Here is a 57,671-nt window from a genome sequence, read left to right as displayed (position 1 = left end):
GCATTCGTGACCGCTTCCGTTGCATTTTGCTGAATGATTTTCCACTGAATCGGTGTAATGACGTCGATATCCCCGTCAAAAGTAAGCGTGGCTGTCACTGTCTCTCTCGCAGACAGCTCATCGACAAACAACCGGAGTCGATTGATTCCCAGCTCCTCCGGCCGTGGCTTCACATCCTTGAGTGTCACTCTGATTCGCTCCAGCCCTTCCTTCGATATTGCGATCGCATTGCGGAGCAGCTCGGATGCCTTGTCCTGATCAGTCGCCATCAGCAGTCGCGACGCTTCCATCTGAATGAGCGCACCTGCCACCGCATGCCCTACATCGTCGTGAATTTGTTGAGAAAGGCGATTGCGCTCCTCCAGTTGAATCGTATAAGTCGACTGGCGGAAGTATTCGCTGCTCTCGTTCAAGGAGCGGGTCAAGCTATGTAAATCCTCTCTCATTTTCTCCCGTTCTGCCTCTAATCTGCGGAGCTTATCAGTTAGCATGCTGCCACACCTATACAGCAAAAAGCTAAGAAAGGCCGTTAGTAAATACATGGGCATCCATTCAGGCAAAGCGATGAACAAAGGCAACAGCATACATCCAAATACGACCACCCTCTGCTTATTGGCCAAATATACGAGCTCCAAAATGTGGACTGGCAAGAGCAACACAAATAACGGGTCTAACACAAGTGTACTTGCTACCACGAACACGATGGATAGCCCCATGAATAATTGCTTATGATTCCTCTTTTTCACAATGAGAATGGTGAGATTAATAGCCAAATACAACAAGTACACAAGAATTTGCCACGGGTCCATTTCAGAAGTGGGATGGGCCAGAAAAGAAGTCACGATGACAAACCCAAGCACCGCTGCCTTATTAGCCATGGTCCATAATTCCATCAGTAGTGACCTCCTTTCAATCCAACATGTTCGTTTCGCCCGTCAAATAATAGATGGCAATTTGCGTACGGTGTTCAAGCGCTGTTTTGTTCAAGATGGAAGTAATGTAATTCGCCACAGTTCCCTCGGAAATAAACAGCTTCTTGGCGATTTCTTTGTTCGATAGCCCTTTGGCGATCTGCTTCATGACATCGAGCTCCCGTTCCGTAAATAAGCTTTGGTCGATTTTGCTTTCGGCAGGGATGGATGCTGTCGCTTTGGGAGGAGCGGTAGTGGACACGGTATCCGTCGCGTTCTTCCCTGTATTCAGGTTCATTTTGATCTTATCCAGGACAACATCCTGCAGTACATGATGGTTGTTATAGACACTCTTGATGGCATCTCGGATGCGGTTGGGATCATTGTTTTTCAATAAATAGCCGCGTGCCCCCGCTTGAATGGCTTCGAGGACAAATTCGTCATCGTCGAAGGTGGTCAAAATGAGTGGTCTGACTGTAGTTTCTGTAGTCAGCACACGAGTCGCTTCCACTCCATTCATGTTTGGCATCCGAACATCCAAAAGCGCGACGTCTACCTCGTTCTGTTTGCAAAACGTCACCGCCTCGACCCCATCCTCCACAATCCCGACTACTTCAAACTCCGCAAAGCTCGTCAGGATGATTTTCATGCCTTCCCGTATAAACGAATTGTCGTCTGCGATCAACACTTTGATTTTCAAAGCAGCTTGCCTCCCGTCGAACAAACCCTCGACCGCATAAAGAGCGGACGTATATTTTTTTCCCAATATTACCACTGTACCGCTTTGCTTCACAATTGTAGAATCTCGCCCCTACTTGTTCTCACTTTCAGGTCACACATGGAAAAATTAACACTTTGAAAATATATAGACACGAATCATATGTGTCAGTATGATAAATTACCTAAGCCCTCTTACCAACCTATCGGGGCCAATTTTTTGAATGGAATACTCTATGGAGGGGAATTTGTGGAAACAGCACAACTGAATAAAACATCTTGGAACACTGGGGCTTATCAAGCGTGGCTGAAACGATTTGGTACACCTGCTGAGGCAGCGGTCAAAATTAAAGAAGACCCCCAAAAGCGAATCGGCAAAGTATATGAGCACATGGGGGATATTCGCGGCAAAAAAATTATCAATTTACTCGGTTCAAATGGAAACAAAGCCGTTGCACTCGCCTTGCTAGGTGCCGACGTGACCATCGCCGATTTTTCTTATGAGAATGAGCAGTACGCCAAAGAACTGGCTGCAGCTGCCAATGTTGACCTGACTTACATCGTATCGGATGTATTGCACCTACCTCCAGATGTATTGTCTGGTGAGTATGATCTTGTTTTTATGGAATTCGGTATCCTTCATTACTTTTTGGACTTAACCGAGTTATTCCAGGTGGTCAACTCGCTCCTGCGAAAAGGCGGCATGCTCGTGCTCCAAGATTTCCATCCGGTATCCACAAAGCTCATTTCCTCACGCGGAACGACTGCTACTATCCGCAAACATAAAGTAACAGGCGATTATTTCGATACCTCGCTTGAGGAAAAGGACATTGCTTTCTCCAAATTTCTCTCGAACGGCACAAATGCCGCAGAATCAAAAGTATTGTTACGCAATTGGACGTTAGGCGAAATCGTTACGGCCATTGCAAGCAAAGGGCTATACCTAAAAATGCTGGAAGAACTCCCGAATCTTTCATCGGAAGTTTTTGATAAAGGAATCCCGAAAACCTTCACGATTATCGCCGAGAAATTATAACGAGCAATTTGCCATCATCTTACTAAATTCCTAATACCGAAAAGAGGAGGCTTTCCCTCCTCTTTTCTTTCACGCACTTATAGACTGACGGTCAGTCATATGGTAATCTGTTTCCAACCACATAGTGACAATCGGAGGAGGCGCCGATGAAAAGAATCGTGAAAGACCCCACAACACGGCGAGCAGAAATATTGGAAGCCGCCGGGGAGCTATTTCGAAATCAGGGTTATGTCCATACAACTGTGGATGCGATCATTCAAAAGGTGGGCGTAGCAAAAGGAACCTTTTATTACTACTTCAAATCGAAGGAAGAGATCCTTGAAGCATTTGTCCAATCCATGGTCGATACGCTTTGCGAAGAATATAAAAAAATCGCAGATGACTCTACCTTACCTGTCATGGAGAAGGTTCGCCAGATGCTGCGCAGCCAAAGCCACCCCATCGACAAGCGAGCCGAATGGATGGAAAGCTTGCATCGCCCCGAAAACAGAGAGCTTCACGAGCGTCTTAACATCGCCATTGTCTTAAAAATTGCTCCTGTTCTGGCACAAGTCATTGAACAAGGAAATAAAGAAGCTGTCTTTCATGTCGAGAATGCCTTGGAGACCGTTCAGTTTCTCCTCGCTGGCTCGCAATTTTTGTTGGAATCAGGCATTTTTCATTGGGAGCAAGAGGAACAGACAAAGCGTCTACAGGCCATGCAGGTGATTATTGAAAGATCACTAGGAGCTGAGCCGGGCTCCTTCTCTTTTCTGTAATGGATGAAAAGGAGGAAAGACAATGAATGCTCATGATAAAGCCTTTCGCAGATTCCTGATCATTTGGTCAGGGCAGCTGTTTTCAGCGATCGGAAGCGGACTTACCGCTTTTGCCTTGGGTGTCTTTGTTTTTCAACAGACCCACTCTACCATGAGCTATTCGTTCATCATTCTCTTCTCTTTTCTCCCCTCCTTCCTTTTACTACCCTTTAGCGGGGTGCTGGCAGAGGAATTGGCTTTTTGTTTATTATTTCCGGCGTACTTGTGGCGCTACTAGGAATCGTAATTGGACGCGTAAGAAAGATACGGGATTTGGAAGGAATGACACTGACAGGTAACAATTCGCACAAATAAAAATATTTTCTCAAAACCTATGCAACTTATTCATATATTCCTCCGTCTTGAATGTCGAGTTCATGAAACTTACACCTAGAAGGAGGAAGATTCAAATGAAAAAAGCTATATCTACTTCGTTGGTTGCTATTCTACTCGCAACAAGTGTACCTGCTGCTCTGGCGGCTGACCTGGAAAGCAAAGAAAAAGGGAACGGCAAGCCCGAAGTAAAGGCAGAAGCAAAAGAAAAATCGAAAGAAACTTCTGTCAAAGAATCTGATACCGATACTGATAGCGACGATGAGAACTCAACCGAAGCTAGCACAGAATCCAAAATCAAAGACGTAAAATTGAAAAAAGAGCTGATCGAGCTTCGCCAAGAGCTCAAGCATGCAGCGGAAATCACGGAAGATCAAAAAGCGAAATACGAGCAGTTGGTAGCTGAACTGGAAAAAACGACTGACAAACATGGAGCTTTGGAGGTTCAGCTTGAGCTTCTTCAGCGCACGTACCAAAAAGGAGATCACACACCATTCAAAAAGCTTGGAGAGCTCCTTGAGAATACTGGCTCGACAGAAGTGAGTGCATTCGTAGATGGAAAACAGGTAAAAGCTGACGTGGCACCGTTTGTACAAGGTGGAAGAGCGTTGGTGCCTGTACGTGCTATCAGCTCCGCATTGAAAGCGGAAGTGAACTGGAAGCCAGAGACTCGCAGCGTAGAAATTACGCGTGGCGAAAAATCTATCACACTGTTCCTCGATAAAAAAGAAGCAACTGTAGACGGGAAAACCATTTCTCTGGACACTGCACCTGTACTGAAAAACGGACGTGTATTCCTGCCTCTGCGCTTCATCAGTGAACAACTGAACGCGAAAGTAGAATGGCAAGAAGAAGGCAAAATCGTCATTATTGACGACATTCAAGCCTCTCAAGAATCCGAACAGGATACAGACTCTGACGATACATCTGCAAAATAATACAGGATAAAAGCCCTCACATAGCTGAGGGCTTTTTTACCGGAGTTCTGTCCGAAAAAATCATATGACTCGGACGTTTTATCTTTGTTACGCTCCAAACCGCTGGCGGTACCCGCATCTTCTGCATAATTCCTCGACAGCTTCCCTGCGTGAAAATCCTTCTATCAGATTATTGGCCCGCTCGCCATCCACAATATCAGTGAAAGAGGTCTGATTGATATTCCCCAGATTAATAACCCCTTCCCCATCGAGACAACACGGCACAACGGTTCCATTTTCGAGAATCGCCGCTTGCGTGCGCAGTCCATGACAAAAGCCTTTTCCATCATCTTCAGGCGCTGTCAGACTCGGCCACTGGAATTCGTAATCTTGGTTCAAATAAACGCGGTCATCGATTTTTACCCCACTGCCCGGCACTACTTTTTCTTCAATTCGATAGTCCAGCCCAAATTCTTTCTCAATCACTTCGAGCGTCTGGCGGTTTCTACTCTTTTGAATGTTCGTGGCGTTATCCTGTGTCAAATTCCACAGACGGAAAGAAAAAATCACTTGATGCTCCTGCGCTTCCCGAACAAATGAAAGAATCTCCCGCAAATAACCTTCGCGGTTGGTTGAGCCGATATGTCCGTCAAAGCTGTGAAGCGAGAAGTTCATTTGTCGGAGCGCGGGCTTGCCCAGCAATTTATGCCGATTTTTCGCGATCAGCGTCCCATTTGTGGTGATGTTGACCTTGAAGCCTTTCTCATGACTGATATCGAGCAACTCATCAATTTTGGGATGGAGAAGCGGTTCTCCTTTGACGTGCAGGTAAATGTAATCGGTGTGCGGTTTGATCTCATCCAGCCTTTTCGCAAAGTCTTCTACTTTAATAAAGCTTTTGCTGCGCTCCGTTGGCGGACAAAAGGTACAGGCGAGATTGCACACGCTGGTGATTTCTATATAGACTTTCTTAAATGTTTTCAAGATGTTTTCCCCATTCCCGATGCCTATGATTGATCATACCCATCATAGTAACATAGGAGGGCTTTTACAAGTAACGGTGTATTCTGGTGGTTTGCTCGAAAACTCGCGTCTACTTGATCCTTACCACGCGCCTTGCATAGACATCACAATCAAAATTCCCATCGCTGCAAATTAGCTCCTTAATTCCTTCATCTCTATAATGGGGAGACAGCGGAACCACGCCCAACATATAATATCCGCCATGTGCAGCTGCTCCCCCATCTCCGCCTTTCACATAGCAATGGGCATTTACAAGCTCATACAGATATGGATCGTATGCGATATACACACCAAAGCCATTCGGTTTCTCCAAGTCTGCGTCATAGTAATACCGTTTTTCCATACCGATATCCTCTAAAAGACCCTGCTCAAGATGATCACTGAAAATCCGCTTAGTTCCTCCCCCGCATATGTACTCCCATTCATCCTCCGTCAGTAACGAGAAGCCTTGCTGGTCAAACTCCTTGATAACCTCCATGAAGTTAACCAAACCATCCGCATTGACTACTTGCTGTACATTTCTTTCCACAAGCATCGGGGGAATCTCTGCTTCTCTTACCGGCGAAAATACGGTTGAAAGATAATCGAGGGCATCCTGTTCAAAACCAGCGATCTCAAGCTCGCTCTGCATCGCAGACAGAATAAATTCATCTTGTTTCACTGGCTGATTCCATCCCAATCTGACTCTACTGCCCGGTACGAATACATACTCGCAGCCGTCCAGCTCATAGATGCCCGTATCCAGGGCTAGTTTGCCTGAGGTAAAGCTCTCTACGCTTTTGAATGTAAAGGCATGACCTTTATAACCTTCAAAGGACTTGAGCCATTCTTTTTTCTTCCCCAGCCCCATGGATAGCCAGTTGTTCATTTGCAGGTCGTCTATGGTTTTCATCCGCTTTTTCTCCCACTTACTTCTGTCTCATTCTTTCTTTGCCCCATTTTCGTAGTCCTCTTTCAGCATTCCGTATATCTCTAGATCCACGATTCCTTTGCCTGACCATAGCGTTGCTTGTCTGAGTGTCCCTTCCTTCATGAAGCCATTCTTCAACAATACTTTCTTTGAGGTCTCATTCGGAGGCATCACTTCCGCCTGTATTCTGTTAACATTGACATCCATGAACAAAAAGGAAAGCAGTATGTTTACCGCTTCCGTCGCAATCCCTTTTCCCCAATGCGCTTCGGACAAAAAGTAGCCAATCGTCACCATGTTTACCTTTTGCTGAAAGTCGAAAGCCTCGATAATGCCAAGCAAGTGATCGGGGTTATCATTGGCGAAGATCCCCCATTTGATCCTCGACTTTTTCAAATAGTCTCTCTCAAAATGCCCGATCATGTTTTTTACTGTCTCTTTGTTATGCTTGGGGATAATGCCGCAGTAGGCAAAAACGTTGTCATTGCTATAGAGTTCAAATACTTCGTCCAAATGCTGCTCTTCGATTTTCTTCAAGGTGAACCGATCTGATTTTAGAATGGGAAACTGGTTAAACAGTACGTCTACGTTCATGATTTCAGCTCCATCTTTTGAGATTACCTAACTTCTTATTTTTTCCAACACGGCTCTTTTTCCTCCTTATCCACCCAATAGAAAAAAGTATGGAAGCTTGCCTCCATACCAGCATCATTCATTTCAAGAATAGTAGATAGACAGCCATAATCCCTGAATCTGCAAGGATATGACTGACGATCGAACCCATCAGTGAGTTGCTCTTGTCTCGCATATATCCCCAAATCATTCCCGCCAAAAACACTGGCAAAATCATCGCGATATTATACGGCCAGCTAAACAAAGGAATGATGGAGAGGAAATGATACAGGCTGTAAAACAATGACGTCAGCAAAATCATAGTTCGCTTTGTCTGTTTTCCTCCCAGCTTTTTAAATAAATATCCTCTCCAGTAGATTTCCTCAAGAAACGGATTGATCACTAGCAAAACAAGGATGAGCAAAACGACAAGGTTGCCTGAGAAATCCCATTGTACCAATAAGTTTTGCAGATCATCCTTATCAAACAAAAGGCTGTGAAAGAAATATCCCGCAACAATAATGGTGAAAAAGGAAAGAAGTCCAGTCAAAACGCCGTGATACATATTGGGGCGGTTGGTTCCCAATCCGATTTGCCTGAATGTGTCCCGCCATGTATTTCTTTTCAAGACGATCATGTCTACAAACGGAACCCCAAACAGCCACCCGTAAAACAGCAAAAACGTGACTGGGACGCTACTCATGACCTGTAAACCAAAAAAGATCATGAGCGTTGGCCCTAGAAATAACAGAACATGCTTCATCGTATCCCCACCAAATCATGGCTTGTTTTTACTAACAAGATTGTAGCGGGGAACACTAAAAGCGAGTAGTACCAACTTCGCGTAGTACCAAAAAAACGAGGGCATGGATCACTCCAGCCCTCGTACTTATTTCTACCCACTCATCTAAATGAGCATCCCCGCAATCGCTGCGCTCAACAGATTCGCCAAGGTTGCTGCAACTACTGCACGCAAGCCCATCTCTGCAAGGTCTGATCTTCTTGACGGAGCAAATCCGCCCAAGCCGCCGATGACCATAGCCAGCGCAGCCAAATTGGCAAAGCCACAAAGGGCGAAGCTGATGATCACAACACTTTTCTGGGACAAATTCGCAATCTCAGGGGCAAAAGCCGTGTACGCGACAAATTCATTGAGGACAATCTTTTGCCCGATGAAAGAACCGGCTTTTAGCGCTTCCTCCCATGGAACCCCGATCATAAAGGCAATCGGCGCGAACAGGTAGCCTAAAATGTGCTCGAGCGTCAACGCTTGTACTCCCACTAGCCCGCCAAGCCAGCCAATAATCGAGTTCAGCAAGAAAATCAACGAGATAAACGCGAGCAACAGCGCCCCGACACCAGCAGCTACTTTGAGCCCGTCCGAAGCCCCGCGTGCAGCCGCGTCAATGACGTTTCTGGACTCCGTATCTTTCATGACTTCCACACGTTCCACTCTGTTTGGCTGTTCTGTTTCTGGCATGATAATTTTCGCGAGCAATAAACCACCAGGCGCTCCCATGAATGCTGCGGCCAACAAATATTCAATCGGAACACCAAGCATCGCATACCCACCGATTACCGAACCCGAAACACACGCCAGTCCGCCTGTCATTACAGCGAACAGCTCGGACTTGGTCATTTTCTCAATATAAGGCTTTACGACAAGTGGCGCCTCAATCGGACCCAAGAAAATATTTGCAGAGGCCGACATGGATTCGGTTTCGCTCGTTTTGAGCACTCGAGACAAAAATCCACCGATGATTTTCGTCGCCCACTGCATAATTCCGAGATAATACAGGACCGAAATCAAGGAAGAGAAGAAAATAATGATCGGCAATACTTGCAGGGCAAAAGTAAAGCCTGCGTTCTGTGCACCGAGTATCCCGCCAAACAAGAACTGAATTCCGGCATTCGTCGAATCAATGATGCTTTGAACGATCGACGCCAAGTACTCCAGAAGCTTTTTCCCAAAATCCCATTTCAGTACAACCAAAGCAAAAATAAACTGAATCGCAAACGCACCAATGACCGTCCTCGGTTGAATCGCTCTGCGATTTTTCGAAAACGCAATGGCTATTAAAAAAATTCCCAGGATGCCGAGAACTCCCCAAATGTATTGCATGAACGTATCCTTTCTGTATCGCCAGCTGTGTCGATATCTAAGATGACTTGCTTTGTTCTAGATCGCTTTTTTCGCTAATTCTGTCATGTAGTCAAAGAATGCATCACGATCTACGTCATAAACCACATGTACCGGGCGTCCGTCAGCCGTCTCAACGGTTCGACCTTGGCTAGCACCTTCTGTAATCACGATGCTGTTAACCTTTTGCACCTTTACAAGATCACTATTGCCAACAAATGCTGTGGTTAATACATCCCACAGGTAGTAAGTCGAGTTGGTCGAGAAGTGTACAAGCGGCGGCACCATTGCGTAGCATTGACCCAAGAAATCGACACCGATATGCTTGCGCTCCTTTGCCCAGCGATCACGAACATCCAGTGTCAGTGGGACTTGGTTCGTGCTCTCCAGTGCGACCATATCAATCTCAATTCCGCTTTCCCATACGCGAGCAGCCGCTTCCGGGTCCCAGAATGCGTTCCACTCTGCGGTTCCATCATGCTCAGGCTCATGCACGTTTCCTTCTTCGCGGAATGTTCCGCCCATCCACACCAGGCGTTCTACTTTTTCTTCGATGGTCGGATCGATATCCAATGCACGCGCAAGGTCAGTCAAAGGACCGGTAAACAGCAAGGTCGTTTTTCCTTCCGTTGCACGCAGCGTTTCAATCATGTGAAGATGGGCAGGCTTGTCCGCTACTCGCGTGATCACTTCTCCCGATTCATTGAGCAATGGCAGTGCGTCTACATAAAATGCATGCATGCGCCAGTCCTTTGGAAAAGGATTTTTCCCGCGGGAATTGGACTCTGCTACATCCAAACCGCCTTTACCAAAACGATCAATGATTTTCCGGCTGGCAAACATCGCTGGTTCCAAATAGCAATCCGCTGGAATGACGGATACCCCCGTCAGATTCACATTATCCATTTGGAGCAGCAAGAATAAAGAAATCAAATCATCAACGCCGCCATCATGGTTAAAGTAAATGTTTTTCTTCATCATTATCTCCAATCTCATACATGGACTCGTATGAAGTATGATTAAACCACTATTATTTGGAACCCTTCAAAAAATAATACTAAAGTTTTACTAAAAAATATACAATCACAGTGAAAAAATGCGGTCGATAGACAAAAAAGAGGCAATCCCTTAAGGACGGCCTCTGCATCTCTTATTTGTTTAACAAATGGAAAACTTGTTCGACGTCTTTGTCCCCTCTTCCAGACAGATTAACAATCAGGATCTGCTCCGAGGACAGAGTGGGAGCCAGCTGCAAGGCATACGCAATGGCATGTGCGCTTTCCAAGGCGGGAATAATCCCCTCTGTTCTCGATAATTCTTGAAAAGCCGCCAATACCTCTTCATTCGTCACCGTGTAATACTCCGCTCGTCCACTGACTTTTAGCTGGCTATGCTCTGGGCCAATTCCAGGATAGTCCAGCCCGGCAGCAATTGAATACGTTTTTTGAGGTTCCCCATTTTCATCTAGTAGCACTAAACATTTAAAACCATGAAGGACGGCTGGAACCCCTTTGGTCAAGGTAGGTGCCTGATCAGGCTCAACACCAATCAGACGAACAGATGGTTCCTCTATATAATGGGCAAAAGCTCCAATCGCGTTACTGCCACCGCCAACAGCGGCGATAACCGCATCCGGCAACCGACCTTCTTTTTCTAAGATTTGTCGTTTTGATTCTTCACTGATAATTGATTGGAAATACTTTACCATCGTAGGGAACGGATGCGGACCAACCGCAGATCCCAATAGATAGAAAGTGTTCTGATAGTTTTGTACCAAATCATTCAGCGCTTCATCAACTGCATCCTTCAATCTTCCTTGCCCTTTGGACACCGCTATCACTTTTGCCCCTAAAAGCTCCATTCGAAATACATTCAGGGCCTGTCTTTTCGTATCCTCCGCGCCCATATAGATCACGCATTCCATGCCAAACATCGCGCAAACAGTCGCGGTAGCAACTCCATGCTGTCCTGCACCCGTCTCGGCGATAATACGCTGTGCACCCATTCGCTTTGCCAGAAGGATTTGACCGATGACATTATTGATCTTGTGGGCACCGGTATGGTTTAAATCTTCTCGCTTTAGATAAATTTTGGCACCGCCGAGTTTTGCAGTTAAATGACGAGCAAAAGTCAACGGATTCTCACGACCTATATATTCTTTCAGATAGTACTTGTACTCTTCGATGAATTCCTCATCATCTTTATACTTTTCAAATCGCTCAGCTAAATAGTCCAATACTTCCTGTAATTGTGGAGGGACAAAGCTTCCTCCAAACTCACCGAAATATCCCTTTTTTGTCTGTTCTGTCAATGACATGCTCATCTCTCCTCAGCTATAACTAGTCCTCAATCCTTCCTTGCATTTTATAAGATCAAAAGAGCGTGTGTCAATTTTGTTTTACGATTATTCAGAATTCATTATTTTGTTGTTAATTTTTACAAAACCATCATTTTAGCTTCATATTTTCCCAATATAGATCGGGTAGTCTAACACAAGTGGTTTATTACGTCGTTTTTTCATTCGGAGGGATATGATGAAGATTCACTTTCAAAAGAAAAGCTTGCTGATCGCAACAATCACGGCTCTGTCCTTGATCGGAACACAAGGAGCAGGTGCAACTCAAAATATAACGGGAGCACCCGTTGTAGCCGAAATTCACGAATGGAAAAATCCTCCTGCGCTCGCTGAAGGTATTAAAGAAGGCGGTTTCTCTGGTCTGGTGCATCTCCCAAACGATCCGCCTTCTATCTTTTATACATTGGCTGACCGTGGACCCAATGGGCAATACGGCAAGGACGAGCTGCGTACATTCCCTGACCAAAACTACACACCACGCTTGTACAAAATTAAAGTGGAGAATGGAAGCATTCACGTTTTAGAAACCATCAAGCTGCGTTTGCCACAGGGCAAGATCAACGCTTTTACGAAAACTACCTATATCAGCGGATTGCCAAACCTCGCTGGCCCTGATGAAGTTCCCTACGATGTAACGGGAACAAAAAAGATTAGTTACGATCCAGACGGTTTGGATTTGGAAGGCATCGCTTACAACCCGGTCGACGATACTTTTTGGTTATCCGATGAATACCGCCCATCCATCATTCAAGTAAGGCGTGACGGCACAATCCTAGGCCGCTATGTACCTAAGGGCACCAAAGAAGCCTTGGTTACCGCAGGCGCAAAGATGGAAATTTTTGATACGCTGCCAGCCGTCTATTCCAAGCGCATTGCAAATCGTGGATTCGAAGGTATCACCATCTCGCCAGACGGCAAGTTCTTGTATACTTCGATCCAAAGTCCGATGGCACTCCCTAATAAAAAATCAGGCGAAGCCTCCCGTAATTTGCGCATTTTAAAAATGGATCTCGCCACCAAAAAAGTTGTAGGCGAGTACATGTACATTTCAGAGAACGCGAAGGATTTCGTGAAAGTGAAACAAAAAGACGTCGTTATCAGCGATTTGGCCGCACTCAGCCAGGATGTGTTACTGATTGACGAGCGAGACAAAAATGCCGGGGCAGACGTACAGCTTAAACGTATTTATAAGGCAGATTTTTCGAAAGCAACCAATTTACTCGGTACTCCTACAAGTGAGCATGACTTCGAAAAACTCAGTCTTGCCCAAGTGAAAGAGAAAGGGATTGTGCCTGTTTTCAAGGAATTGCTGGTGGATGTAGCCAAGCTGAATTATCCGCATGAAAAGCTGGAAGGATTGGCGATTGTCGATAAAAATACGATTGCCGTTGTGAATGACAATGATTTCGGTGTTGAGGGCTATGACGAGAAGGGTAAGATTAAAATCAACAGCAATCCAACGCAGATGTATGTGATTAAAGTGGGTAAGGATTTGAAATAAGAAGCAAAAGAAGAAGTCCTGCACTTTCAGAAAGTGGCAGGGCTTCTTCGATCCAAATAACTATAACGAAGCCCAGGTATTTTCAAGCCACTGATCAAAATCAGCACCTTTTTCTCCCTCGTACGTATCATAGATATCGCTTCTCATTTTTTGCAGTTTCTCTTTGAATTCCTCGAAGGTATGGCCTTTTGGCAAGCTTTTCTTAATTCTTACCAAGGCTTTCGTTGCTCCTTTGATCAAGTCGCCTTTTTTCTGAGCAGGCAATCGTACACCTTCCCCAAATGCTTTCAGTTTTTGAAAAGCAGTCTCTTGCACTTTGTACACCGTATCGTTTTCCATGATTCTCGTTAGTAATTTCACTGTTTCTTCATGCTTCCACTGTCCTAATTCTTCAACAGCTTCTAAGCGCTCTCTCCAATTCGATGTTCGATTGGCAGCCTTCTTTAATTCCTCAAAATTTAGGGGAAGCTCATTTTTGATTACAGGTTTATTCAATCAAATCTATCTCCTTCTGACTATCATCCTTCTATTATGGCACTACGTCACCTGAATAACACCCCCTGCTCACATATAAATTTTCGAAAAACTAGGTCTGTTCCCGTCATCCCCTGAATAAAATGAACGGTATTTTGCCAGTTAACCTGTAGTTTTATCCATCGAGACTTTTTACTCGCGAATGGTAACGCCGCTAAATCTCAACCTCCTGAACCGCCTTATACTGATTTTGCTTTATAGTCAAAAAAGCTTCTTGCCGCTCATGATGAGAAGGCAAGAAGCTTTTCTTTTTTAATTCGGCACGGAATACAAAGACATGATACGTCTTGCAGCTTCTTGGTATCCGCCAGCCTTACGCAAGGAGTCCCCTACCTGTATCGCATGCTCTTTATAGGTGGGCTCGTTCAACACTTGCAGCAAAGCATCCTTCAAAGCTGTCGGTGTGAGCTTCCCTCTATCTAACATAATCCCCGCTCCCAGCTCCTCCACCCGCTTCGCCACAATCGGTTGATCGGAACTCAATGGAATCATGACGAGGGGCACATGAAAATAGAGAGCCTCACTCGCACTGTTCATGCCAGCATGTGTAATAAAAGCATCGGCTTGCTGGAGCACTTCCAGTTGCGGAACGTACGGTTCAACGATGAAATTTGGTGGAATATCATCACCCAGCGCCTTCCGTTCCGTTTCTCTTCCGCAAGAAAGCACGAATTGAGCCGGAATATCTTGAAAGGCTGCAAAGCACATTTTGTACAATTCCACATCTTTGGTCAAAATACTGCCCATGGAAATGTATACGACCTTATCGTATGGAGCGCGTAGCTTTTCAAACGGGAACGAAGGAGAATCCGGGCGCGAAGTAATCGACGGTCCTGTAAAAATGTAGCTATCATCCAGCTTGTCAGCATCTGGCTGGAATTCACGGCTGGTAAAGACAATCTTCATGTCCCCATACTGGCGGGTAATATCTTCAATGGCAGGGACGGCTACGTTACATACACGAGCAATGCTCTGTGCAGTCTGCGTCACTCGTTCATAAAGTGCATCCACATCTACATCATCGCTTGCATCAAACACTTCGACAATATGGCTGAGCGGTTCGGCAAATGCCAGGTTGGTTACGGAGCAGATCGTCGGGATTCCTAATTTCTCGCCTAAAATCGCTCCTCCCCACCCAAACAAGGAGTCAAAAATCAGGTAATCAAATGATTCGTTTTCTATCCGCGTAAGAATTTCGGGAATGCGGGGTTCAATAATGCCTCGCAGCATAAAATCGGTGAAATGAAGAGGGTGTTTGAATTCTGTTGGGTTAAAGCCTAAATCACGAGGTACTTGTTCATCCAATTGATAAGCGCGGAATTGCGCTCCAGTCTGGGCAAGCCTATCCCGATATTCTTCTGAACACATATAGACGACTTCTTCTCCGTTGTCGACTAGCTGCTTCACTAATCCCAATGTAGGATTCACGTGACCATCTGCTGGAATCGTAACATACAATACGCGTGCCACTCACTCCACCTCCAAAAGAATATGCAATTAGAAAATGTTTCCATTTCATTATAGGCTAGATGTCTGGTGAAAATGGGCAAAATCCAAATATTTCATAATTTGTTCAATATTTTATATGAAGATGTTTAGTATCGTGCATAAACCCTTATATCTCAAAAAAACCCCAACACAAAAATCCCTCCAGCTATCATTTCTCCATGTGAAGGGATTTCCAACCATATTATTTAATTAGGAAAGCCCCAAAAACCCGATGCCTACAAGGAGTTTAACTTCTTTACTTTTTTGAGATATTTAAAATACTCCTCTCGAAGCGGGTGCTTTTTACTCAACCACGGTTTGCTATCTTCCCCTGTGTAGTGAATAATGGCCGGGTCTATTCGCAGGTTGCTTTTATAAAGATGTTTGGACTGATAATTCCACTTCGGGTCAAGTTGAAGCCACTTATCATGAAGAATCGCATTCATCGGATCTTGACTGGGATAACGAATAATACTTTGGTTCTTTTTCATGTAATCCATAATCTTTTTTGTGATGTTATGCTCTCTCCATTTTTTCAAATTCATGACTAATACTCCCGCATTAAAGTAATCACAGTCATCCGGAATGGCTAGATCGGCATGTCTTAACTTGTTCAAACCTTGCCAAGAATCCATCACCGCTGCAAGGAAATATTGATCAACTTTTGTGTTCCATAATGGGGTGATGTCCTTTTTTATAACGATATCACTGTCCAAATAAATCACTTTTTCAACTTCTTTGTCCAGCAGGTCTGGAATAGAAATTCGGTGATAGGTCTCCTGAGTAAGATGATCACGGACGAGAAATCCATCATATAGGGTCGGATCAATAGTTACATATTTGATTTGAGCATGGAATCGTTTCACAGTTTTCGTTAAGATGGATTTATTTTTCCCAGAGACTTGACTGTCAATAACGTGAACGATGACTGGGTTTTTCGAAGCCTTATTTTCAAAAAGGGAATATAACATGACTGCGAGATGTATAGCAAAACCATCATTAACGGCTGTTACAATATGAATCGTGCCCACTATTCTCCCACCCCATATCCTTATTGAGCTATATATACACACTATTCATGGACAGCGTTGGTTTGTGTGATGAAAATACCCAATTATTTCTAGATGGGAGCACAATTCACTGCTGCAGACTTCCGCTGATGCCGCTTTTTTCTGTGATCGTTAAGAAAACCGTTATACGACTAGAGCATGTTCCATCCATCCCCATAAAATATATAAGCTGAGAAAACGACTCGAATTCGGCAATGACCTTATCCCATAAGTAGCGATATGGGGGTAATTTGTCCAAGCTCCAGACTGGGAACAAGAAAGTACCTATTTAAAAGGGTGATGAAATATGATCTCCTTTGTGGTTGGCAGAGGTATGGGCCATCTCGGTAGATGCATTAGCATAACGGAAAAATTGCAGCAACATCATCTTCCCATTCACGTGTTTGCCTTTCGGGAAACACATGGCTATTTATCGAAAAACCTGCATAATGACGTCCAATTAAAAGCCTTTAAATCCAAAAAATTCGAGGATGGTAAACAAACCACACTATTAATAAATGATTGGCGCTCCGATGTGCCGCGTTTTCGCAGTGAGGGGAAAGTCGGTGGAAACACAAAGCTCGTGACCCTCTATCACAGTGACTTTATCATCGGTAATAATGATTCAGCTCCGATGCAGGAATACAAAAACCGCATCGTAGAAATCGCCAATCAATCCGATATCTTTCTGCACATGAATCTTATGCCGCCTAAGCAGACCCATCCGCAAATGAACTGCATCTACATCCCTATTCCTTTAATCACCAGGGAAATCAGCCAGTCCCCGATAGAAGTGCGACGTATGTTAGGCCTTGAGCAGAACGAGTCGTTTATTCTGGTTCACATGGGCGGCGGACTCGCTAACCGTTATGAACAGATCGTAAAGTGGTATGATCAAATAAACTCACTTGCCGGCCGCTATCGATTTGTTGTAGCTGGGCAATTGGCAGATGAAGATTACCCATTCGATGAAAGGATCATCAAAGCCCCTCTTATCCCGAATGGCAAAAATCTTGTACAGGCGGCCAGTCTGGTCATTAGCAAACCGGGCATGGGCATTTTAGGAGATTGTATCTCTACAGGAACTCCTTTGCTTTTCCTTCCTCCGGATGATGCGGAACGCGAGCAAAAATTAAATATGCTAAGAGAAATAGCGAATAGTGATAAGGTATCAATCCAGGAACCGGAAGAGATTGTACCAAAGATCGAGCATGCGTTAGCAAATAAAGAGGTCATTCAAAAAAGATTTAGCCTTATCCCTACCAACGGCGCTGAGGTCGCAAGCAAAATTATTGAAATGGCATACCGGATCCCGCTATCCAAATTGGCAAAAAAACAGGAAGATCTCTTGCGTTTGACGCCGTATAGCTCATTTAGAAATAAGGACGGATGACTTTGAAGCAAACAAGGAGGACTGTCTTAGGTAGAAGATTAAATTCTACTTAAGACAGTCCTCTTACTTTTGCGTTTCGGTATCAGTACTATCTACTATCGGCAGAATGTCAAATGCAACGCTTTCTACATGTGTTGAATAGACTGTGAAAACAACCAAGAAAATGTCCACGGATTAGTGTTTGCTCTATTGAGCGATTTGAAGCGTAACATATCTGCTTCATCTACAATATGATGTGCCTAGAACAATCTAAAGAGGTGAGTCGATGGCAGTCGTAAAAGCCAGGAAGAGTGATATTGACATGTTGGCAAGGTTGCTTCGAGCCGAAGCTGTAGGTGAAGGCGAAATGGGTATGCTCCTTGTGGGAAACGTTGGAATTAACCGAATAAGAGCGAACTGCTCCGATTTTAAAGGAATACGGACAATTCCCCAAATGATCAACCAGCCGCATGCGTTTGAAGCTCTGCTTCATGGTATGTACTACCAAAGGGCAAGAGAGAAAGAACGCCGTCTGGCACGACGGGTTGTGAAGGGGGAGCGGTATTGGCCAGCTAAATTCTCCCTCTGGTATTTTCGTCCGGGAACGGCGCAAAATCCCCTGCCTTGTCCGCCGACCTGGTATAATCAGCCGCACGTGGGGCGATACAAGCTTCATTGTTTTTATGAGCCGACTGCGAAAGAATGTGAAAATGTATATAATACTTTCTAATTTTGTAGACAAAAGACAAAACAGCCCAGGCATGGGTGAGTTTACAACAAGGGGCTTAAACGTTAGCCCCTTGTATTCTATTCCAACTTCATTCAACTAATCTCTCTTTCCGAAATCTCCAAAGTCCTCCGGTAACTTATCCTCCAGCAAGATGATAGCTTCTCCTTGCTGTTGTCTTCTTTTAATATTTTCTTTCCCCCACGAACACATAACATCAACGATTTTATTCGCTGTAACTCCATATTCTGTGAGGCTATATTCGACTTTTGGCGGCATTTGCTGGTACACATATCTTTTTACAAGTCCATCCTTCTCAAGTTCGCGCAGCTGCTGGATCAGAACCTTTTGCGAAATGCCATGAATATTGCGTTGTAATTCGCTCGTTCTCTTTACACCCGACATTAATAAGCATATGATCAGAGCTTTCCACTTTCCACCGATAATTTCAAGTGTTGCCTCTATGCCCAGATTATATTGTTTCATAGATTAACACCTCGTACATGCTGCTCTTATAAAATCAGTCTGAAAACTTTATTGTTCCATATTTGTCTTTTGGAGTCCAGTACATACCTTGAGGTAACCATCTTACTTTATTGTGTGTATTTTCTTTTTTTTATGCCTGCAAGATAATGATGTTATTCAAAAAAGAGGCAAGGCACTATGGGGATTTTGGCCTGAGAAGGGGATTTTTATAATGAAAACACTGGTGATTTTAGCACACCCGAACATTGAGACATCTAGGGTAAACCAGCGCTGGAAAGAAGAGCTGCTGAAATACCCAAACGATATTACCATTCATGAGATTTACAAAGAGTATCCTGACTGGAACATTGAGGTTTCTAGAGAGCAACAGCTATTAGAGGTATATGACCATGTCATCTTTCAATTCCCGTTGTATTGGTACAGTTATCCGCCTTTATTGAAAAAGTGGTTTGACGATGTTTTTACTTACGGATGGGCTTATGGATCGAAAGGTGACAAGCTTAAAGGGAAGAAATTAGGACTCGCCATGTCCATCGGCGATAAAAAAGAAAATTATTCGCCAAAGGGCTCTGTTTCTTTTACCGTGGATGAAGTGATCACGCCTTTTAAAGCCAGTACTGTACATGTGGGTGCTGTGGCACTACCCTATTTTTCTGTCTTCGGAGCTTCATTTCAAGCTAGCGATGAGGAAATCAATCATAGTGCAAAAGAATATATCGATTATATCTTTAAGTATCGCAGTAACTGATATCTTCCATGTTAGCTGCCCCATCATATTTTTGGGGTAGGATAGCCCCTTATCGTTTTCATATATACTGAAACACTTCCTCAGATTTTTCTGTTAAATACCCAAAAATTACCATGACGTGATACAAGCACTGTCACTTAACTTCCCAACTCCATAACTTACTATCAGGGAGGACAAAACTAATATCTCCCTGCTTTATGGAGAAAGGAAGAGGATAAATGGTAACATTAGTTGTTTGTGTATTTGAATCTGACGGAAGTTTCTTTTCTGTTGTTAAGCTCAATGGGATAGAAGTTACTGTCCCTATTTCGAGCGAAGTTTATAACCTGCTTAAACTGATCGGTGTCCCTAATTGTCCACAAATCAGTTAATAGGTGGGAAGAATTAAAGTCTGCTAAATCTCTGATTAGAGGCTGATGCTACATCAGCCTCTTTTCATCATTTCTTTCGTGAACCAACCACACCGTACGAGCCATTTTACTTGCCCTCACTCTCGAAATACTACATTACGTACCCATTCTTCTAAAAATAGGTATTTTACGCACGCTGAATGCCTGTACCATTCAGTTTCATGCCTCATATATTAAAAATGATCCTAAGAATATGGAGGTATGCAACTTGGCAATTAGCCCGCTATGCCGTAGATTTGCTGAAATTCTTAATGCACAGGCTACAGTCGTTAATGGTGTTTGTACTGCCCAGACTCTACGGACAAATATAAGAGCTACCATTCTAGGAAGACGGTCGAACTCTGCGTTGACCATCCCCCAATTCCACTCTTTTGAGAGCATTAGGGAGAATGGCACTGCACTTTGTCTGGGAGAAACAGTTATCCTTACACGTGAGATTAACCCATTTATCTCTCGTCTCCGAAAACATGGTATTAAAGTTACTGCCTTGCATAACCACTGGCTGTTTACCAATCCAAATCTATGGTATATCCACTATGAAAAGATTGAGAGACCATTGGTTTTCGCCAGAGCCGTACGCGATGCTCAGAGTGTATTAACGAAAAAGATTGTACGCCCGGTTGTTTGCAGAAAAAAAAGATAAGAAAACGATGGTGGTTTACCGAAAACGCGACGACCTTACCAATCAAAAGGGAATCGTTGATCATCCATGATCTTAGATCGTTATAATGGAGGGAATTTCCAATGAAAAAGAGGAAATCCCATCTAAAGAAATTCAAGAAAGTAAACGGTAAGCTGGTACAATATTCTTATCAAGCTCCAAATCACTATCCTTCTCAAATAACCGGTTGTTTTCGCTGTTGCGGGCGTAATTGGTGTGGTTGGTGTTGCCCAGAGAATTCAATTTGACCAATATAAGTGAGCGTTCTGCCCTATCATTTATCTGGTAGGGCATTATTCTTTTTGAATATCAAAGTAACTAGTTTGTTAATAAATGTATGAATTAGGAGCAGAATATTAAAATCAACTTACCTATTTGGAGATGACCCTTATGGCTAACGACAACAGTAACAGTAATAACAATAACACCAATCCTGATTCCAATCCTTGACACAACCCAGACACTAACAGTCAAGGTCCCAATGTGCACGATCCTAATTTACCGGATACAGGCAACACCTCTCCCACTAACCCTAAACCCGACAAATAGCTGTGTTGTGAGAAACTAATATCCACGTATTAGCCGTTTCTGTAATGAACGGCTATTTGAGTTTTTACATAGTTAAATTCCTATCCGAATTGGTTGATGTAGGCAGCCGTCACGATGAACAAGAGGGCAGACTATCATTCCCCCCACCCATTTAAGTAACACTGTACACTCTACACGTGTGGAGTAAACAGTGTGAACAAGCTGTGAGATGTGCCCCACCATATACTTTTCGGGCTCAATCTAAAGATTAATTAGGAAACTACCGATATAATTAGTATTCCAGAAAATATATTTAATGGGAGTATAATGATCGACGTTATGCTCACATCTCAAAGGGGAATATCTTATGAGGCTTCGAAATCATACCAGAATTTTAAAAGTAATCGCCAGTTTATCTGTTATATTCGCTACTGTAAATTATCCAGTTACCTCCTTTGCCGAAACAGTTGATTCTAGTGAAGTCAGTGAAACAAGCAACGCCGATGACATTAACACCGGTATAGCAAACTTAGACTATGATAATGACGAAATTTTAGCAGTAAGTGGTGATGAGATAGACAGTTTTGTTCCAAAAGAAGCACTCAATCCACACGGCAAGTTTATCGTCGTAGAACGTAAAAAAAAGTCACTTTCCACTTCTCCAGTAGATATTTCGATTATTGATTCTATGGCTAATCGCACTTACCCAGGAGCATTACAGCTTGCAAATCAAGCTTTTGCAGAAAATAAACCCAGTTTATTACTGGTACCAAGAAAACCTTTGACGATTAGTATTGATTTACCAGGTTTGAAAAAGGAAAATTCAATTACTGTGGATAATCCAACATATGGGAATGTGTCTGGAGCAGTAGATGAGCTTGTATCTAAATGGAGCGATAATTATTCAGGAACTCATACTTTACCTGCGCGATTGCAGTATGCAGAATCAATGGTTTATAGCAAATCTCAAATTGGAAGTGCTCTGAATGTTAACGCGAAATATCTTGATTCTACATTAGGAATTGACTTTAATGCGATAGCTAATGGAGAGAAAAAAGTGATGGTGGCGGCATATAAGCAAATATTTTATACGGTAAGTGCTGAACTGCCTAACGATCCATCCGATCTTTTTGATGATAGTGTTACTTTTAAGGATTTAAAACGTAAAGGGGTAAGTGATCAATCCCCGCCTGTTATGGTATCCAATGTAGCTTATGGTAGAACCATTTATGTGAAATTAGAAACAACCTCTAAGAGCAAAGACGTAAAAGCAGCATTTAAAGCCTTGCTTCAGAATACTGCCAATGTAGAAACGAATGCCGAGTACAAGAATATTTTTGAAGACAGCTCCTTTACAGCTGTAGTATTAGGCGGAGATTCACAAGAGCATAACAAGGTCGTTACAAAAGACTTTAGTGAAATCCGGAATATCATTAAAGATAATGCGGAATTTAGCCTAAAGAACCCAGCATATCCGATTTCCTACACAAGTGTTTTCTTAAAAGATAATGCAATTGCTGCCGTTCATAACAATACAGATTATATTGAGACTACCGCTACAGAATATTCAAAAGGTAAAATATCGCTTGGTCATTATGGCTGGTATGTCGCTCAATTTGATGTATCCTGGGATGAAGTTTCCTACGATGAAAATGGTGAAGAAGTACTCACACATAAAACGTGGGAAGGAAGCAACCAAGACAGAACAGCTCCTTTCACTACAGTCATTCCTCTGCCACCTAATGCAAAAAACATAAGGATTTTTGCGAAAGAATGCACCGGCCTTGCTTGGGAGTGGTGGAGAACCGTTATTGATGAGTACAATGTTCCATTATCTAGTGAGATTAAAGTTGAAATTGGCGGAACGACATTAAATCCGACGGGTGGTATTACATTTAAATAGTTGAGAAAAGAAACGGCTGAAATCCTTTTTTTCGAGGACTTCAGCCGTTTTTCTTTTTCTTATTCCTATGCAGGGGAAAAGGTGCAACGCAAAATGGGGCTAAAAAACAGGGAATTGGAAAACTTTGTGAAAACTAGTCATAGTTCTTTATTCCTGCATGCATTTGCAGTCAGAAAGGAGTTGGTAGAATGCAACAACATACCTCTAGGACAACACTTAATCAACCTAATAAGTCAGCCACCAACCAAGCGAATAGGACGGCAGGCACAAAATATTTCATTATTTCGAAACGAACAGGGAGGGTAACAGTTGCATCATTTCATTCACATGCGGTGATTCTCCAAACATGAGATGCTTGTTCCAATCTTCCGTGCCAAGCTCCCTATCACCCATTTTTATAAAACACAAACCTCTCCGATAGTAAATATCTTGTTCGTCTGCATCAGAAAACGCTAAGGCCTCTGTATAATCGGAAATGGATAATTGCCACTCCTCCTGTGCTTCATAGACCCATGCACGGTTGTAAAGGACGGTTGCATTTTTCTCTAGTGCAATAGCTTCAGTTAGATCAGCTATGGCCCTGTCATACTCCCCCATCTCATAATACAGGACAGCCCTATTTGTCCAAGCGGCCATCATTTCCCTATCCTTGTTTAGGGCAGCGGTAAACGTTTTTAGTGCTTGATCATTATTGCCATCCGACATTTCAATTAAACCTAGTGTACACAGGAGCCGCGCATGATCAGGCTCTATCTCTAAACCGAATTCAGCATCTTTTCGGGCCATTTCGAATTTCTCCACTTGATACAATAATGTAGCTCTGTTAAGTAATCCATCAAGATTTTCGGGGTCTATATCAAGCAAGTAGTCATAGTCCGCCATTGCTTTCTCCACATCTCCAAGACGATTGAAGGCAGTAGCTCGATTGAAATAAACCTCTGGAAACGGAGGACTAAGCTTTATCGCTTGGTTATAATCTTCAATGGCTTCATCCAGTCGCCCCATTCGGCTATAAAGGTTTCCACGATCAAAGTAATACTCTGGATAATTGGAATCAATCTGTATCACTTGGCTAAATGTTTCAGCTGCTTCTTCAAACCTTTTTAAAGCTACGTAAATCAGCCCTTTATTATGAAGCAACACCGAGCGATGCAACATATGTTCATCTGGAGCTAGAACCTGATTTAACCTTTGCCATCCTTCCGTAACCAATCGAAGCGCTTCTTCAAGATTATCCATATGTAACTCTACTAAAGCCAGTCCATTTTGGTTAAATACTTGTTGAAATGCACGTTCTTTTTCATCTTCAATCAATTCTGCCAAATCAATGGCTTTTTGTATCCATTCTTTCGCCTTCTCGTGTTCTCGTTCTCGGTGGTGCCTCGTATAGTACATCGAAAATCCATATGAAATTTGCATATGAACTCTAAAATCATCAGTGTTTGCGTACACTTCTCCTAAAAGCGTCGGTATATCATCAGTTTGACCCAATGCAGCCAGAGACGTAGCCATTTTCATTGTAAAATAACGGCTATTATCAAATTCGCTGCTCCAATTCGTCAGTTTCCGGCCACGTAGGCTCATATCGATAGTCGCATCGTAAAAACCCATGTTAATGCTATAACTAACTGCTTTAAACAATGCTTCGCTTGCTGATTTCTCAGAAGTACCGCGCTCCAGATGAAACGGAATGGCGCCTAAGTGCAGTGACCACTGCTCTTCTTTTATAAGAGATTCTGCCCGCTCTTCGTGAAGGCTCTGACGAATTTCAATAGGAGTTGCTTCATAGGCGAGCAATTCCTGCTCACAATCTGATGTGCAGTCAGAAAATATGTATCGCTTCGTTAGCTCAAGTCGCTGTTCGTCAGATAGATTGACTATCCCCATATCTTGTTCGATGTCAGAAAGAATAGCAGTAGGCTCCGTATACGTTTGTAACGCCTTTTTCAGAGCTTCATTTTCCGGTTTTTCACTTGAACTTACGATCACCTGAATCAGGTCAGACTTCGCACGACGCAGAAGTGTACTTATAAATTCTGCATCTAGTTGATCACAGGCCTGCACATTTTCAAAAACCAGGGTCAATTTTCCCATTCGTTCCCGATTCGCTAATGCCAATAAAAGATCGATCAAACCATTCGACATGCGAAGTGTACGCAATTTCGAATAATAGCGTGTTCTCTCTTTCGGAATAGCAAGAGAGGTAAGTGTTTCTACACTAACAGGAATGACTGCTTTCAGTTCTGGTGCTATGGATAAGATCTCGATGCAGTGTGATAAAATCAGGTCTGGCCATTTCGAATAAGCTTCTGGAATAATCTGGCGCAGAAGGTCACCAGTACCTGTATAGGGCCCTCTAAGATTGCAATGACAGTTGCTGACATAACATGTGGAGTATTTCTCTTCGAAGTACTTCTTTTCTCGGTCGCTGCGTCGAGATCCAATCAGCCATTGGTGTGTCATTTCGACTCATCCCCTCTGTTCCATTGATAAATTCCGAATTTCCCTTTTGTTTCTACGCTCTTTTAGGTATAGATAAAATACAATTCCATACTGGATTCCCGTTATAGACAAGAAAACAACGGAATCCCAGAATTTCATATCTTCTCCTGTAAATATGGAGAGAAAAATATTCGTTAAAAGTTGAATAACGACCGGAATCAAATAGAGTATCATTCCTGTCATCATCATCCAGCCAGTTGCGTAAAAAAAGCTGTACCATCTCGCTACCTGATGATCCCGTTCCGTATACTTGGACATATCGACCATCTTGTTCTTTTTTCCAATTAGTCCATACCATATATTTTTCAAATAGGAACGTGTAGCCTCCTGAAGATTTACACACCCCAACATCGTAATCATTAAATAATAGATATCTGTTTGAAGATGAAAATAAAATTGCCAGAAGAAACGCAACAGTGTTGTAAATGCTAGTCCCATACAATATGCAGCTATGATTGTCTTCTCACCTGTATTTAGCCAAATTGCACCAGCAACGATCACCAATAAGGAATACCACAAAATATCACCGAACATTCCAACTAAAAATGGAAGAACACGCTTTCGTTTTGGAAATCCCCAAATACCTGGCATGGAAGAAGTGAAGACCAAAAAGTACATTCTTCTGCCTATACCTAGTTCTGACGGGATACCCAGTCTTCGTCCGGCAAGCATGTGCATCAATTCATGAAAAAAGATCCCTGGAATCTGACCGATCGTCATGCCAAGAAAAACCACCATGGCGTATTCGGAAAATAAGATGCTTTCTCGACCCGGACGAATCTGTGGATATTGGTATAACAACCAAAAGGCACAGGTTATGATGGCACCATAAATCAGCCAACCAAGTGGAGAAAAAGCTAGCTTACCCAACCATTGCCCCGATACTTTCTGCGCTTTTGTTTCCTTTTCCTCAACATCACAAATAAATGTCAGGTCACGTAATGTCTGCAAAAAATCATCCATGTCCACTTCATCGTGATAGGTATCTTGATACCAGGAATGCGCTTCGGCAACCCCCATGCCCTCTTGCAGTTTTCGTACAAGTGCTGCTCCATCCTCAGGAAAAACAGCAAACGTATCCGTCCCAAACCGCCCAATCAGTACTCCTTGCTTATCCTCCAGAAATGTTAACGGGTGTAATTGGATCCTGCGATTTTCGTTCATGACTTTCCTCCCGGATGTTGTCATGCTATCTTCATAATTGAAAAAGAGGGGCAAATGCCCCACTTTTTCAATGTTACTGACAAATCTTTATGCCTGCATGCAAGTGCAGTCGTACATTGTGTTAGCTACTGAAGTCAATTTTACAGGCTCGGTTTTTTGCACAGTAATTTTTTTCATAATAATGCCCCCAATGAATTGTTATTTATACCATATTCGCGAATGTATGGTATATACTGGTAATGATAGCTTGTAATTTTCTGACTGTCAATAATCTTTTGATTTTTTTGAAAATTAAATATTTTCTACAAGAAAACGAAGGTAGGTAAATTAGGATTAAAAATTATGCTAACTAGGGATGTTTAACCTTTGTTACGAGGCGAGCGTCGGGGAATGCTTTTCCAATCTCCCACATTACTCCACCCTTTATATCTTAAGAGTCTTATCGCTTCCATTATGAATCAAATATATTACGAAATAACCCTTCCACATTTAGGAAGGGTCTAGACACCAATGCTTCTTGCTTTCATTTTTCCGTACTAACAGTGTACAGCACTCCACATGTGACGAGTAGACAGTAGGGGTGGTAGCCCCGCAGCGTGAATACAGTGTTATGCGCCGTTGCTGTCTTCGAAGCATCACCTAAAAACCTTTGATCAAGATTCCAACTCCTATTTTTTACTTTGGTATAAAAACTCAACTTTACCATCTAGCAAATATCGATATTCAAATAATTGCATTGTTCTTTCCCTAATTCTCTCCCTTATAACCGTGCCTAGGCTTACCGATCCTTGTGATCCAAGGTAACCATTATTAATAAATGTCTTCTCTACAAATTTTGTTTCCCTTAAGTGATACTGTAACCATTCTTTCTGCGATTCAATTAGTGCTTCTCTTGGTTCTTTATCCAACTTAGAAAGAAGCTTTTTATATATTTGATTCAACTCTTTATCCCAAATCTCTGTATACTTGCTTTCCAAAGCCCCCCATCCCAATGTTGTAATAATCTCTTTGGAATTTTGAAATTTATTTAATTCCACTTCATAATCATGATCTATAGGATTTCGAAGCATTTCATCATAAAATTTTCCAGTCAAATCATAGGTCCCAATGTTCATGGATAACACTTCATTGTTAGAAGGATCTGATCGACCTTCAGTTATTTCTTTCGATTCTGTTCCATTACCTGTACTCACTACATCAGGAGGCAGTCCAGAATTCATTTTTGATTTAGTTTCGCTGTTCAAAGTAGTCGATTGACTAATATTTTGACAAGATGAAAACATTATCGTAATAAAAAATAATAAGAGTATCTTGCCTTTCATATATTATCTCCTTAAATATTATCTTTACTATTTACCGGTAATGGCGCATAACGTCTTATTCACGAACTTGTAAATAATACCATATGTAGGGTATTCGCGAGAACTTTTGAACTCTCCTGCCCGTAACTTCTTACCCTTGAGCAGTTTAATGCCCAAAATCAACGCAATCAGGAAGAACAACATGTCCTTGCCAAACGCAAAGCGAAATTAGAAACCATTCTCGAAACGCAAAAAGACACGGAAGAACAATTCCGTGCCTTTCAAAAGAAAATTGCGGTGTTTGTACAGCTTGACATTGATGATGAACAAGTTCTAAAACAATTGCTCCATCAGGTAATTGAAAAGATAGAAGTCCATCAAGATGGCTCTATCAAGATTCATTACAATATTGCTCACCCTCAGGAAATGAGCGAACTATTGCAAGGGGCTTAATCGGAAGCCCCTTTTTAATTTAAGTAACACTGTACACTCCACATGTGTGGGTTGCGTAAAATAGACAAGTATCCTAGTCGGCAGTATTCGCTTGGTAATAATTAAACAAAGGCACCATTGTAGTTGGACTCACACAATGTCAAAATAAAAAGCACCCTGATTATTATTTTCATCAAGGTACAAAAGGAACTCATTTCTCTGTAAAAAGATTATGTCATCTAATCAATGTCCGGGGTCAGCCACGTTCTGTTTTACTTCAAATATATGCGGCTTATTACCGTAGGTCACATCCGTAGGCATCAAATTAACACACACAGCCAATGACAACGATAATACCATCAAAGCCATTACTTTTTTCATCTGGGGCACATCCTTCCTATTTACCAAAATTACCCATAGTTGTATTATACACCCCTTTAAGCTTTTGGACATACTGTAAATCCATCTGCAGTGAATTTTCATCAAAATAAGTTAGCATTTCGTTCAAACATTTATGCATCTCTTCAAATGCACTAATGACACCATACGCTTTTAAACTGTTAACGTAGCTTTCCATGCCCTCATCCAGTCGCCCTAATTTAGTTTGGAATTTTCCTTTTAGCTGGTAGTAAGCACCAATCGAGCGGTGTTTATAAGGTGTCTGAGGAGTAGCAGGTAAGATTGCTTTCTCGTTCATCAGCACTTCTTCGATAGCATCCATATTACCTAATTCTAAATAAATTTCGAGTAACTCGTTTACCACATGTATCTTGTTCTCTTTGTGAAGTTCATCCATGTACTTTCTTAACATCGGAATAGCGACTTCGTAATCCTTTTTCCTTGCTTTAGTAGTTGCCCGGTTAATCTTGGTGGATTCTACAACGAAATCATATTCAAACTCTTCAAACACATCTAGATGCTGTTCAACTGCATCGAAATTGTCTAAGAAGAAATAAGAGTTAATCATGGCAAGATAGGCTCTTGCCTTTAACTCAGTAATACTTGTTTCAAGTGCAAGACCTTTCTGGCATAGTTCAATACACATTGAATATTTTTGGGTGTTATGAGCATGGAGTCCCATTCTAAAATAGTAGATGATCTTTTCCTCAATCGTAAGGAAGTCTGTGTAATATAAAACCTCTTCACCCATTCGGAATGTTTCCTCTAGCCTTTTCAGATCATTTCTTTCAATCAGATATTTTTTCAATAATGCTTTTGCAATGTACTTCGGCTCTCCACATTGTCGCGCATAATTTGCAATTACCTTGAAAAGAACTAAACAAATTTCGTCATTTGTTTCAGCTATAGCAATGGAGTCAGCGAAGCTATAAAGTCGCTCTAATGCCTTCTCAATCTTTTCATTCGGCGATTGGAGAATTTTTAATGATACTCTTTCCACTAATGAAGAATATTCACACTGAATGACCTCTTGAAGAATTTCAAATAACGTCTCAATCCTAGTCTCATCCTCAAGGTATCCTTCAATAATTTCCTCATACGAGTACGGAAATAGAGCGACTATCGACTTTACTGTTTTAAATTCAGGGCGTTTTGTCTCTCCGCTCTCAATCTTTTGTAGTACGCCCCTACTTACACCAGTTCTATCTTCTAACTCAGCAAAAGACAAGCCATTATTTCTTCGGCTCTCAGACAACATGTCCCCAATTGTTTTCTTTTGCACTATATCCCTCCACAACACAAACTTCCTTTTTTTTACAATGCAATCGAGTAGGATTATAGCAAGTTGATGTTTGCTAATTCAACAAAAACAAACAGACATATTTCGACTGAAATTTGCGAAAATCATCGAATAATGTCAAATGTATCAAGGTAAATTTTCCCATGGTTTTTTTGATATAGGTGCTATAGTGAAAAAAGAGGGGGTGAGACTATGGGGGACTGATAACGATGGTTGAATGGCAAGAAGTAAGCAACGAAGACCTTACACAAATCATCAAGAATCTACAATATGAGCTTAAAGAAGTCTTTAAACAACAGGGCAAACTGACAGACTCCGATGTGTTGAAGATAAGTCAAGAACTGGATCAGTTCATCTTAGAGTACCAACGAAGAAATCTTACTAATCAGAAAGGAGCCAAATTGTAAAAGTGAATGGACTTGTTTTGAGAAAGTGGATCAACAAGAAAGGACGTTCCCCCTTTGCTTCCCGGCAACAGGAACGCCCTTAATAGGAGCTGCTTAAAACTCCTCTTTTTAACTCTATCACGAGATGTTCAGATTCGGAAGAAGGAGATTCTTACGAAATAGACCTAAAAAACATAGCGGAGCATTTGCTCGTTCTGGTAATTAAATCAAAAATGATGAAGAAAGCATGTGAGCAAGTGTAGTAAGGGAAAAATCTAGCGTCATCCCCTTAGAACAGGTAGATTCATAGAAAAAAACATCTAAAAGAACGCACCAAATTAAATGTTAGGAGGATTATTAAGTGAAGAAATACTTTCTAACTTTACTCGCTTTCGCTGTGCTTTTAATAAGTCCATCTGGTTCGTATGCGGAAAATTCTAAGGACGACATCCAAGAAAGAATAGAAAGAGGTGAACTAAAAAAACTTCCTTCAACGGAAATTGAACTTACTATTGATTCTGGTACAGGTGAACTTTTAAACACAGAGGAACTTTCTTCAATTCATCTAGCGGCAATTGAAGAACTTGAAGATGAAACCGGAGAAAAACTAGACAAGAATTTCGAAATATCAGAGTATGAAGTTCAGGAGTTACATCTGGAAGAAAATACAGGTGAGGAAGTCTCCCTTCGTTCAAAAACAGGAGGTTCAGGTGTTAAACTTGTAGCGGGTCTGATAATAGATGAACGAAACAAAGAAATCGTTTCGTATGTAGAAATTGAGGATATCAATGTTGCCAGGGTGGCACTGATTACCGGGAAAGTAACATTGGAGTCTTCAACTAATCGGAAACGATCATACCGTGATGAAGATGTTTTTCACTACACCTTTACAGCTCCCGAAATAAAAGAAACAGCAATGAAAGTAAGCGATCCAGTCAGCATTGTAGATACAAATTTTTGGCGGACTGTAAGCACATCATTAGCAACATGGCCCAATGGGAAAACCGATGCAGACCATAAGGTAGGAAAAGAATTTTTGCTTAACAAAAAGGGTATCGAATATCCTAAGTATAGAGACTCGCATAGCAGAATAAAGATGTTTGAGCCTGATGAAGCCGATCTCGCTTGGGTTCCTAATAATCAAAGAGAGCCTAGAGAATCTGGCATGAGAGGCTTATATATTGATTGGTATGAGAATAAATATGGCACCCCCGATTTCAGTTGGGATGACGTAGATATTCATCACATTATTCCCCTTGCATACGGTGGGGATAACAGCTATGATAATTTAATTCCGTTACCAAAAGACTTCCACCGAAAAGAGGTTACTCCTTGGTGGGCTAGTTATGGTAAGTATGTACCCTCTGGTGATGACTATTAAAGAATAGTAGGTGATTCTCCTTGAAGAACAATTTATCTGAATTGGTATTGGAAGGGTTTAAAAAAAGACTCGATAATAGTAATCGATTATTAGTGCAAAATAGAAATGGAAAAGTTGATACAGCCCATTTTACATTTAACCCTCCTGCTAATGCGGAAGAAATTGAGGAGTTTTTAAGGAGCACTCACTGGCACTTACCAACTGACTATAAGGATTTTCTCCTAATCCATAATGGAGCATGGCTGTTCAAGAGTGTAAGATATGGCGGGGGATATGAGTTACTGAGTCTAGATGAAATTAAGGACAATCATCTCGATTATATGCCTGTGCATTGGTATCCTATCTCGATTAACAATGGTGATTACATCTTTATTGATTCTAACCGAGTCAAGGATGGTCAAAACAACTATTTAGTTTGTTTTAATCATGATGATGTTTCAGTCTCAGAAGGTTATTACTTAAATATGAATTTTGAAACTTGGTTGGAAAGATTAATCATTGCTCAAGGAACAGAGTTTTGGACTTGGTAAGTAGAAATAAAGAAGGGGCTGTTTCAAAAGTCGATTTTTCCGACTGAGAGACACCCCATTTTTAATATCGAAACTCTTGATACATCAGCGTTTAGTGAGATTTCTCTAGTTGTGTGGGTTTCGAAAAATTGACAGCTTTTCGATGTGGCAGTATTCGCTTAAATACGCTGTCTTCGAGAGCCTCGAACAATCTGTAACCCAATCGCCACTTACATTGTCAGGACATTCAAGCACATTGATGCGAACGTATTTTCTTAAAATGGACAAAATAAGACCTGCCTACTGCTGCTTTTTTAGTTTAAATGCAGTATAATGGTTTTATATTTTTTAACGGGGTGAGTGAAAATGATTTTCAGAAAAGGTGAGTTCTTTAACGGCCCCGGCGGTCTTGCATTAGGAGCAAAGATGGTTAGGGTTGTTGATAAAAACGGCGTTGAATACAGAGTTGAGCACGAATGGGCTAACGACATAGATGAATCAGCATGCCGTACATTCATTCATAATATTTGTCCTGACCGTCCTAAATCAGTTATCAATAAGGATGTTCGTGAACTAGATATTGAAACACTTGGAGAAATTGACGCTTTTACTTTTGGGTTTCCATGCAATGATTACAGCATTGTCGGAGAGAAAAAAGGATTGGAAGGTAACTATGGCCCATTATATACGTATGGGGTCAAGGTTCTTAGAAAATTTCAACCAAAATGGTTTGTTGCGGAAAATGTGTCTGGCCTTCAAAGCGCTAATGAGGGACAGGCCTTCAATATGATTATGAGAGACTTAATGGAATCGGGTTACAAAATTACACCGCATTTATACAAATTCCAAGATTACGGTATTCCTCAAACAAGACACAGAATCATTATTGTCGGTATCAGAGATGATATTAACAAAGAATTCAGAGTTCCTGCACCTACACACGGTGAAGGAAGATTGCCTTATAAAACTGCAAAACAAGCTCTAACTGAACCACCTATTACTGCTGATGCACCGAATAACGAGTTTACTCGACATACGTCTAAAGTGATTGAATTCTTGAATCATATTCCTGCTGGTCAAAATGCGTGGTTCAAAGAAATCCCAGAACATCTAAGATTGAACGTCAAAGGTGCAAAAATGAGCCAGATATACAGACGTCTTCATCCTGACCACCCCTCTTATACTGTTACAGGCAGTGGAGGCGGCGGAACACATATGTATCATTGGAGTGAACCTCGTGCGTTGACAAACAGGGAACGTGCGCGAATACAAACCTTCCCTGACGATTATGTTTTTCTCGGTGGTAAAGAAAAAGTCAGACAACAAATCGGAATGGCCGTTCCGCCAGAAGGTGCAAGAATCATTATTGAAGCTATATTGAAAACTTTCGCAGGAATCGAATATGACAGTATTGAAGCAAAATGGAATGCAAATGAATTTGTATTCGAACCCGAACTCGAATTGATTTCTGTATAAAACAAAGGGGTGACTTATTCACAAGTCGCCCCTTTTATCATTAAAACACATTATAAGGATTTGGATATCCTGAAGTATCAAATGCCGGATTATTAGTTATCCATTGGATAACTTTGTTCCAATCATGTTCTAGATTGTCAAAGTGAATTCCGAAATTATCAGCTTGCAATCTAGTATTAGTCTTTGGAATACAACTACCCTTTCGCAAAACTAAAGTATTATTAACACAATGTACAAGCCTATTAAGTGAAGCCCAACCAACTATATCAACTTTGCCGGTTGGAAAATCTTTCACTCTATCCCAGTTTACTGAAGACATAATATATAAATGGGAGAGAATTCCTTCCTTTTGGCGGAAATTTAACTTACTCCATTCAATAAGCATCCAACGGCCGCCTTGTCGAGTTCCTTTAACATCAATTCTCCATCCATTGATAATTGCATCTTGTTTATCCCATACGCCGCGAGGGTAATATTCGAAATCAAGTGCAATCATAATACCAAAATATTTATCCATCATCTTTGAGAATGCTACTTCGGCAATCTTTCCTATCAAGTTGTCACGCCCAATCTCGATATGGCTACGAGGAATTGTGTCTGACTGTCCGAATTCAATTTCCTGTTGATTTTTTGCACACTTATATGAAAATTCAATACACCTTTCTAGCTCATGTTTAGTTAATTCAATAATCATGATGCTTAGTTACCTTTCCGCTTGATTGGTTGCCGCGCTTAAAAATTCGCCTACCGTTGCATACCCTCGATTTTGGATTGTGTTCAAAAATAATTCAACCCGTCTTGACTTGGGTAAATCGTTATCAATGCAGTAGTCTAAGAAACCAAGCAATACATTTGCACTAAGCATAATTCCCTTAATATCTCGGTCGGGAATAGCACGTTTGGCAAGTGTGCTGATTTTTTCGAGGTTCTTTTCGCCACTCCAATCCGCTGCAGTCACGTATCCGAAGAAAGAAACTTGACGTCCATCATAAGCGTCATAATTCGGCAAATATTCGGATGCCATATGCGAAGCCAAATGCGCCGATAAAGGGAATTTTGTACGGTAATTCTTCGCGTCGATGATACCCATAAGCGAATCATCATATTTCAGCAAAATTTCGATTTCAGTTTCAACGTTGGCAAGCGATTTGGGACGCATTTCAACTTCGAATCCGATTGCCTTGAATACTTCGCCCGTTTTATCTTCAAATACAAGGTTATCTTGTTCGTTCAGATACCCTTCAACAAAATCGTTGTTAAGTGCTTGATGAGTGACCTGTTTCAATTCATGGGCGTGTTTTTCAGCTTCCCTCGGAGGAAATTCGTTCATAAGGATTTTTATTAAGGAGTCGTGCGTCAACTCTTCCAAATCAGGAAAATCAGAAAGTAATTCCCGAATCTTATTCGCGGTCTTCGATTTGTTCGTTGCAGGTTTAACGTTACCGTAACTGCTTGCTTTGTAGCTTTCGATATCCAAACCATTATTCTCAGCCATACGTTGAAGTGAAATGAGATACCGTGAATTAAACGGATATCGGTAATCGTACATTTCGATTTCTCCAGCGATCTTCTTCGAATTAGATGGGTCAATACGAAGTGCTTCACCACGAATGTATTCGACAAGGCCTGTGTAATCGCAAATCAACATGAACGTATGTGCAACGTCACCATGCGCGATTTCAAAATCTCTTGCTCCCTTATCTGAGCGTTCGCGATGGTCGAACTCTTCAGCAATTTCCTGCTTCAATAACGTTTTGTCCGCAGGACTTGCACTTCTAAATGTAAGAATCTTATCGGTTATAGAAGCCAATTCATTGTCGTTCTGCGCAGTTAAAACGAAATAAGTAATTTCTTCTTTGGTAACGTAGTAATTAAGTTGGGCTTGATTTGTCAGTTTGATAAGAAACCGTGCTGGACGAATACGGAAAGTCGATTCAAATTGCGGTCGGAATCCCGATTCGAGAAAGTACGCATTTGGGATTTGAAGAGTGAGAATTTGCTTTGTTACATTGTCCCGTACCCTTTCGCCTTCAAGAATTTTCTTACCAACTTTTGTAAGAACTAAGAATCCCTTTTCATCCGTATAGACATAAGCAAACGTTTTTAACATAGCCGCCCAAGTACGTCCGCCCGAACCATCATTGCTAATGTTCTCGCGTTTAACTCCACGGGCATTTAATGCGCGTTCATAATTAAGGTGGGCTTGACGATTACCTGACCATTGAACGGTCAAACCATTCGTTGCATCCCACAAAGCGAGAAGTGCGTCACGATGGAATTTAGGGTCACGTTCAGGGCGTGTGATAAACCAAATTTTACGTTCTGCCATTTTATCAATTCCCTTCTGTGTTTATTCGGGTCAAGATTTGTTCATAAGCGTGTATTTCATCGTAGGATAACTTGCCATCAAGTGCTTTCAGAGCATCAACGTAGAATCTTATTTCGAGAAAAAATTTACACATATCCGCGTCATTTTGCAGTAGATATTCAACGCCGTTCATAGACAAATCTATTGACACGGAAGCAACCTTGAACATTTCTTCGTCAAGGACCTTATGAACTTCAACAGGTTTGAATTTGTAGTTTCCGCTAATAATCTTATTTATTGCAGATATCGACTTTATAAACGTTGAAATTCTCATATCTTCCAGTTCGTTGAAAGTACGGTTAAACCAGTTACCGCTTCTTCCTGTACTACCGCTTAATTCAGCGTGGCTAATTTTGCGGTCTTCGAGTTCTTTATCAAGGTTGCGGGTGAATCGGTAAAGAATAACCTTATTGAGTAGTCCTTGCAACAATGCGCTTTCGTTAGGTACAATTTCAGACATAGATTGCTCACCTCCCAGTCAATTCCAGTTTCGTCCGTTGGTTCTAATGTTAAACAATGCCCTGTTAGCTATAATCAGCTCATGAGGTGATATTCTCGAACAAATCGTATTTTTTGGAGGGAATAGTTTATGGTAGACATGTTTACAAAAGAACAACGTTCAAAAAATATGAGAGCCATACGTTCAACGGGGTCAACGTTGGAAAGTAAAGTCACAAAGGAATTATGGAAAAGAGGGTTAAGATTCAGAAAAAACGTAAGAAAACTTATGGGTAATCCTGACATAGCAATCCAGAAGCACAAAATTGTTATTTTTCTTGATTCATGTTTTTGGCATTCATGCCCAATTCACGGAAATGTCCCAGCTACAAATGTTGGGTATTGGCAAAAAAAGCTAAAAAGGAATATAGATAGAGATATTGAAGTAAACGAATACTATTCAAAGAAGGGATGGAAGATTTTACGGATTTGGGAACACGAAGTGAAGAATGATTTTGAAAGTGCATTGAAAAAAATATCACATTTTATATTGTCTTCCAAACAAAAATAAAAGCCGCCAATAAATGAACATTGGCGACTTTTTCTACACCTGCGTTTATTTTTAAAACCGCTTCTATTACAACCTTACAACCTGTTCCGGTGGTACTGTCATTCCAACATGTTGGCGAAATTTTTCTTTAGAATCCGTAAAGATAAAATCATCTGGAAAGGTTTGCGAACTAGCGCGCTCTCGATAGTTAATGCTCTTGTCTTCCCAATGGTACATCGATCTTCTAACTGGGTATGCGCAGACCTAATCTCTTTCATATTTTTACTTCGGTTTTTTTAGAAACTTTATTCGTAATAATGATCACATACTGGTAACAAAAATGATTTTTACCAATTCTGTTACCTCGTTTCAAGTATATTTGTCAACCCCTCTTTTATATTATCCCAATTAAAGAGTTGAACTTCTTCGTTATTTATATATTCTTTAAAAGGGATACCACTCCAGCCCACCAAAAAACCTCTTAACGTTGAATCACCTTTGTTTATTTGCTCAAAGTCTTTAAGATACCCCAGGAGTTTATATGTACCATCAACAAGATAATCTCGACTTTTTGACCTTTTCACTTCTATGATAAAAAAATCTTTTCGTTGACCATTTATGAACTCCAGCACTATGTCCGGCCTGCGTAGTTTCTCACTAAGACCATAATCAGCCATAATAACACCGTATTTACTAATTCGGGCCATATCCCTAGGTAACTTCTGGTAATAAATTCTTAGTTCAGAATCATTCTTAACAAGAGTACTAATTGAATTTAATGCCGCTCCAATTAATCCAACGTGCTTTTCCTTCCAACCTGATTTTATTGCAACGTTAATTGTTTTAAATAGCACTGCAATTTCAAAAATAGTATCTTTATTAAGGGGTTCTAAAATATTTCCATCAAGCTCTTCTTTCAAATAAAAGGAAGGACTCCTTTGGCAAAATGCCAATCTCTCAGCAATTATTGCTAATTCCCTATAATGCGGAGGCCTGCATTTCTTAGTGAGGTCAACTGCTTTATCTGTAAGTTCCAGCATATGACCGATCTTGGAAATAAACGGATTTCTCAATAGATGATTAGTTTTTGATGCAATTACATCTATTTTTTCCCTCCATTTTTCACCATCATCTATTTCTGAGTACCAGGTAACGTTAAGATATTCTTCCGTTACAAAGTTTCGGGCTTTTTCGTTAATGTGCTTTATGATGTATAAAAAAAGTCTATTCTCAGGCAGATCAAAAATTTGAGCCCTTCTTGAGTAGACATAAAGACTAGAGTCATTACCGGCTGCAGCTCTAGCACTAATTGTCCTCTGCCAATCAATTCTCCCCTTTACTTTGCCTCTTTCAGTAATATGCTCATAAATTGATTCTTTTGAAAGCCGATTTATTATTTTTGGAGCAATTTCATTAAGTAAGTACTTCACTTCTTTTGAAAGAAGAAATCTAACGTTTGCCAACATGTTTAATTCACGTTTGTTCAAGCCAGTCAGATTAAGAATAGCTTCTTCAGTTTCATTTTCTTTCGCATTAGGTTGGATGAAGCGCCAGAGTAAACGACTTGAATATTCGATTATTTCTTTGTGTGTCGTGCTGTTCCAACAGTCGCTTGATCTAAGCACTTTTTCCTCTCCCTCCTATTCATCGATATCCTCTTCCTCATCATCAAATCTTACTTTAGACAACTCGGAAATATTAATATCATAAAACTCACACAAAAAATTTTTTAAATGCTCTTTGTCATCGCTAGATAATAAAACGCCAAAATCTTTATATAGCTTTTTTATTTGAGGAAGAGAGATTCCTTCAAATTGAGGAATCATGAGTGAACAAATAGCATCAACAATGCCTTCTTTTCCTGAATTACCCAAATAAGTAATGATGTCGAGGATAATTGCAGCCCCAATCTTTTTAGGGGCTGTTTTTATAATTTCACTCAATACCTTAATAGTATCTTCATTTCCGGAAAGTCTGGTCTCAATTAACTCAGAAAAAGCTTCTTTAGTCGGGGCCGGAATATAAACAAAAGCAAATCGCCGCATAAAAGCATAGGACAACATAAATAAACTGTTTTTATCATATGTATTCATTGTCGCTATGATACGCCAGTTACGTCCAATATAATAGGTAGCAGTCTTATCTTCATAGAAACTGCCTTTACTCTCAGTATGTCGAATCGTGATATTCTTTTCTCCTGAAACAGTGTCGGTTTTATACTGCAGGGTCACATCTTTACCAGATAACACTGTAAAATAATGTCCAAATGCTTTATCAACTTCAGCTCGGTTAATTTCATCAATGATAAGCCAGTTATTTTCTCGAATACTCCTAAGGAAAACTCCTTCTTGAAAAACAAGTTTTCCTTCTTTATCAGGCATATAACCGCCGATTGTATCAAAAGTACTCCAGTCTGCAACTGCAGTTGTCATAGTATATCCGCTAATGTAGTTTGTTTGTACTGCTTCTTTACAAGCTCTTTCAGCAAGTGTTGTCTTACCTGTTCCTGGCGGGCCAATCATTATTATATGCTTTTGTGAATTGATGAAATTTTTTAGACTTACCATAGGTTTCGATGACATAGCAAAGCCTTTATGTATTTCCTCTAAATCAGGCTCATAGAGATCACTAAAGTCATCATTACTTATAGGGGCCTGTTCGTTTTCAAGAGGTAATTCTAACTCCACTTTCTCACCGTAATCGACTTCAATCGGGATTAGCTGAACTGTAGAGCCTTTTACTCGTGCCATTAATTCTTCACTAATTACAGCAGTTAACTCTTCATAAATTCCGGGATTTAGATCGAGCATAGCACGAATTAATGCAACAGCTTTACTCTCAGGAACTTGCGTTATTGCTTGATTAGGTTCCCACTTTGTAATTGGACCAATCCCTATAATATCGAAAGTATCTTTATAAGATACTAAATCACTTCTTTTTATTGACTGATCCAGTAATACCTTAACATCAATCCTAACTCTGTAATTATTCTTTTCGTATCCTACATCATATGGACCTTGTGCAATGGCTCCAATTCCAATTAACCCTGTGTCCCAAGAAGGTTTGTCTCCTCCAAAAACAATGAAAACCAATTGACCAATTTTCAATTCATCTTTAAACCAATTTAAACCATCAAGTTCAATATTGGATTGACGTTGAAGTATAGCTTCAACTTGTTCTTTCACTTTAGTTTTTATACTGTAGAATGGTTTCCCTTCTTGTTCAGCGTCTTCAAGAATCGAATTAACAGACAACTGAAGATATTCAATGTCAATATCCTTATACTTTAGATACATCTCATATAAGAATTTATTAGCTTTTTCAAGGGGCCTTTGATAATACCCCTTTCTTCCACTCGTTGTAAAATTCGCATCAAAACGGTCTTTATTTTGTTTTAACGTACTAAATTTTATACCATACTTTTTTGAGAGAGTTCGTAATGCAGGCGCCCATTTCCCTTTATAGTGTTCATCAGAACTTGATAAACGGGCAAAGTAAATGCAGGCCAAAGCAAGCTTTTCCTTTGTGCTAAGAGAGAAAATATCTATTTGCATAGTTTAGTACTCCTACTCTTTCTGATAGAATCTTTAGTTATTTGGGTTGGTCTGTAAATTTTACATTTTATCAAATTGAGAAACAATGGCATGCATTAGTTCCATAGGTATACGGATTTAAATAGCCCTTTGTATCTGGAAGGTGATTACTGCTAATCCAATGAAATACCTTTTCCCAGTTTTGTTCGAGATGTCAAAGTGGATAGCATAATTATCAGCTTGCAATTCTGCTAATTTGCATGGAATAGAATCACCCTTCCTTAAAAGCAAAGTATTTTGGACACCTGGTCGGAGTCTCGAAAGAGAAGCACTTCCAACTATATCAACTCTACCAGTTGGAAGTGCTTTTTTCTGTCTCAATGAACTGAAGACATCACGTATGTATGAGAAAAATTATTATCTTTTGGTTTAAACCTCAGTGGCACACTCGAATATATTCACGAATATTCAGGAGTATGTTATCGCGAGCTGTGAATGGAAGCTTATCAAGCAAAATCCTGTTGATGCGTTAAGAATCCAGTCGCTGAGAACAAGGAAATAATCCCCTACGACGAGAAGGTGGTTGAAGAAATTCCTCTTCGGCTACAGAAAGAACCTAATCATGGTCACTCTAGCTCTTACGTCTGGCCTCAGACGAGGGATTGAGTGGCTTCATATAAACTGGGAAACAGGTGCTATTGATGTAGTGCAAAGCGTCACAATATCGCCAGCGGGTATTGTCCATATGAAAGAAACCGAAAACAAAGAACCAAGCGTAAAGTACCACTCCCCATCTCAATGGTAGAGGAATTTAAAGAGTACTACATATACAAAATTGAGGAACGTGATAAAATTGGTGACAGATGCCACCCAGATGGAAGGGGCTCTTCCACCAAGAGCGCCCCTACCTTTGGTTTCGGCGTTTTATCATTAAAAACGCCTTAGATACAATGATTCCCATTCCCTTAGAAATACCAGCTCTACATTGTTGATCAACCAAGGTGTTCACGCTAAGATTATCTCTGAACCCCTTTGACATGGTTCGATTTCGTTTACTATGAATACCTACAGATTTGCACTACGTACTGCCGATCAATCAGCTACTGATAAATTTGAAGCTCTACTTACAAGTATTAGGGACGAATAGTTACGTCTCCATTTCGTCCCCAACTCCCTATTCGATCATACAAACCCCTTATAGGCCAACAACGCAACCGACTCCACATGCCCCGTATGCGGAAACATATCCACCGGCTGCACTTCCTTCACCTCATACCTCTCCGCCAGCACCTTCAAATCCCTCGCCAACGTAGAAGGATTACAAGACACATAAACCACTCTCTCCGGCTGCATCTCCAAAATCGTCGTCAACAACGCCTCATCACAGCCTTTGCGCGGCGGGTCAACCACAATCACATCCGCCCGTATGCCCTTCTCCTTCCAAGCAGGAATGACAACCTCCGCAGGCCCTGCCTCAAACGTCGCATTCTCCACGCCATTCAACTGCGCATTACGATTCGCATCCGCAATCGCTTCCGGCACAATCTCCACACCGTACACATGCTTTGACTTCTGCGCCAAAAACAGCGAAATCGTCCCGATACCGCAATACGCATCAATGACCGTCTCCGTACCAGTCGCACCCGCGTACTCCAACGTCTTGTTGTACAGCACCTCAGTCTGAGCAGGATTGACCTGATAAAACGATCGCGCCGAAATAGCAAACTTGATCGGACCGATATAATCGTAAATCACATCACTGCCCCATAGGGTCACGGTCTTTTTGCCAAAAATAACATTGGTCTTATCCGGGTTGATGTTCTGCACGATACTCGTCACGCCAGCGACCTGTACCCGAATCGCTTCCACCAGCTGATCTCGTTGCGGAATCTGCTCCTCCGTCGTTACGAGCACGACCATGACTTCCCCCGTCTTGACGCCAACCTTCACGACCACATGACGCAGCAAGCCAGAATGGCGCACCTCGTCATATGCCGTGATATTCAGCTTGGTCGCCGCCTGCTTCACAGCTGCCACTGCTTCATCATTCGCCTGATGCTGGATGAGGCATTCGTTCATGTCGATGATCGAGTGGGATTTCTCCGCGTAAAAGCCGCCGACCAACGCTCCGTTTTCTTCGCCGATCGGTACCTGTGCTTTGTTGCGGTAGCGCCATGGATCGCTCATGCCGAGTGTTGGATGAACGGTAATCGCGCCTTCCCCTTCGACTTGGAACCCTCCAATGCGCCGCAGGTTGTCCCGCACGATTTGCTGCTTGTGCCGCAGCTGCTCCTCGTAAGCGAGATGCTGCAACGAACAGCCTCCGCAACGGTCGTACAGCGGACAGGGCGGCTGGAAACGATGGGTACTCGCTTCTACTACTTCTGTCAGCTTGGCAAAGCCGAAGTTTTTCTTCACATGATCGACGCGCGCATGAACTCGCTCTCCTGCAAGTGCGCCATCTACGAACAGCGTATATCCTTCAATCCGGCCGACTCCCGCTCCTTCGTGGTTCAGTCCGGTTATCTCCACTTCCACGGTTTGTCCGACACGTACAGGGACGTCCAGCTCCACTTTGGCTGTCGGGTGCGGACCGCGCCGCTTCTTTGTTGTCTTCGCCACTATCTATTGCTCCTTTTATCTTGCTCTATAAGTTTTCGTTTTCGCTCCATGAAGCATGCAGGGATGCACTGCGAAAAGCGGCATCCCCACGGCTATTGCTATTCATTTTACTATCTTCTTACGGGACGAACAACTCGATGTGCCCCGGCAGTGCTTCCACCACGCAAGGCAGCTGTCCACCCAGCTCACCGTCCAGATTGAGCTGAACCGTCTCTCCACCAGGCGAAGTGGCTTTGATGTAATCTGCTTGGAAATACAGGATGTTCGGGTCCTTTAAGTGCTCTCCGCGAACTGCCTGTGTCGCCAAGCGAATAAACTCCGCAATATTCGTCTTTTTCACGACGATGACATCCAGCTTGCCGTCTGACAAGTCCGCATCTGGGGCAAGCCAGTCGAAGCCGCCTACAGATCGGCTATTGGCAATGAGAAACACCATGATTTCTTCATCTAACAGCACCTCTTTGCGGCTCTCCAGACGCACACGGATCGGGTGCAGCGACGGCAGCTTCTCCAACCCTTTGACGTAATATGCCATTTGTCCGATTAGCGTTTTCAGCTTGCTCGGGACCTCGTAGGTCAAATTCGTCAGCGAGCCGCCACCCGCGATATTCATAAAATAGCGGTTGTTGATGCGCCCCAGGTCAATGCGTTTCTTCTTGCCCTTGGCGACAATCTCCGTTGCACGTGTGATCGATTTCGGTATACCGACCGCCCGGGCAAAATCATTGCTCGTTCCGCAGGGGATTATTCCAAGAGATGGACGCGCTTTATGCTCTGCCATCCCATTGACTACTTCATATATGGTTCCATCTCCACCAGCGGCCAGGATGACGTCAAAACCGCGAGCTACTGCACGAGCAGCTTCTTCTGTCGCATCATCTTCCCCTTTGGTCGCATAGCATGAGGTTTCATATCCGGCCGACTCCATTAAATCGAGGATTTCCGGCAATCGCCGACGCACGATCTCCCGGCCGGAGCTTGGATTGTAGATTAATCTGGCTCGTTTCAAGGCAGATCCCTTCTTCCTTCCCTCGCTCACGGGGGTACTCTCTTCCATCATATCCTGTATAGCCATTTTTGGGAATCGCTATGCTCCATATAGCGTGATAAGATAGAAAAAGATGGAAAACAAGGAGATAGGGGAGACGCTTGTGAAGAAGATCATCGTGGGAGTAGATGTGGGTGGCACTGCAATCAAGATGGCTTTGATTACGCCAGACGGCGAGCTGGTTACAAAAACGCAAGAGCCGACGCCTGTTTCGGACGGCGAGGATGGCATTTTGCAAAAAATCGTAGACATGTCTCATGATCTTCTTGCACAGCATGACTATTCTCTTTCACAAGTCTGCGGAATCGGTGTAGGCGTACCCGGCCCCGTCGATGGCGGGAAGGGAATCGTTTTCCAAGCGGTGAATCTTCACTGGCGCCAACCCGTTTTATTAAAAGAAAAATTGGAAGCCCTTACAGGTCTGCCAGTCGCGGTCGACAACGATGCCAATGTCGCAGCCCTCGGAGAAATGTGGCAGGGTGCAGGTCAAGGTGCACAAGACCTCGTTCTCATCACACTCGGTACAGGTGTAGGTGGAGGCGTCATTTTGAATGGAAAGGTCATCCATGGCATCAACGGTGTGGGCGGCGAAATCGGTCACATCACCATGACCCCGGATAGCGGTGCCCCTTGCAATTGCGGCAAAACAGGCTGTCTCGAAACATATGCGTCTGCGACTGCCATCATTCGTGAAGGGCGATTTGCAGCTGTAAACGGATCAAGCCCGGCGCTTGCCGCTGTACTAGCCGCCAAAGGAAACATTGCCGCCAAGGATGTCCTCGAAGCAGCCGTAGCAGGAGACGCAGCGGCTCTCGCGATTATCGATCAAGTGGCGCTCTATCTCGGTCTCGCTCTCTCCCACTTGGCGAATGTGCTTAATCCTGCGAAGTTTATGATCGGTGGAGGCGTGGCCGCAGCAGGTGACTTCCTCTTTTCCCGAATCCGTGAATCATTCAAACGCTTCGTTCCATTCACCTACGTCGTCGAGTCCACAGAGATCGTTCCTGCCGAACTCGGCAATGATGCGGGTGTGTATGGTGCGGGCTGGTTAATCCGCTCACAGATGCACGAATCCTGATCAGGCTACATAAAATGAATAGACGCTCCTGCACGTGAAGCCTCAGAGCAAGAGCGTCTTTTTGCTATAGCATTATGAAGAAGCCTGCTTAGGTGCCAGTTCTGGCTCCCCGCCTTTCCCCGAAACAATCAGCGCAGCACCGACGAGCACTGCACATCCTCCCAACAGCTGAAGCAAGCTAAAGGCTTCGCCAAACAACAACGCTGAAAACCCAAACGTGACAACAGGCTCCAGTGTGCTTAGTACCGATGCTTTGGTTGACCCGATCAGCTGCAAGCCGCGGAAGAAAAAACTGATGGCGACCACCGTAGAGAAAACGACGATCCCCAACAACGCCCACCACCCTTGTACCGCAAAGGAAAGATTGACACCACCGTCTTTTAGCGCAATGAAAAAGGTAGAAATGGCAGCAAACAGGGCGATGTACGCAGATGTTACATAGGATGAGACTCCTTTTACCACCCGATTCCCCACCACAATGTAAACGGAATAAAACAACGCCGCCGCAAGAGCCAACAATATGCCAATTGGCTGAATCCCGCCAAATGACAAGCCGAGCACCAGCCCAAGACCGACGAGTGTAATCAGCATGGCGATGACAGTCTTTTTCGTTAACCGTTCCTTCTCGACGAAGTAGCTCAGTATGGCAACAAACACCGGAAATGTGTACAGCAGCAAGGCCGCCATTGAGGTCGGGATGTACTGTACCGCCGAGAAAAAGCTAAGGGATTGCAACGTGTACAAAATCCCGCCGAGACAAAACATCGCGAGCACCTGTCTTTTGTCCAAGCGAAGCGACTCCTTGCGCCAGAGCAACAAACCAAAAAACAGGGCAGTCGCCAATAAAAACCGCAAAAACAAGAGCGTTGAAACAGACACACCCGCTTCGTAGGCGTACACAGCGAAAATAGACATGACGCCAAAGCCAGCAGCCGATCCGAAAATATATAGCACACCGACATACAGCCGATTCACAACATTTCACCAGCTTTCTCGAAATGACAGCGACAAGTGACGCGACAGGTCTGAAAAAAATTTTACGATCAGTGCTTTACCCCCGCTCCTTCTCTGCGGAATATGCGAGACGCGAGAAAAATAGTAAAAACCACATAGACAAGCAAGGAGCCAATCCCCAGAAGCGCATGCGTCGGGTCGACCTTGCCATAAAACACTTCCTTGGACAGTGCGACTCCGTTGAACACGGGCATCACGTAATAATGCGCGGGGATGTCGACCGGACTGACTGGCATCAGCATGTACGAGGGAACCATCGCCAAAAATATAACAGCACTCATGTACGTCTGTCCCTCTTTAAAAGACTTGGCAACCGTACTCAAAACTAGCTCCACCCCTGCAAAGAGCGCCGCCAACAACAAAATTGTCACGATGAGCACCAACAAAGTGACAGGCGAGAAGAAGGCGAGTGTAAAATGATCTACTTCCGTCCCCATTGGTCCCAAACGCATGGCCAGTGTGACAGAAATCAGTGACGCTACTGCCCCCATGATACTCATGGTCATGACAGCCAACAGCTTTGCCGTAAGGATGTGCTGGGCTGCAATCGGCGCCGTCAACAGTGATTCGAGCGTTCCCCGCTCTTTCTCACCAGCGACCAGATCATTCGCTGCGGCCATTCCCGCGGATGCGAGCGAGACTACCAACATCAACGGAATGATGCCAGCCAGCATCCCTCCCGACTTCCTTTCCTCAGAGGCTGCATTTTGAAAGGTGGAGACAATCGGCTGAATCGTCTGCTCGGACAAGCCCGCTTGGTTCAACCTTTTCGCTACGACGTCTTTGCTGTAAGCCTCTACTGTCTGCTCGATCAACGTACGGGCATAGACAGACTTTTGATTGGTCGAGTCATAGGCAACTGATAACTGCGCTGTTTTTCCCGCCGCGATCTCTTCATCGAAACCAGCCGGAATCGTCAAAATAGCGCGCAATTGACCTGCTTGTAGTGCTTGTTTCGGATCCGACGGCTCCAGGATTTGAACGGCGGGATTTTTTTGCAAAACATCAATCAATGAGGATGATCCTTGAACGGCTAACGGGATGTACTCCCTCGCTTCTTTTTCCACATTGCTGTAGGACGTTCCCAGCAAAAAGAAGACGAACGGAATGACGAGCAATGGCACCAGGAGCGTCCCCATCCACGCCTTGCGATCGCGAAACAAGTCCATCAGCTCTTTTTTGAATACAGTCCAAACGACATGCGAGCCCATCAGCCCTCGCTCCCTTCCACGACAGCCATGAAAATGTCGTCCAGATCCTCTGTCCCAAACTGCTCGCGCAACGCATCCAATCCCCCGGCGAACCGCAGCTTTCCCTTGTGCATGAGCGCAACCCTTTTGCACAGCTTGTTAATCTCGCCCATGTTGTGACTGGAAAACAGAATCGTCTTCCCCTCTTCTTGCAGCTTTCTGACCATTCTTCGAAAGATTGTGGCAGCCGTTACATCCAATCCTGTCGTCGGTTCATCCAGCAAAATGACATCGGGATCGTGTACGAGCGTCCGGGCAATCGCTACCTTTTGCTTCATTCCCCGGGAAAAGGCCCCCACTCGCCTGTCGATAAAATCATCCATCTCAAGCATCCGGCTCAGTCTGCCAATCCGCTCTTCAAGCCTCGCTTGCTCCAATCCGTATAGACGACCGAAGTACGCGATATTTTCCCGCGCTGTCAAACGGCTGTAAAGCCCCACGTCTCCCCCGAACAAAATGCCGATTCTACGGCGCACTTCAAGCGGTTGCTGCCGAACGGAAAACCCGCTAATCTCGATGTCTCCCTCGGTCGGGGTCAAAACCGTCGCCATCATGCGCATCGTCGTTGTCTTTCCCGCACCGTTTTCGCCGAGAAGTCCATATACCTCGCCTGCCTCGACCCGAAACGATACATGCTGGACCGCTGCGATCTCCTTAAATCGCTTGCTGACATCCTTGACCTCAATCAACAGCAGCCCCTCCTCTCCCGTATTTTCTCTAGAATCGTACCTTCAGCAAGTACGACGCACGCTTTTCTCCCGTAAACGTCACCTGTACGACACCCGTCCGCCCACGCAAAACCCTCGGTATAGCGCCAGTGACATGAAATTCCCGCCGTTTCTCATCGACTCGCGCGACAGACACGGAGCCTGGGGGCGAAAAGACCTTGTCGCCTTCCAGTGTGTAAAACGAAAGGGTGATTTCTCCCGCTTGCCCGTGGCCTTCTCCCGAAAAACGGATAATCTCCATCATTCCTGACACCGCCGACACTCCCGTGAGGTCAAACAACGGGTGACGCAGGTTCGCAAGCGTCTGCCCTTTTTTCCAGTCCTGCAAAAACGCATCAAACTCCTGCACAGCAACCATCCACGCCACCGAGGAAGTCGTAGGGACATGCGAATGTATTGCACCAAAGACAAGCGCAGAAGACGTCATCACCAGTGGCAGCCAAATAGAAAACATGCTAATTCCCTCCAATAATTGGTTGCCCTTAGCATGCCCTATCAAAAGTTACCCGTATGTGTCTTTGGCGAATCAGAATCTTTTGACTTTAAAAACCGTTTCACTCCTATCCTACAGCGGATAACGCTCTTTCCACTTGGTCAAGGAAAAGCCTTCAAACAGCGCGACGAAAGCCTCCGTATCATTAATATAATGACGGGTTTCTTTTGCTTCTGGATTTTTTTCCAGAAACAGAGTCGCTACCAAATGGCTGACAGGAACACCTTCTGCCTCTTGATCGTAAATGCCCCGCTCAGCGAGCACTTTGCCAAAATAACGCACATAGGTGACGGTTATTGTTTTTTCTTGACCATTTTCTTGCCACGTAGAAATGGAACGATCAAATGTATCAGACGGTGATCCACCTTTTCCAGGTGCCACACTTTCTCCTGCTACAGAAATGAGCTTCATGTACTTCCATCCTCCTTTTTCTTCCTGTACGTTCATTATAGGGGAGAGTGGAAATTGTTACAAATCGGTCGGTTCGTTTTTTGACACCCTTTGCACTACGTGAGTATTCCCTTATGGATATTGACGCCAATCATCGTGTACCCGTCCTTTGCCATTAGCAGCAGCAATCGTCCAGTACTAGCTTAAAAAAGATGCGAGTAAAAAAAGACTTCGCTTTTCAGCAAAGTCTTTTACTTTGTTTGAACTCACCCTGTCTGAACAAAAACAGAGTGAGTTCAAATAAATTAGTTGGGGAGTACTTCATTATTAATTACACCAGACTTTAATTCCTGCCATCCTTCAATTCCTGCCTCATTTATTAGAGTAGAAAGCTTACTACTATCATACTTATCAAAGTTATACTTCTCATTAACTGCCACTTGTTTAGCATAGAGTTTACTGTCAGTCGTAATAGCATACAAATAGTTTTGACTCTCTGCAATCTTGCCATCTCTCATAAATTCAAAACGAAGGAGATAGACTCGATCAATATTACTTGAATTTGCTGGTCTTTTTCCCCTTCATTTATCCATTTGTAAATTTGTTCGACTTGCATTTTATCTTCGCTGGATTCTAATAATTCGGGTTGTGGTTTATTTGACTCATTCAAATACGCTTGAATCCATATCTGTGAAGGTGCTTTTTGAGATTCTTGCGTTGCCTCGATTGGTGTATTTACTGGTTGAGTCCCATTGCACCCAGAAATAAGACTACTAGGTTTCTTTGTCTGTTAAACTAAATGTGTTGGTAAAAAACTCCGAAATTTTTTCTCATCCCGTGTCAGAAAATCCGTGAACCCGAAGTCTACACAGTACATCAACAAATCACGAGGAGTTTTTGCGATGGATCACTTGATAATCAGGCCCAAGGCTCATGAGGAACACACCCAGATAGCAGACGAGACTTTGGTAGAGCAGGCGAAAGCCGGAGATCAGGAGGCGTTTAGCGAGCTGGTCAGGCGTCATCGCTCCAAAGTATACGGCTATGCACGGTCGTACACACAAGAAGCCTTTCTTGCCGAAGACATCGTTCAGGATGCTCTCATTCGCGCCTTTTTGCACCTGGGAACGCTGGTGGACAGCCGACGTTTCCTTCCTTGGCTGCATCGGATTGTGCGCAATCAGGCGTACACACGGCTTTCGAAGGGGGCGCAAAAAAGGGAAACTGTCTTCTCGAGTCTGGGCAAACAAACGCATGAGCAGGAACCAACTGACTGGGAAGACCTCGATAGTATCCTGCACAGGTTGGGACGGTCTTGGTCACACGCTGCGCAGAACAGCAATCCCGAAGAGGCCATGGTGCGGCGTGAACTGTTTGAGACGATCAGGAGCCTGCTGTACTGCCTCAACCCTCGGGAGAGACGCATTGTGGAATCTCACTTTTTTGATCATTTGGCCCCTCATGAGATTGCCCATATGTTCCAGATGTCCCAGGCGAATGTCTACCAAGTGCTATCGCGTTCTCGCAAAAAACTGATTCAGGAAAAAACTCGTGTCGTTGTTGATCAATACATGAAGACGAGAAGGGTTGCGGGGAGTATGAAACAAGCAGTATTGAATAAACCAGAAGCATTCACGATGCCTACTTGGGTTACTTGCGCAGCGGCACTGTACGGATTGGTAGAATCGACCGATCGAAAAATGTCTTTGCCGATGATACTTGGCCTGAGCGGCCATGCCTTTCGCTTGACGATCGTTCCTGAAAATATCCATATTGCGGGCCCGACGATGTTTCACTTTCAGCGGGTCTTGCAGCAGGGTTTGAAAAACATGGGCTTTGAATCTCGTGCCGTCACCTCGTATCATCTATCCTGCGAACCAAGCATTAATGCTAATCAGGTTGCTCCCTCGCTATTGAGCCCAGAGGCACGCGAAAAGCGCCAGCTGTCTGTCCTCTTGCCAGAAGCATTGGAACTGGTTCACCGCTCCATCGACAAAGGGTATCCTGTGCTTGCTTGGGACCTGTTCATGCCAGAGTTCGGATTGATCTACGGCTATGATGATGAAAAAAGAATGTTTTACGCAGGAGACAACTGCCGCAACGACAGTCCCATTCCCTATGAAAACTTGGGGCGGGGTATCGTCGAGGAGTTGTTTGTCCTTGCCATCGACCGTGCGTTTCCGATCGACCAACGCACGATGCTCGCAAATGCTCTCCACTCTGCACTCGTTCATTATCGTGGAGAAGAACCGCAGGACCCGAGCTGCGTCAATGGTCTAGCGGCCTATGCTGCTTGGCAGGAAGCTTATGAAAAGGGTACGGTCGAGCCGAATGGCAACGCGTATACGACCGCGGTGAATGGGGATGCACGTCGCTACGCCTCTCTTTTCTGGAGCGAAATCGCCGATACGTGGACAGATTCTGTGTTTGATGAGGTTCGTCCGCTAATAAAAGAAGCGGCTGGCTTGTACGGGGCGATTGCCGATGACTTTGACACGTTAAGAAAGCTCTTCCCGTTCCCGGCTGGGGGCGAGCCGAACGATGCGGAGCAGGGCAAGCAGGCGATTGCGTTGTTGCAGGCGATTGAGCGAAATGAACGTGCGGCTGTTTCTTTATTGGAGAAAATTCAGGCAGGGCTTGCTGAAACATAAAGCCATTTATTGTAACTCTTACTCACGAGGAAGAACCGTCAAGCATACACTGACGGTTCTTCCTGCTAATTGTCGTCTTCTCGATGTTATTCCTCGATCTCGCTCCATTTAAAAGATCCATTTACGGCATCTACGGTTGGCCAGCCTTTACTTGTATCCAGCTTGTAAACAAGAATGGGTGCATTCTTCTCTTCTGCTCTCGGCCAAATATAGGTCAACTTAACTGGTACTTGTTTGGAAATAATATCTGCTGCCTGTTGGGCTGTTACAGATGGCTTGAGCACAGGATATTTACGATCCTCTGCTGGAACGGATGCCACGAATTCAGCGACCTGTCCCTTATTGGGATCAATTGCTACTCCGTAGGAATACTCCATGAGCGGTATCCCATTTTGCTTTTCGAGAAATAAAAAACCATACTGATCAACGGATTTCTTGTCCTCTTTCTTGGTTCCCTCATACATTTCGACTTGCCACTCGGCTTTTTTAGCATAAGGCTCCAGGAACGTAATCGCCTTTTGCAAGGATTGCTCTTTTGTTAGGGGCACTGAGAGATTTTCGATATGTGCCCAATTTACGTATCCGCTGATATCGCCAGTCACTTCGTTCACCATAATAGAAGCCCGATTAAAATCGATAGGGTTCGACCAATCATAACTGATTTCACCCTGCTGTTCGTCTTTTCGATAGGTTGTATACAGCTTCTTGGTATCAACCCCAAACAAGTTCTCTAAAATTTGCTGATCCGTTGCGCCTTTTGCAATGAATGGCTTCCCTTGGGGTTTCAAAGAAATGTCCTTGATATCAGAAGTATGGAGATTTCCATCCCCTTCTTCTGCTCCCCATTCCATTTCGATCTGCTTTCCCGTCAATGCATCAAATACAGGTGACGTCCTCAGGGTATATTCGATACCGGGTTTCCCATCTGTTCCTTCCCATACATAGCCATAACGAAGGCGTTCGGGCGTAAATATTTGCTTCCGAATCTCTTCTTTTGTAACAGCTTTTTTCGGATCAGCAACCTGTATCCCCGTCAAATCGAGCGGTTGAAAAGATAGGCCCAACAAATGCCCGCCTGAATCCATTTCCACCTCGATACCGTAGTGCGCTCCGTCTATTTCCAGACCATTTAGCAGAATTGGAAAATATACATTCGGGTAGATAAACGACACTTCTTCACCGTATACCGTTTTCGACAATTGAGGCGCATCTGTCATTTTTCGCTTCTTTTCTCCAAGCAACTCTTGCACAGCTTTCTCAGCTTTTTGCACGATGGCTTCGTCTGTTACTTTTTCATTCTCGTCCCAAATGAATTCAGAAGCCTCGTAACCAAGTAATTCACCGCTATGGCGATCAAAAAGCAGATATGCACTCATTTCAGTATCGTCAGGATGGCTCATATACAAATCTACTTGATTTTCATCGTAATCAGAAATAACGACCTCTCGGAACGTCAGAGCTTTTAGGGCAGGCTCCAGCTTCTCCAGTGCAGCGACAATCTCTGCCGCACGAGCAGGCAGCTTGATTTGTTCTTTGGATGGGTTTTCAGCATTTTTCAAAATCATTTCCGGGCTTGCAGCAAATGCCTGGGCACCCGTTCCCAGCAGCATGGTTGTCACTGCAAAAGCAGCCGTTGCACTTTTCCAATTTTGTGTCATGAACATTTCTCCTAATCAATTATGATGATAGCTACGCATTCTATCTTACTTTTTTTCCACTATTTAGCATAGCTCTCAGCGCAAAAAACAGCACTCTCCCTTTACAGAGAAAGTGCTGTCGTATGTTTTGGCCTACAGGCTGTTCAATACTTCCTGAATCAGCTTGTTTACCATTCCCGGGTTTGCTTTCCCTTTGGTTTGCTTCATGACCTGTCCAACGAAGAAAGCAGCTGCTTTTTCGTTTCCGGACTTGAAGTCTGCCACAGCTTGTGGGTTGGAATTGACCGCTTCGACAACGATTTGACGCAGGGCGCCTTCATCGCTGATTTGGACGAGTCCTTTTTCTTCAACGATCTGCTTCGGCTCTTTGCCGGTCTCCACCATCTCTTTAAAGACGGTTTTGGCGATTTTGGAGGAAATGGTTCCGTCCTCGATCAGCTTGATCATCTCACCCAAGCCTTTTGGTGTCATTTTCACATCAGCAAACACCAGGTTGTTGGCGTTGAGGTGTGCCAACAGGTCTACCATCAGCCAGTTCGCTACTGACTTCGGCTCTGCTCCTGTTTTCACGGTCTCATCAAAGAAATCAGCTGTCTCCTTGGAGATCGTAATGACTCCGGCATCATCCTTAGACAAGCCAAACTCGTTCACATAGCGCGCCTGACGAGCATCTGGCAGCTCTGGAATGGTTGCGCGAACCGCTTCAATCCACTCCTCGGAAATCTGCATGCGAACCAGATCCGGATCTGGGAAGTAACGATAGTCGTGCGCTTCCTCTTTGGAACGCATCGTCAACGTCTTCTTGTTCGCTTCATCCCAACGGCGCGTTTCCTGAACGACCTTGCCACCGGAAGAAACTACCTCCGTCTGACGCTGTACCTCGTACTCCAAGCCCATTTGCACGTTGCGGAAGGAGTTCATGTTTTTCAGCTCGGCCTTGGTACCGAATTCTTCCTGACCATACGGGCGGATGGAAACGTTAGCGTCACAACGCAGGGAGCCTTGTTCCATGCGAACGTCAGATACTTCGGTGTACTGGATGATCGCTTTCAGCTTTTCCAGATACGCACGTGCTTCTTCCGGTGTGCGGATGTCCGGCTCGGAAACGATCTCGACTAGCGGTACCCCGACGCGGTTGAAGTCTACCAGAGACTCTCCGCCAAAATCGCTGTGCGTCAGCTTGCCCGCATCCTCTTCCAAATGCAGACGAGTGATCCCAATGCGCTTCGTCTCCCCGTTTACTTCGATGTCGATCCAGCCATTGTAGCCGATCGGCTGGTCAAACTGCGAGATTTGGTACGCTTTTGGCGAATCCGGATAAAAGTAGTTCTTGCGGTCGAACTTGGTCTCGCGGGAAATCTCGCAGTTGAGGGCGAGTGCTGCTTTCATCGCGAACTCTACCGCTTGCTTGTTCGTTACAGGCAGTACACCTGGATGTCCCAAGCAGATCGGGCATGTATGTGTATTCGGCGGTGCACCAAATTCAGTCGGGCAGCCGCAAAAGATTTTACTGTTGGTCGATAGCTCGGCGTGAACCTCCAAGCCGATGACGGTTTCGTACTTGCTCATGCTCTTACCCCCTCACCCATTCCGGTTTGCGACCGTAGAAGCCTGCGGTTTGTTCATACGCATGGGCTACGCGCAATACGGTGGATTCGTCAAATGCACGACCTACGATCTGCAAGCCGATCGGCAGACCGTTTTTGGAGAATCCGCACGGCACGCTGATTGCTGGCAGACCAGCCAGGTTTACAGGAACGGTACAAATATCCTCGAGATACATTTTCACCGGATCATCTACGTTTTCTCCTACTTTGAAAGCCGTAGAAGGCGTCGTTGGATGCAGGATGACATCGTAGTCAGCAAAAATGCTGTTGAAGTCTTGGATGATCAGGGTACGCACCTGCTGCGCCTTTTTGTAGTAAGCATCGTAATAACCAGACGAGAGCGCGTAGGTTCCGAGCATGATGCGGCGCTTCACTTCTGGGCCAAAGCCTTGGCTGCGGGATTCCTTGTACAGCTCGATCAGGTTTGCCGCATTGTCTGCACGCACACCATAACGAACGCCGTCAAAACGAGCCAGGTTGGACGAAGCTTCGGACGAAGACAAGAGATAGTAAGCTGGCACTGCATATTCCGTGTGCGGCATGGAAACCTCGCTCCATGTAGCACCCATGCTCTCCAGCTGCTTCAATGCTGCCAGAACCGCATCGCGAACCTCAGGGTCAATCCCTTCTCCGATCAACTCTTTTGGTACCCCAATACGCAGTCCTTTTACATCTCCAGTCAATGCCGACAAGTAATCCGGTACGTCCACATTGGCAGAGGTAGAGTCGTATTCATCATGTCCCGCAATCGCTTGCAGCACATAGGCGGAATCCTCAACGTTTTTCGTCACAGGCCCGATCTGATCCAGCGAGGACGCGAACGCAACCAGCCCGAAACGGGATACGCGTCCATACGTAGGCTTCAAGCCGACAACGCCACAAAAAGCAGCAGGCTGACGGATGGAACCGCCTGTATCAGAGCCAAGGGTGAAGTAAAAATGACGCGCAGCCATTGCCGCCGCTGATCCACCGGAAGAGCCTCCCGGAACGTAGTCGGTGTTCCACGGGTTTTTCGCTGGGAAAAAGCCGGAATTTTCGTTGGAGCCGCCCATCGCAAACTCGTCCATGTTCAGCTTCGCAACGATGACCGCATCGGCATCCTTCACCTTTTTGGAAACAGTCCCGTCATGGACAGGATCGTAGTTCGCCAAAAATTTGCTCGCGCAAGTCGTGCGAACGTCTTTTGTAACCAGGTTGTCCTTCAGTCCGGCAGGCAAGCCATAGAGAAGACCCAGCTCCTCATTTCCCTTGACCAGACGCTCGTCCAATTGACGGGCATGAGCCAAGGCTCCCTCTTCATCTACATGCAGAACGGATTTGATTTCTCCGTCATGCTCCTTGATGCTAGCGATGGAAGCCTGCACCAGATCCGTTACCGAAATCTCTTTTGCGCGCAGCGCGCTATGTATCTCAGACAATCGCTTGTCAAACAGCGACACAGTGGGTTCCTCCCTTCTCGTTATCCAGTAGGTTATTCGAATACAGCCGGTACTTTAAACTGCCCGTCTTCGTGATCTGGTGCGTTTTTCAGCACGTCCTCACGCGGCAGGGACGGTCTGTTTACGTCTTCACGCATGACGTTTTTTACGTCTGTAGCATGGCTGGTTGGCTCAATATTGGATGTATCGAGCTCATTTAGCTTGGCTGCAAAATCAAGAATCGCATTCAGGTCTTTTGTGTACCGTTCCGCTTCTTCCTCAGTGAGCTGCAAACGGGCCAAATTAGCTACGTGTTCTACTTCTTTACGAGTAATGGCACTCATTCTTTCCACCTCCGAATCGTATCACATAACTTTGATCTTACTTGAAAAGTGCAGGTTCAGTCAATTTTCGCGGGGATTTCGACAGGGAAAACAAATAATGTTTTCGACAAAAAAATATTGATCGATTATTAACCAGTAAAAACTTTGTCTGGCTGTTGTGGTGGGGAGGAAACAGGAGAAAACGCTCAGCTTCTAGGTCCACCCCCTGCGGGATTGACTGCACGACTCCATGCAAAAAGCGAAACCGCGTCCAAAGTAGTCCTTCAGGCTGTGTCTCAGAGGTGGACGCTTAAAGGCGTGTTTCGCTTTTTGCATTGCGTCTCGGGCGGTGTCCCTAAGATCTTCGCTTATTTCTCCTGTTTCCTCTATGAGCTGTCAGTTTGATTCGATTTTTTAATGCCTTAATAAATGGAAGAACGTAATCAGTTACGACAGAGAAGAATATTTCCAGACGTAGCGACTTGTGGAGTCC

At 43.6% G+C, this 57,671-nt stretch carries 52 protein-coding genes (1 of these 52 running past the window's edge); 17 read left to right on the top strand and 35 right to left on the bottom strand.

Annotated elements, in window-relative coordinates:
* Both C7R91_RS11150 and C7R91_RS11145 read right to left on the bottom strand, forming a co-directional pair.
* On the bottom strand, positions 1-893 hold the 5' portion of the coding sequence (locus C7R91_RS11150; protein WP_047072155.1) for a sensor histidine kinase. Its footprint begins 223 nt before the window's first position; the window shows 893 of its 1,116 coding nt (coding positions 1-893); its start codon is at positions 891-893; its stop codon lies beyond the left edge, outside the window.
* A 16-nt stretch (positions 894-909) separates the two neighbouring features.
* The gene (locus tag C7R91_RS11145) at positions 910-1,611 is read right to left on the bottom strand and encodes a response regulator transcription factor (protein ID WP_047072451.1); all 702 of its coding nucleotides are present in this window, start codon (positions 1,609-1,611) and stop codon (positions 910-912) included.
* A 267-nt stretch (positions 1,612-1,878) separates the two neighbouring features.
* Between C7R91_RS11145 and C7R91_RS11140 the strand changes: the two genes are divergently transcribed.
* The 4 genes from C7R91_RS11140 to C7R91_RS11125 all read left to right on the top strand — a co-directional run bounded on the left by C7R91_RS11140 (position 1,879) and on the right by C7R91_RS11125 (position 4,732).
* Positions 1,879-2,664, top strand: coding sequence for a class I SAM-dependent methyltransferase (locus C7R91_RS11140; protein WP_047072156.1), 786 nt, complete (start codon positions 1,879-1,881; stop codon positions 2,662-2,664).
* A 146-nt stretch (positions 2,665-2,810) separates the two neighbouring features.
* Positions 2,811-3,422: a TetR/AcrR family transcriptional regulator gene (locus C7R91_RS11135; protein WP_047072158.1), complete on the top strand. Its 612-nt coding sequence runs from the start codon at positions 2,811-2,813 to the stop codon at positions 3,420-3,422.
* Positions 3,423-3,444: 22 nt separating this feature from the next.
* Positions 3,445-3,699 carry a hypothetical protein gene (locus tag C7R91_RS11130; RefSeq protein WP_047072161.1) on the top strand — a complete coding sequence of 85 codons (255 nt, stop codon included), beginning with the start codon at positions 3,445-3,447 and terminating at the stop codon, positions 3,697-3,699.
* A gap of 172 nt (positions 3,700-3,871) precedes the next feature.
* Positions 3,872-4,732, top strand: a complete 861-nt coding sequence (locus tag C7R91_RS11125) for a copper amine oxidase N-terminal domain-containing protein (protein ID WP_047072162.1) — start codon at positions 3,872-3,874, stop codon at positions 4,730-4,732.
* Positions 4,733-4,819: 87 nt separating this feature from the next.
* Here C7R91_RS11125 and C7R91_RS11120 read toward each other — a convergent pair whose 3' ends face one another.
* From C7R91_RS11120 to trpB, 7 genes are all read right to left on the bottom strand, one after another.
* Complete coding sequence (locus C7R91_RS11120; RefSeq protein ID WP_047072164.1) at positions 4,820-5,695, bottom strand: radical SAM/SPASM domain-containing protein; 876 nt, start codon at positions 5,693-5,695, stop codon at positions 4,820-4,822.
* Between the two features lie 109 nt (positions 5,696-5,804).
* Entirely contained in the window at positions 5,805-6,626 is an 822-nt protein-coding gene (locus tag C7R91_RS11115; RefSeq protein ID WP_047072166.1) for a hypothetical protein, read from the bottom strand.
* A 27-nt stretch (positions 6,627-6,653) separates the two neighbouring features.
* The gene (locus C7R91_RS11110; protein ID WP_047072167.1) at positions 6,654-7,238 is read right to left on the bottom strand and encodes a GNAT family N-acetyltransferase; all 585 of its coding nucleotides are present in this window, start codon (positions 7,236-7,238) and stop codon (positions 6,654-6,656) included.
* Between the two features lie 118 nt (positions 7,239-7,356).
* On the bottom strand, positions 7,357-8,019 hold the full coding sequence (locus C7R91_RS11105; protein ID WP_047072168.1) for a CPBP family intramembrane glutamic endopeptidase: 663 nt from the start codon (positions 8,017-8,019) through the stop codon (positions 7,357-7,359).
* A 144-nt stretch (positions 8,020-8,163) separates the two neighbouring features.
* A complete protein-coding gene (locus C7R91_RS11100) occupies positions 8,164-9,378 on the bottom strand; it encodes a NupC/NupG family nucleoside CNT transporter (RefSeq protein WP_047072169.1) in 1,215 nt (404 codons plus the stop codon).
* A 57-nt stretch (positions 9,379-9,435) separates the two neighbouring features.
* Positions 9,436-10,374, bottom strand: coding sequence for a nucleoside hydrolase (locus tag C7R91_RS11095; protein WP_047072170.1), 939 nt, complete (start codon positions 10,372-10,374; stop codon positions 9,436-9,438).
* A gap of 172 nt (positions 10,375-10,546) precedes the next feature.
* Positions 10,547-11,713, bottom strand: a complete 1,167-nt coding sequence (gene trpB / locus C7R91_RS11090; RefSeq protein WP_047072171.1) for a tryptophan synthase subunit beta — start codon at positions 11,711-11,713, stop codon at positions 10,547-10,549.
* 217 nt (positions 11,714-11,930) lie between these two features.
* On the opposite strand from trpB, the gene C7R91_RS11085 reads away from it, so the two are divergent.
* Positions 11,931-13,253 (top strand): esterase-like activity of phytase family protein, encoded by a 1,323-nt coding sequence (locus tag C7R91_RS11085; RefSeq protein WP_047072172.1) that lies wholly within the window; start codon positions 11,931-11,933, stop codon positions 13,251-13,253.
* Positions 13,254-13,313: 60 nt separating this feature from the next.
* Here C7R91_RS11085 and C7R91_RS11080 read toward each other — a convergent pair whose 3' ends face one another.
* The 3 genes from C7R91_RS11080 to C7R91_RS11070 form a co-directional block, all read right to left on the bottom strand.
* Positions 13,314-13,748: a HEAT repeat domain-containing protein gene (locus tag C7R91_RS11080; protein ID WP_047072173.1), complete on the bottom strand. Its 435-nt coding sequence runs from the start codon at positions 13,746-13,748 to the stop codon at positions 13,314-13,316.
* A 291-nt stretch (positions 13,749-14,039) separates the two neighbouring features.
* Positions 14,040-15,257 carry a macrolide family glycosyltransferase gene (locus tag C7R91_RS11075; protein WP_047072175.1) on the bottom strand — a complete coding sequence of 406 codons (1,218 nt, stop codon included), beginning with the start codon at positions 15,255-15,257 and terminating at the stop codon, positions 14,040-14,042.
* A 254-nt stretch (positions 15,258-15,511) separates the two neighbouring features.
* Positions 15,512-16,306 carry a glycosyltransferase family 8 protein gene (locus C7R91_RS11070; RefSeq protein ID WP_047072176.1) on the bottom strand — a complete coding sequence of 265 codons (795 nt, stop codon included), beginning with the start codon at positions 16,304-16,306 and terminating at the stop codon, positions 15,512-15,514.
* Positions 16,307-16,631: 325 nt separating this feature from the next.
* On the opposite strand from C7R91_RS11070, the gene C7R91_RS11065 reads away from it, so the two are divergent.
* Positions 16,632-17,717 (top strand): glycosyltransferase family 28 protein, encoded by a 1,086-nt coding sequence (locus C7R91_RS11065; protein ID WP_047072177.1) that lies wholly within the window; start codon positions 16,632-16,634, stop codon positions 17,715-17,717.
* Between the two features lie 265 nt (positions 17,718-17,982).
* A complete protein-coding gene (locus tag C7R91_RS11060; RefSeq protein ID WP_047072179.1) occupies positions 17,983-18,426 on the top strand; it encodes a cell wall hydrolase in 444 nt (147 codons plus the stop codon).
* Positions 18,427-18,522: 96 nt separating this feature from the next.
* Here C7R91_RS11060 and C7R91_RS11055 read toward each other — a convergent pair whose 3' ends face one another.
* Positions 18,523-18,909, bottom strand: coding sequence for a winged helix-turn-helix transcriptional regulator (locus C7R91_RS11055; protein ID WP_047072180.1), 387 nt, complete (start codon positions 18,907-18,909; stop codon positions 18,523-18,525).
* Between the two features lie 211 nt (positions 18,910-19,120).
* Between C7R91_RS11055 and C7R91_RS11050 the strand changes: the two genes are divergently transcribed.
* The 3 genes from C7R91_RS11050 to C7R91_RS11040 all read left to right on the top strand — a co-directional run bounded on the left by C7R91_RS11050 (position 19,121) and on the right by C7R91_RS11040 (position 23,159).
* Positions 19,121-19,657: an NAD(P)H-dependent oxidoreductase gene (locus tag C7R91_RS11050; RefSeq protein ID WP_047072183.1), complete on the top strand. Its 537-nt coding sequence runs from the start codon at positions 19,121-19,123 to the stop codon at positions 19,655-19,657.
* Between the two features lie 603 nt (positions 19,658-20,260).
* Positions 20,261-20,710, top strand: coding sequence for a DUF1259 domain-containing protein (locus C7R91_RS11045; RefSeq protein ID WP_047072184.1), 450 nt, complete (start codon positions 20,261-20,263; stop codon positions 20,708-20,710).
* A 913-nt stretch (positions 20,711-21,623) separates the two neighbouring features.
* On the top strand, positions 21,624-23,159 hold the full coding sequence (locus tag C7R91_RS11040; protein ID WP_047072186.1) for a thiol-activated cytolysin family protein: 1,536 nt from the start codon (positions 21,624-21,626) through the stop codon (positions 23,157-23,159).
* Positions 23,160-23,438: 279 nt separating this feature from the next.
* Here C7R91_RS11040 and C7R91_RS11035 read toward each other — a convergent pair whose 3' ends face one another.
* The 5 genes from C7R91_RS11035 to C7R91_RS11015 all read right to left on the bottom strand — a co-directional run bounded on the left by C7R91_RS11035 (position 23,439) and on the right by C7R91_RS11015 (position 30,239).
* Positions 23,439-25,622, bottom strand: a complete 2,184-nt coding sequence (locus tag C7R91_RS11035) for a tetratricopeptide repeat protein (RefSeq protein ID WP_047072188.1) — start codon at positions 25,620-25,622, stop codon at positions 23,439-23,441.
* Between the two features lie 6 nt (positions 25,623-25,628).
* Complete coding sequence (locus C7R91_RS11030; protein ID WP_047072190.1) at positions 25,629-26,825, bottom strand: hypothetical protein; 1,197 nt, start codon at positions 26,823-26,825, stop codon at positions 25,629-25,631.
* A 668-nt stretch (positions 26,826-27,493) separates the two neighbouring features.
* Positions 27,494-28,147: a lysozyme inhibitor LprI family protein gene (locus tag C7R91_RS11025; protein ID WP_047072192.1), complete on the bottom strand. Its 654-nt coding sequence runs from the start codon at positions 28,145-28,147 to the stop codon at positions 27,494-27,496.
* Between the two features lie 654 nt (positions 28,148-28,801).
* Positions 28,802-28,939 (bottom strand): hypothetical protein, encoded by a 138-nt coding sequence (locus tag C7R91_RS29310; protein ID WP_162837762.1) that lies wholly within the window; start codon positions 28,937-28,939, stop codon positions 28,802-28,804.
* A 16-nt stretch (positions 28,940-28,955) separates the two neighbouring features.
* A complete protein-coding gene (locus C7R91_RS11015; protein ID WP_255322507.1) occupies positions 28,956-30,239 on the bottom strand; it encodes a helix-turn-helix domain-containing protein in 1,284 nt (427 codons plus the stop codon).
* Between the two features lie 227 nt (positions 30,240-30,466).
* Between C7R91_RS11015 and C7R91_RS11010 the strand changes: the two genes are divergently transcribed.
* From C7R91_RS11010 to C7R91_RS10995, 4 genes are all read left to right on the top strand, one after another.
* Entirely contained in the window at positions 30,467-30,664 is a 198-nt protein-coding gene (locus C7R91_RS11010) for an aspartyl-phosphate phosphatase Spo0E family protein (protein WP_047072194.1), read from the top strand.
* A gap of 340 nt (positions 30,665-31,004) precedes the next feature.
* On the top strand, positions 31,005-32,024 hold the full coding sequence (locus C7R91_RS11005) for an HNH endonuclease signature motif containing protein (RefSeq protein WP_052773427.1): 1,020 nt from the start codon (positions 31,005-31,007) through the stop codon (positions 32,022-32,024).
* A gap of 20 nt (positions 32,025-32,044) precedes the next feature.
* Positions 32,045-32,554, top strand: a complete 510-nt coding sequence (locus C7R91_RS11000; protein WP_047072196.1) for an SMI1/KNR4 family protein — start codon at positions 32,045-32,047, stop codon at positions 32,552-32,554.
* Positions 32,555-32,899: 345 nt separating this feature from the next.
* Positions 32,900-34,009, top strand: coding sequence for a DNA cytosine methyltransferase (locus C7R91_RS10995; protein WP_047072198.1), 1,110 nt, complete (start codon positions 32,900-32,902; stop codon positions 34,007-34,009).
* A gap of 40 nt (positions 34,010-34,049) precedes the next feature.
* Here C7R91_RS10995 and C7R91_RS10990 read toward each other — a convergent pair whose 3' ends face one another.
* The 3 genes from C7R91_RS10990 to C7R91_RS10980 are packed head-to-tail and all read right to left on the bottom strand — an operon-like array spanning position 34,050 to position 36,837.
* Entirely contained in the window at positions 34,050-34,703 is a 654-nt protein-coding gene (locus tag C7R91_RS10990) for a hypothetical protein (RefSeq protein ID WP_047072200.1), read from the bottom strand.
* A gap of 9 nt (positions 34,704-34,712) precedes the next feature.
* The gene (locus tag C7R91_RS10985; protein ID WP_047072202.1) at positions 34,713-36,338 is read right to left on the bottom strand and encodes an AlwI family type II restriction endonuclease; all 1,626 of its coding nucleotides are present in this window, start codon (positions 36,336-36,338) and stop codon (positions 34,713-34,715) included.
* A 4-nt stretch (positions 36,339-36,342) separates the two neighbouring features.
* Positions 36,343-36,837: a hypothetical protein gene (locus tag C7R91_RS10980; protein WP_047072204.1), complete on the bottom strand. Its 495-nt coding sequence runs from the start codon at positions 36,835-36,837 to the stop codon at positions 36,343-36,345.
* Positions 36,838-36,966: 129 nt separating this feature from the next.
* On the opposite strand from C7R91_RS10980, the gene C7R91_RS10975 reads away from it, so the two are divergent.
* On the top strand, positions 36,967-37,386 hold the full coding sequence (locus C7R91_RS10975) for a very short patch repair endonuclease (RefSeq protein WP_047072206.1): 420 nt from the start codon (positions 36,967-36,969) through the stop codon (positions 37,384-37,386).
* 66 nt (positions 37,387-37,452) lie between these two features.
* Here the strand turns inward: C7R91_RS10975 and C7R91_RS29675 are convergent, their stop codons facing one another.
* The 5 genes from C7R91_RS29675 to C7R91_RS10945 all read right to left on the bottom strand — a co-directional run bounded on the left by C7R91_RS29675 (position 37,453) and on the right by C7R91_RS10945 (position 44,529).
* On the bottom strand, positions 37,453-37,602 hold the full coding sequence (locus tag C7R91_RS29675) for a DNA cytosine methyltransferase (RefSeq protein ID WP_236697932.1): 150 nt from the start codon (positions 37,600-37,602) through the stop codon (positions 37,453-37,455).
* 122 nt (positions 37,603-37,724) lie between these two features.
* On the bottom strand, positions 37,725-38,990 hold the full coding sequence (locus C7R91_RS10965) for a hypothetical protein (protein WP_047072207.1): 1,266 nt from the start codon (positions 38,988-38,990) through the stop codon (positions 37,725-37,727).
* A 15-nt stretch (positions 38,991-39,005) separates the two neighbouring features.
* Positions 39,006-40,919: an AAA family ATPase gene (locus C7R91_RS10960; protein WP_052773428.1), complete on the bottom strand. Its 1,914-nt coding sequence runs from the start codon at positions 40,917-40,919 to the stop codon at positions 39,006-39,008.
* Between the two features lie 1,161 nt (positions 40,920-42,080).
* A complete protein-coding gene (rlmD, locus tag C7R91_RS10950; RefSeq protein WP_047072209.1) occupies positions 42,081-43,520 on the bottom strand; it encodes a 23S rRNA (uracil(1939)-C(5))-methyltransferase RlmD in 1,440 nt (479 codons plus the stop codon).
* A 118-nt stretch (positions 43,521-43,638) separates the two neighbouring features.
* The gene (locus C7R91_RS10945; RefSeq protein WP_047072459.1) at positions 43,639-44,529 is read right to left on the bottom strand and encodes a diacylglycerol kinase; all 891 of its coding nucleotides are present in this window, start codon (positions 44,527-44,529) and stop codon (positions 43,639-43,641) included.
* Between the two features lie 112 nt (positions 44,530-44,641).
* Between C7R91_RS10945 and C7R91_RS10940 the strand changes: the two genes are divergently transcribed.
* The gene (locus C7R91_RS10940) at positions 44,642-45,646 is read left to right on the top strand and encodes an ROK family glucokinase (protein ID WP_174769390.1); all 1,005 of its coding nucleotides are present in this window, start codon (positions 44,642-44,644) and stop codon (positions 45,644-45,646) included.
* Positions 45,647-45,718: 72 nt separating this feature from the next.
* Here C7R91_RS10940 and C7R91_RS10935 read toward each other — a convergent pair whose 3' ends face one another.
* The 5 genes from C7R91_RS10935 to C7R91_RS10915 form a co-directional block, all read right to left on the bottom strand.
* On the bottom strand, positions 45,719-46,621 hold the full coding sequence (locus tag C7R91_RS10935; RefSeq protein ID WP_047072211.1) for a DMT family transporter: 903 nt from the start codon (positions 46,619-46,621) through the stop codon (positions 45,719-45,721).
* Positions 46,622-46,689: 68 nt separating this feature from the next.
* Positions 46,690-47,871, bottom strand: coding sequence for an ABC transporter permease (locus C7R91_RS10930; protein WP_047072213.1), 1,182 nt, complete (start codon positions 47,869-47,871; stop codon positions 46,690-46,692).
* Complete coding sequence (locus C7R91_RS10925) at positions 47,871-48,599, bottom strand: ABC transporter ATP-binding protein (protein ID WP_047072214.1); 729 nt, start codon at positions 48,597-48,599, stop codon at positions 47,871-47,873. The genes C7R91_RS10930 and C7R91_RS10925 overlap by 1 nt, the downstream gene beginning before the upstream one ends.
* 28 nt (positions 48,600-48,627) lie before the next feature.
* Positions 48,628-49,092: a hypothetical protein gene (locus C7R91_RS10920; RefSeq protein ID WP_047072215.1), complete on the bottom strand. Its 465-nt coding sequence runs from the start codon at positions 49,090-49,092 to the stop codon at positions 48,628-48,630.
* Between the two features lie 111 nt (positions 49,093-49,203).
* Positions 49,204-49,542 carry a hypothetical protein gene (locus tag C7R91_RS10915; RefSeq protein ID WP_047072218.1) on the bottom strand — a complete coding sequence of 113 codons (339 nt, stop codon included), beginning with the start codon at positions 49,540-49,542 and terminating at the stop codon, positions 49,204-49,206.
* Between the two features lie 881 nt (positions 49,543-50,423).
* Between C7R91_RS10915 and C7R91_RS10910 the strand changes: the two genes are divergently transcribed.
* A complete protein-coding gene (locus C7R91_RS10910; RefSeq protein ID WP_047072220.1) occupies positions 50,424-52,172 on the top strand; it encodes an RNA polymerase sigma factor in 1,749 nt (582 codons plus the stop codon).
* 86 nt (positions 52,173-52,258) lie between these two features.
* Here C7R91_RS10910 and C7R91_RS10905 read toward each other — a convergent pair whose 3' ends face one another.
* The 4 genes from C7R91_RS10905 to gatC all read right to left on the bottom strand — a co-directional run bounded on the left by C7R91_RS10905 (position 52,259) and on the right by gatC (position 57,199).
* On the bottom strand, positions 52,259-53,830 hold the full coding sequence (locus C7R91_RS10905) for a YcdB/YcdC domain-containing protein (protein ID WP_047072222.1): 1,572 nt from the start codon (positions 53,828-53,830) through the stop codon (positions 52,259-52,261).
* A gap of 132 nt (positions 53,831-53,962) precedes the next feature.
* Positions 53,963-55,399 (bottom strand): Asp-tRNA(Asn)/Glu-tRNA(Gln) amidotransferase subunit GatB, encoded by a 1,437-nt coding sequence (gatB, locus tag C7R91_RS10900; protein ID WP_047072224.1) that lies wholly within the window; start codon positions 55,397-55,399, stop codon positions 53,963-53,965.
* 4 nt (positions 55,400-55,403) lie between these two features.
* Positions 55,404-56,876 carry an Asp-tRNA(Asn)/Glu-tRNA(Gln) amidotransferase subunit GatA gene (gene gatA, locus C7R91_RS10895; RefSeq protein ID WP_047072225.1) on the bottom strand — a complete coding sequence of 491 codons (1,473 nt, stop codon included), beginning with the start codon at positions 56,874-56,876 and terminating at the stop codon, positions 55,404-55,406.
* 32 nt (positions 56,877-56,908) lie between these two features.
* Complete coding sequence (gatC, locus tag C7R91_RS10890; protein ID WP_007717539.1) at positions 56,909-57,199, bottom strand: Asp-tRNA(Asn)/Glu-tRNA(Gln) amidotransferase subunit GatC; 291 nt, start codon at positions 57,197-57,199, stop codon at positions 56,909-56,911.
* Between the last annotated feature and the right edge of the window lie 472 nt (positions 57,200-57,671).

The sequence above is a fragment of the Brevibacillus formosus genome (genome assembly GCF_003013405.1).
Taxonomy (GTDB): Bacteria; Bacillota; Bacilli; order Brevibacillales; family Brevibacillaceae; genus Brevibacillus; species Brevibacillus formosus.
Note: the sequence above shows the minus strand (reverse complement) of the source record. Positions and strands in the feature narration are given on the sequence as shown.

Coding starts and splice junctions, on each gene's coding strand:
- C7R91_RS11135 (WP_047072158.1), top strand. CDS start 2,811: ATGAAAAGAATCGTGAAAGACCCCACAACACGGCGAGCAGAAATATTG.
- C7R91_RS11130 (WP_047072161.1), top strand. CDS start 3,445: ATGAATGCTCATGATAAAGCCTTTCGCAGATTCCTGATCATTTGGTCA.
- C7R91_RS11125 (WP_047072162.1), top strand. CDS start 3,872: ATGAAAAAAGCTATATCTACTTCGTTGGTTGCTATTCTACTCGCAACA.
- C7R91_RS11115 (WP_047072166.1), bottom strand. CDS start 6,626: ATGAAAACCATAGACGACCTGCAAATGAACAACTGGCTATCCATGGGG.
- C7R91_RS11110 (WP_047072167.1), bottom strand. CDS start 7,238: ATGAACGTAGACGTACTGTTTAACCAGTTTCCCATTCTAAAATCAGAT.
- C7R91_RS11105 (WP_047072168.1), bottom strand. CDS start 8,019: ATGAAGCATGTTCTGTTATTTCTAGGGCCAACGCTCATGATCTTTTTT.
- C7R91_RS11100 (WP_047072169.1), bottom strand. CDS start 9,378: ATGCAATACATTTGGGGAGTTCTCGGCATCCTGGGAATTTTTTTAATA.
- C7R91_RS11095 (WP_047072170.1), bottom strand. CDS start 10,374: ATGAAGAAAAACATTTACTTTAACCATGATGGCGGCGTTGATGATTTG.
- trpB (WP_047072171.1), bottom strand. CDS start 11,713: ATGTCATTGACAGAACAGACAAAAAAGGGATATTTCGGTGAGTTTGGA.
- C7R91_RS11085 (WP_047072172.1), top strand. CDS start 11,931: ATGAAGATTCACTTTCAAAAGAAAAGCTTGCTGATCGCAACAATCACG.
- C7R91_RS11065 (WP_047072177.1), top strand. CDS start 16,632: ATGATCTCCTTTGTGGTTGGCAGAGGTATGGGCCATCTCGGTAGATGC.
- C7R91_RS11060 (WP_047072179.1), top strand. CDS start 17,983: ATGGCAGTCGTAAAAGCCAGGAAGAGTGATATTGACATGTTGGCAAGG.
- C7R91_RS11055 (WP_047072180.1), bottom strand. CDS start 18,909: ATGAAACAATATAATCTGGGCATAGAGGCAACACTTGAAATTATCGGT.
- C7R91_RS11050 (WP_047072183.1), top strand. CDS start 19,121: ATGAAAACACTGGTGATTTTAGCACACCCGAACATTGAGACATCTAGG.
- C7R91_RS11045 (WP_047072184.1), top strand. CDS start 20,261: ATGGAGGTATGCAACTTGGCAATTAGCCCGCTATGCCGTAGATTTGCT.
- C7R91_RS11040 (WP_047072186.1), top strand. CDS start 21,624: ATGAGGCTTCGAAATCATACCAGAATTTTAAAAGTAATCGCCAGTTTA.
- C7R91_RS11035 (WP_047072188.1), bottom strand. CDS start 25,622: ATGACACACCAATGGCTGATTGGATCTCGACGCAGCGACCGAGAAAAG.
- C7R91_RS11030 (WP_047072190.1), bottom strand. CDS start 26,825: ATGAACGAAAATCGCAGGATCCAATTACACCCGTTAACATTTCTGGAG.
- C7R91_RS11025 (WP_047072192.1), bottom strand. CDS start 28,147: ATGAAAGGCAAGATACTCTTATTATTTTTTATTACGATAATGTTTTCA.
- C7R91_RS29310 (WP_162837762.1), bottom strand. CDS start 28,939: ATGAAAAAAGTAATGGCTTTGATGGTATTATCGTTGTCATTGGCTGTG.
- C7R91_RS11010 (WP_047072194.1), top strand. CDS start 30,467: ATGGTTGAATGGCAAGAAGTAAGCAACGAAGACCTTACACAAATCATC.
- C7R91_RS10995 (WP_047072198.1), top strand. CDS start 32,900: ATGATTTTCAGAAAAGGTGAGTTCTTTAACGGCCCCGGCGGTCTTGCA.
- C7R91_RS10990 (WP_047072200.1), bottom strand. CDS start 34,703: ATGATTATTGAATTAACTAAACATGAGCTAGAAAGGTGTATTGAATTT.
- C7R91_RS10985 (WP_047072202.1), bottom strand. CDS start 36,338: ATGGCAGAACGTAAAATTTGGTTTATCACACGCCCTGAACGTGACCCT.
- C7R91_RS10980 (WP_047072204.1), bottom strand. CDS start 36,837: ATGTCTGAAATTGTACCTAACGAAAGCGCATTGTTGCAAGGACTACTC.
- C7R91_RS10975 (WP_047072206.1), top strand. CDS start 36,967: ATGGTAGACATGTTTACAAAAGAACAACGTTCAAAAAATATGAGAGCC.
- C7R91_RS29675 (WP_236697932.1), bottom strand. CDS start 37,602: ATGTACCATTGGGAAGACAAGAGCATTAACTATCGAGAGCGCGCTAGT.
- C7R91_RS10960 (WP_052773428.1), bottom strand. CDS start 40,919: ATGCAAATAGATATTTTCTCTCTTAGCACAAAGGAAAAGCTTGCTTTG.
- C7R91_RS10940 (WP_174769390.1), top strand. CDS start 44,642: ATGGAAAACAAGGAGATAGGGGAGACGCTTGTGAAGAAGATCATCGTG.
- C7R91_RS10930 (WP_047072213.1), bottom strand. CDS start 47,871: ATGGGCTCGCATGTCGTTTGGACTGTATTCAAAAAAGAGCTGATGGAC.
- C7R91_RS10920 (WP_047072215.1), bottom strand. CDS start 49,092: ATGTTTTCTATTTGGCTGCCACTGGTGATGACGTCTTCTGCGCTTGTC.
- C7R91_RS10915 (WP_047072218.1), bottom strand. CDS start 49,542: ATGAAGCTCATTTCTGTAGCAGGAGAAAGTGTGGCACCTGGAAAAGGT.
- C7R91_RS10910 (WP_047072220.1), top strand. CDS start 50,424: ATGGATCACTTGATAATCAGGCCCAAGGCTCATGAGGAACACACCCAG.
- C7R91_RS10905 (WP_047072222.1), bottom strand. CDS start 53,830: ATGACACAAAATTGGAAAAGTGCAACGGCTGCTTTTGCAGTGACAACC.
- gatB (WP_047072224.1), bottom strand. CDS start 55,399: ATGAGCAAGTACGAAACCGTCATCGGCTTGGAGGTTCACGCCGAGCTA.
- gatC (WP_007717539.1), bottom strand. CDS start 57,199: ATGAGTGCCATTACTCGTAAAGAAGTAGAACACGTAGCTAATTTGGCC.